Source organism: Pseudomonas sp. TJI-51 (assembly GCF_000190455.2).
Taxonomy (GTDB): domain Bacteria; phylum Pseudomonadota; class Gammaproteobacteria; order Pseudomonadales; family Pseudomonadaceae; genus Aquipseudomonas; species Aquipseudomonas juntendi.
This window is the reverse complement of the sequence record NZ_AEWE02000013.1, coordinates 1-48791: the sequence shown is the minus strand read 5'-3', so window position 1 is coordinate 48791 and position 48791 is coordinate 1. Positions and strand designations below refer to the sequence as shown.

At 63.4% G+C, this 48791-nt stretch carries 41 protein-coding genes and 3 pseudogenes; 24 read left to right on the top strand and 20 right to left on the bottom strand.

The window, feature by feature from the left end:
* A partial coding sequence (locus tag G1E_RS03355; RefSeq protein ID WP_047149625.1) for a GNAT family N-acetyltransferase occupies positions 1-750 on the bottom strand: 750 nt, incomplete at its 3' end.
* 124 nt (positions 751-874) lie between these two features.
* Here G1E_RS03355 and G1E_RS30130 point away from each other — a divergent pair.
* The 4 genes and pseudogenes from G1E_RS30130 to G1E_RS03335 all read left to right on the top strand — a co-directional run.
* A pseudogene (locus tag G1E_RS30130) lies at positions 875-1045 on the top strand (acyl-CoA dehydrogenase); the annotation flags it as partial.
* Between the two features lie 84 nt (positions 1046-1129).
* Positions 1130-1711, top strand: a complete 582-nt coding sequence (locus tag G1E_RS03345) for a YceI family protein (protein ID WP_009685647.1) — start codon at positions 1130-1132, stop codon at positions 1709-1711.
* 1 nt (position 1712) lies between these two features.
* Complete coding sequence (locus G1E_RS03340; protein WP_009685646.1) at positions 1713-2870, top strand: phosphatidylserine/phosphatidylglycerophosphate/cardiolipin synthase family protein; 1158 nt, start codon at positions 1713-1715, stop codon at positions 2868-2870.
* A gap of 51 nt (positions 2871-2921) precedes the next feature.
* Positions 2922-3500 (top strand): DJ-1/PfpI family protein, encoded by a 579-nt coding sequence (locus tag G1E_RS03335; protein ID WP_009685645.1) that lies wholly within the window; start codon positions 2922-2924, stop codon positions 3498-3500.
* Between the two features lie 43 nt (positions 3501-3543).
* Here G1E_RS03335 and G1E_RS03330 read toward each other — a convergent pair whose 3' ends face one another.
* Positions 3544-3942: a nuclear transport factor 2 family protein gene (locus tag G1E_RS03330; RefSeq protein ID WP_029887342.1), complete on the bottom strand. Its 399-nt coding sequence runs from the start codon at positions 3940-3942 to the stop codon at positions 3544-3546.
* A 115-nt stretch (positions 3943-4057) separates the two neighbouring features.
* Between G1E_RS03330 and G1E_RS03325 the strand changes: the two genes are divergently transcribed.
* Together G1E_RS03325 and G1E_RS03320 are read left to right on the top strand one after the other, a co-directional pair.
* On the top strand, positions 4058-4648 hold the full coding sequence (locus tag G1E_RS03325; RefSeq protein ID WP_009685643.1) for a GNAT family N-acetyltransferase: 591 nt from the start codon (positions 4058-4060) through the stop codon (positions 4646-4648).
* Positions 4645-5517 (top strand): carbon-nitrogen hydrolase family protein, encoded by an 873-nt coding sequence (locus G1E_RS03320; RefSeq protein WP_009685642.1) that lies wholly within the window; start codon positions 4645-4647, stop codon positions 5515-5517. Before G1E_RS03325 ends, G1E_RS03320 begins: the two co-directional genes overlap by 4 nt.
* Before the next feature lie 104 nt (positions 5518-5621).
* Here G1E_RS03320 and G1E_RS03315 read toward each other — a convergent pair whose 3' ends face one another.
* Positions 5622-7145, bottom strand: a complete 1524-nt coding sequence (locus G1E_RS03315; protein WP_009685641.1) for a fumarate hydratase — start codon at positions 7143-7145, stop codon at positions 5622-5624.
* A gap of 278 nt (positions 7146-7423) precedes the next feature.
* Here G1E_RS03315 and G1E_RS03310 point away from each other — a divergent pair, with 278 nt between their 5' ends.
* The gene (locus G1E_RS03310) at positions 7424-8344 is read left to right on the top strand and encodes an iron-sulfur-binding ferredoxin reductase (protein ID WP_009685640.1); all 921 of its coding nucleotides are present in this window, start codon (positions 7424-7426) and stop codon (positions 8342-8344) included.
* A gap of 129 nt (positions 8345-8473) precedes the next feature.
* Here G1E_RS03310 and pyk read toward each other — a convergent pair whose 3' ends face one another.
* Entirely contained in the window at positions 8474-9928 is a 1455-nt protein-coding gene (pyk, locus tag G1E_RS03305) for a pyruvate kinase (RefSeq protein ID WP_009685639.1), read from the bottom strand.
* 234 nt (positions 9929-10162) lie between these two features.
* Between pyk and G1E_RS03300 the strand changes: the two genes are divergently transcribed.
* The 3 genes from G1E_RS03300 to sbcB all read left to right on the top strand — a co-directional run bounded on the left by G1E_RS03300 (position 10163) and on the right by sbcB (position 12525).
* Positions 10163-10549 (top strand): tol-pal system YbgF family protein, encoded by a 387-nt coding sequence (locus tag G1E_RS03300; protein ID WP_009685638.1) that lies wholly within the window; start codon positions 10163-10165, stop codon positions 10547-10549.
* 123 nt (positions 10550-10672) lie between these two features.
* On the top strand, positions 10673-11032 hold the full coding sequence (locus tag G1E_RS03295) for a PilZ domain-containing protein (protein ID WP_009685637.1): 360 nt from the start codon (positions 10673-10675) through the stop codon (positions 11030-11032).
* Positions 11033-11091: 59 nt separating this feature from the next.
* A complete protein-coding gene (gene sbcB / locus G1E_RS03290; RefSeq protein WP_047149624.1) occupies positions 11092-12525 on the top strand; it encodes an exodeoxyribonuclease I in 1434 nt (477 codons plus the stop codon).
* A 72-nt stretch (positions 12526-12597) separates the two neighbouring features.
* Here sbcB and mvaT read toward each other — a convergent pair whose 3' ends face one another.
* Complete coding sequence (gene mvaT, locus G1E_RS03285) at positions 12598-12975, bottom strand: histone-like nucleoid-structuring protein MvaT (protein ID WP_009685634.1); 378 nt, start codon at positions 12973-12975, stop codon at positions 12598-12600.
* A gap of 284 nt (positions 12976-13259) precedes the next feature.
* Between mvaT and purU the strand changes: the two genes are divergently transcribed.
* The gene (purU, locus tag G1E_RS03280; RefSeq protein WP_047149623.1) at positions 13260-14111 is read left to right on the top strand and encodes a formyltetrahydrofolate deformylase; all 852 of its coding nucleotides are present in this window, start codon (positions 13260-13262) and stop codon (positions 14109-14111) included.
* A 209-nt stretch (positions 14112-14320) separates the two neighbouring features.
* On the opposite strand, the gene G1E_RS03275 is transcribed toward purU, so the two are convergent.
* The 5 genes and pseudogenes from G1E_RS03275 to G1E_RS30120 form a co-directional block, all read right to left on the bottom strand.
* Positions 14321-15313 carry a lysylphosphatidylglycerol synthase transmembrane domain-containing protein gene (locus G1E_RS03275; RefSeq protein ID WP_009685631.1) on the bottom strand — a complete coding sequence of 331 codons (993 nt, stop codon included), beginning with the start codon at positions 15311-15313 and terminating at the stop codon, positions 14321-14323.
* Positions 15310-16074, bottom strand: coding sequence for a DUF2334 domain-containing protein (locus G1E_RS03270; protein ID WP_009685630.1), 765 nt, complete (start codon positions 16072-16074; stop codon positions 15310-15312). The genes G1E_RS03275 and G1E_RS03270 overlap by 4 nt, the downstream gene beginning before the upstream one ends.
* A complete protein-coding gene (locus G1E_RS03265; protein ID WP_009685629.1) occupies positions 16067-17188 on the bottom strand; it encodes a glycosyltransferase family 1 protein in 1122 nt (373 codons plus the stop codon). Before G1E_RS03265 ends, G1E_RS03270 begins: the two co-directional genes overlap by 8 nt.
* 159 nt (positions 17189-17347) lie before the next feature.
* Positions 17348-18112: a methyl-accepting chemotaxis protein gene (locus G1E_RS30125; protein WP_370593824.1), complete on the bottom strand. Its 765-nt coding sequence runs from the start codon at positions 18110-18112 to the stop codon at positions 17348-17350.
* A 93-nt stretch (positions 18113-18205) separates the two neighbouring features.
* Positions 18206-19222, bottom strand: a pseudogene (locus G1E_RS30120) (cache domain-containing protein); the annotation flags it as partial.
* Positions 19223-19391: 169 nt separating this feature from the next.
* Between G1E_RS30120 and G1E_RS03255 the strand changes: the two are divergent.
* Positions 19392-20867, top strand: a complete 1476-nt coding sequence (locus G1E_RS03255) for a helicase HerA-like domain-containing protein (RefSeq protein WP_009685627.1) — start codon at positions 19392-19394, stop codon at positions 20865-20867.
* A 112-nt stretch (positions 20868-20979) separates the two neighbouring features.
* Here G1E_RS03255 and G1E_RS03250 read toward each other — a convergent pair whose 3' ends face one another.
* Entirely contained in the window at positions 20980-22452 is a 1473-nt protein-coding gene (locus G1E_RS03250) for an inorganic phosphate transporter (RefSeq protein WP_009685626.1), read from the bottom strand.
* A 308-nt stretch (positions 22453-22760) separates the two neighbouring features.
* Positions 22761-22961 carry a hypothetical protein gene (locus tag G1E_RS03245; RefSeq protein ID WP_009685625.1) on the bottom strand — a complete coding sequence of 67 codons (201 nt, stop codon included), beginning with the start codon at positions 22959-22961 and terminating at the stop codon, positions 22761-22763.
* 474 nt (positions 22962-23435) lie between these two features.
* Between G1E_RS03245 and pcaR the strand changes: the two genes are divergently transcribed.
* From pcaR to pcaC, 7 genes and pseudogenes are all read left to right on the top strand, one after another.
* Positions 23436-24311 carry a pca regulon transcriptional regulator PcaR gene (gene pcaR / locus G1E_RS03240; protein ID WP_009685624.1) on the top strand — a complete coding sequence of 292 codons (876 nt, stop codon included), beginning with the start codon at positions 23436-23438 and terminating at the stop codon, positions 24309-24311.
* A 340-nt stretch (positions 24312-24651) separates the two neighbouring features.
* The gene (locus G1E_RS03235) at positions 24652-25998 is read left to right on the top strand and encodes an MFS transporter (RefSeq protein WP_009685623.1); all 1347 of its coding nucleotides are present in this window, start codon (positions 24652-24654) and stop codon (positions 25996-25998) included.
* Between the two features lie 261 nt (positions 25999-26259).
* Positions 26260-27465: a 3-oxoadipyl-CoA thiolase gene (pcaF, locus tag G1E_RS03230; RefSeq protein ID WP_175442624.1), complete on the top strand. Its 1206-nt coding sequence runs from the start codon at positions 26260-26262 to the stop codon at positions 27463-27465.
* 201 nt (positions 27466-27666) lie between these two features.
* Positions 27667-28956 (top strand): MFS family transporter, encoded by a 1290-nt coding sequence (locus G1E_RS03225; RefSeq protein WP_009685621.1) that lies wholly within the window; start codon positions 27667-27669, stop codon positions 28954-28956.
* Between the two features lie 9 nt (positions 28957-28965).
* Positions 28966-30318, top strand: coding sequence for a 3-carboxy-cis,cis-muconate cycloisomerase (locus G1E_RS03220; RefSeq protein WP_047149622.1), 1353 nt, complete (start codon positions 28966-28968; stop codon positions 30316-30318).
* A gap of 11 nt (positions 30319-30329) precedes the next feature.
* Entirely contained in the window at positions 30330-31121 is a 792-nt protein-coding gene (pcaD, locus tag G1E_RS03215; RefSeq protein WP_009685618.1) for a 3-oxoadipate enol-lactonase, read from the top strand.
* A gap of 10 nt (positions 31122-31131) precedes the next feature.
* Positions 31132-31518, top strand: a pseudogene (gene pcaC / locus G1E_RS27225) (4-carboxymuconolactone decarboxylase); the annotation flags it as partial.
* A 186-nt stretch (positions 31519-31704) separates the two neighbouring features.
* Here pcaC and G1E_RS03205 read toward each other — a convergent pair.
* The 5 genes from G1E_RS03205 to ttgA form a co-directional block, all read right to left on the bottom strand.
* The gene (locus tag G1E_RS03205) at positions 31705-32217 is read right to left on the bottom strand and encodes a DUF962 domain-containing protein (protein WP_047149620.1); all 513 of its coding nucleotides are present in this window, start codon (positions 32215-32217) and stop codon (positions 31705-31707) included.
* Between the two features lie 199 nt (positions 32218-32416).
* A complete protein-coding gene (locus G1E_RS03200) occupies positions 32417-33673 on the bottom strand; it encodes an OprD family porin (RefSeq protein WP_009685614.1) in 1257 nt (418 codons plus the stop codon).
* Between the two features lie 198 nt (positions 33674-33871).
* Positions 33872-35326 (bottom strand): AdeC/AdeK/OprM family multidrug efflux complex outer membrane factor, encoded by a 1455-nt coding sequence (locus G1E_RS03195; protein WP_047149619.1) that lies wholly within the window; start codon positions 35324-35326, stop codon positions 33872-33874.
* Entirely contained in the window at positions 35323-38475 is a 3153-nt protein-coding gene (ttgB, locus tag G1E_RS03190; RefSeq protein WP_009685611.1) for a multidrug efflux RND transporter permease subunit TtgB, read from the bottom strand. Before ttgB ends, G1E_RS03195 begins: the two co-directional genes overlap by 4 nt.
* A gap of 3 nt (positions 38476-38478) precedes the next feature.
* Positions 38479-39633: a toluene efflux RND transporter periplasmic adaptor subunit TtgA gene (ttgA, locus tag G1E_RS03185; protein WP_009685610.1), complete on the bottom strand. Its 1155-nt coding sequence runs from the start codon at positions 39631-39633 to the stop codon at positions 38479-38481.
* A gap of 259 nt (positions 39634-39892) precedes the next feature.
* Between ttgA and ttgR the strand changes: the two genes are divergently transcribed.
* The gene (gene ttgR / locus G1E_RS03180; protein ID WP_009685609.1) at positions 39893-40525 is read left to right on the top strand and encodes an efflux transport transcriptional regulator TtgR; all 633 of its coding nucleotides are present in this window, start codon (positions 39893-39895) and stop codon (positions 40523-40525) included.
* Positions 40526-40630: 105 nt separating this feature from the next.
* Here the strand turns inward: ttgR and G1E_RS03175 are convergent, their stop codons facing one another.
* The gene (locus G1E_RS03175) at positions 40631-42082 is read right to left on the bottom strand and encodes an MDR family MFS transporter (RefSeq protein ID WP_009685608.1); all 1452 of its coding nucleotides are present in this window, start codon (positions 42080-42082) and stop codon (positions 40631-40633) included.
* A gap of 438 nt (positions 42083-42520) precedes the next feature.
* Here G1E_RS03175 and G1E_RS03170 point away from each other — a divergent pair, with 438 nt between their 5' ends.
* Positions 42521-43390: an oxaloacetate decarboxylase gene (locus tag G1E_RS03170; protein WP_009685607.1), complete on the top strand. Its 870-nt coding sequence runs from the start codon at positions 42521-42523 to the stop codon at positions 43388-43390.
* A 97-nt stretch (positions 43391-43487) separates the two neighbouring features.
* On the opposite strand, the gene G1E_RS03165 is transcribed toward G1E_RS03170, so the two are convergent.
* A complete protein-coding gene (locus G1E_RS03165) occupies positions 43488-44402 on the bottom strand; it encodes a LysR family transcriptional regulator (protein WP_009685606.1) in 915 nt (304 codons plus the stop codon).
* 103 nt (positions 44403-44505) lie between these two features.
* Between G1E_RS03165 and G1E_RS03160 the strand changes: the two genes are divergently transcribed.
* Positions 44506-45381 (top strand): MBL fold metallo-hydrolase, encoded by an 876-nt coding sequence (locus tag G1E_RS03160; RefSeq protein WP_009685605.1) that lies wholly within the window; start codon positions 44506-44508, stop codon positions 45379-45381.
* A 27-nt stretch (positions 45382-45408) separates the two neighbouring features.
* Positions 45409-46023 carry an NAD(P)-dependent oxidoreductase gene (locus G1E_RS03155; RefSeq protein WP_009685604.1) on the top strand — a complete coding sequence of 205 codons (615 nt, stop codon included), beginning with the start codon at positions 45409-45411 and terminating at the stop codon, positions 46021-46023.
* A gap of 98 nt (positions 46024-46121) precedes the next feature.
* Here G1E_RS03155 and G1E_RS03150 read toward each other — a convergent pair whose 3' ends face one another.
* On the bottom strand, positions 46122-46997 hold the full coding sequence (locus tag G1E_RS03150) for a LysR substrate-binding domain-containing protein (RefSeq protein WP_047149618.1): 876 nt from the start codon (positions 46995-46997) through the stop codon (positions 46122-46124).
* Between the two features lie 113 nt (positions 46998-47110).
* Here G1E_RS03150 and G1E_RS03145 point away from each other — a divergent pair, with 113 nt between their 5' ends.
* Positions 47111-48748, top strand: a complete 1638-nt coding sequence (locus G1E_RS03145; RefSeq protein ID WP_009685602.1) for a 5-guanidino-2-oxopentanoate decarboxylase — start codon at positions 47111-47113, stop codon at positions 48746-48748.
* The last annotated feature ends 43 nt before the right edge of the window (positions 48749-48791 follow it).

Here is a 48791-nt window from a genome sequence, read left to right as displayed (position 1 = left end):
TGCCGCCTTGAAGTGGCGGGCGTAGCGCGGGCACAGGTCGTCGCGCTTGAGCAGGATGAACACGTCGGCGACCTGGAAGTCTTCGTCCCAGCACGGCTCGCCGCAGATCTTTGCACCCAGGCGCATATAGGCTTTGAGCAGCGGTGGCAGTTCGGCGATGACGTTGTTGGGCAGCGCCAGGTTCGGCAGCGGCTTCTTCGGTTCGGCGCGCAGGTGCTCGGTGCACAGGTAGCGCTCGCGCAGGCGCTGCATCACGGCCTGGGCCTGTACGCCACCGTCCTGCATGGGGATGCTGGCGCAGCCCATCAGGTAACGGTAGCGGCCTTCGTTGAGGACCTCGGCCAGCTCGCCCCAGAGCACGGCAATGGTGCCGCCGTTGCGGTAGGCGGGGGCTACGCAGGTGCGCCCCAGTTCAAGGACTGGCCCTTGCAGCTGCAACAGGCCGTGCAGGCGGAATTCTTCTTCGCTGTAGAACCGCCCCAGGCTGCTGGCGGCCTGGTGGTCAAGCAGCCGGGTAGTGGCCACCAGCTTGCCGGTACTCAGGTCGCGTACACCAATATGGCGGCAGTGCACGTCGTAGTCGTCCATGTCCAGGCCGTGCTCGGCACCTTTGAGTTTGGCCTTGAATTCTGCGCTGAACACTTGGTAGCGCAAGGCTTGGGCTTCTTGCAGCGCCTTGGCGCCAACCAGGCGTTCGGCTTGCAGACGGCGTTCAGTGCTGTTGTCGCCAGTGTGAGCGATCCGAGTCATTGCGAGTCTCCATAAGCCAGCCATGAAGGGTTGCGGCCGGTCGGCTTTGTTGTGCAAAGTCAGCCTAGGTAGACGCGGTGTCACCCCGGTGAAGCTTTGGTGATGCTTGCGTGACAACCCCTGGGGCTTGTACGTGCCATTCCAGGCCCTGCGGCCGCAGGTAGACGCGGCGTTGGCGGCGGGGCCGGCGCATTGGGCCGAGCTGCGGCAGCGGAATCAGGGGGTGATGGCACTGGTTGCGGCGGCGCGGGAGAAACGGCTGCACAAGGCCTGGGCTGCTGTGGGCTCTGCATGAGTGCGCAAGACCCTGCAGGGCACGCCGCTTGCTGCCGGTAAAGCGGGCGGGTAAGGTTGGCGGCTTGGTTTTCTGAGATTTGTCATGTTCAAGTTGCCCTCCGCGCTCTTCGCCCTGTTGCTGGCTGTTTGCCTGCCCGCCCATGCCAACTGGCACCTCGATGGCGAGTCTTCGCGCTTGTCGTTCATTACCGGCAAGAACGGCGATACCGCCGAAGTGCATCGCTTCCTGGTGCTGCATGGTTCGGTCGACAACAAGGGCGTGGCGGGCTTGCGCATCGAGATGGATTCGGTCAGCAGTGGCATCCCCCTGCGTGACGAGCAGATGCGTGACCAGCTGTTCGAGGTCGGCCGCTTTGCCGAGGCCACGGTGAAGGCGCAAATCGACCTGCGCCCGATCAATGACCTGGCCGATGGTGCACAGATCGAGCTGCGCCTGCCGCTGACGGTCACCTTGCACGGGCAGTCGCACCGCTACAACGCCTTGTTGCTGGCAACCCGCCTGGATGCGCGACGGTTCCAGGTGGTCACCCTCGAGCCACTGCTGCTGCGTGCCGAGGACTTTGGCCTGCTGCCGGGGCTGGAAAACCTGCGCAAGTTTGCCAAGCTCAAGTCCATCAACCCGTCGGTGCCGGTCAATGCGGTGCTGATTTTCACCGCGCGCTGACATGCCGGGGCCGGTATTTCCCTGGCGGGAGGGTAACCAGTTCGAGCTGCTGATCGACGGCCCCGAGTTCTTTCCGCGCATGCTTGCGGCGATCGAGCGCGCCGAGTCGCAGGTAGACCTGGAACTCTACCTAGTCGAGGCTGGGGCCTGTGCCGAGGCGGTGGTCGAAGCGCTGGAGCACACGGCCCGGCGGGGTGTGCGAGTGCGCTGCCTGTTTGACGACTACGGTTCGCTGGCCTTCAACAGCACGCTACGCCAGCGCTTGCTGGCGGCGGGGGTGGAGCTGCGCTGGTACAACCCCCCGCGCTGGAAGCGCGGCCTGCGCAACTTGTACCGCGACCACCGCAAGCTGCTGTTGGTGGACGAGCGCTGGGCCGTGGTCGGCGGCACGGGCGTAACCGATGAGTTCTGGACACCCGGCCAGGCGCGCAGTGACTGGCACGAGGTAATGGTGCAGATGCAAGGCCCGGTGGTGGCCGACTGGCAATTGCTGTTCGACCGCCAGTGGCATGCCAACAACCGCCGCACCGCATGGCGCCCCGCCGAGGGCTTTGGCTTGCCGCGCCTGCCCAAGGTGCCGGCGCAGGGGCAGGGCATGGGCCGGGTTGCCTACGCCGACGCCCGTCAGCACCAGGACATCCTGCACGCGCTGGTGCGCGCTTTGAACAGCGGCAAGCAACGGGTATGGCTGGCCACACCCTACTTCTTGCCAACCTGGAGTGTACGCCGTTCCTTGCGCCGGGCCGCCAGCAAGGGCCTGGACGTGCGGCTGCTGCTGACCGGGCCGCGCACCGACCACCCCTCGGTCCGGTATGCCGGGCACCGCTACTACCCGCGCCTGCTGCGCGCTGGTGTACGCATTTTCGAGTACCAGCCGTGCTTCCTGCACCTGAAGATGGCCGTGGTGGACGACTGGGTCAGCGTTGGCTCCTGCAACTTCGACCATTGGAACCTGCGCTTCAACCTGGAAGCCAACATCGAGGCACTGGACCCACCGCTGACGGCGGCCGTGGTCGCCAGCTTCGAGCGCGATTTTGCCCTGAGCGAGGAAGTCGACCTGGCCCATTGGCACGCCCGGCCGCTGTGGCGGCGGGTCAAGCAGCGCATCTGGGGCTGGCTCGACCGGCTGGTGGTGAACCTGCTCGACCGCCGCGACTGATAGCGGCTATCGTGCAATGACTGTTCACGGGCGAGCGAAGGAGTGTGTGCGATGACGGCGAAAAAAATTCTGATGCTGGTCGGCGATTACGTCGAGGATTACGAAGCAATGGTGCCGTTCCAGGCACTGAGCATGGTCGGCCACACGGTGCACGCGGTGTGCCCGGAGAAGCTGGCGGGGCAGACCGTGCGTACCGCGATTCATGATTTCGAGGGTGAGCAGACCTACAGTGAAAAACCCGGGCACAACTTTGCCCTGAACTTCGATTTCGTGCGGGTGCGGCCCGAGCGCTACGACGCGCTGCTGATCCCGGGTGGCCGGGCGCCGGAGTACCTGCGCCTGGATGAGAAGGTGCTGGAGCTGGTGCGGGCGTTCGACCAGGCTGGCAAGCCGATTGCAGCAGTGTGCCATGGTGCGCAGTTGCTGGCAGCGGCCGGGGTGCTGGAAGGGCGCGAATGCAGCGCCTACCCGGCGTGTGCGCCGGAGGTGCGGCTGGCGGGTGGGACGTTCATCGACATCGCCGTGGACCAGGCCCATGTGGATGGTAACCTGGTAACCGCCCCGGCCTGGCCGGCGCACCCGGCGTGGCTGGCGGCCTTCCTCAAGGTGCTGGGCACCCGCATCGCCTGACAGGGGTGTTCGCAGGTGAACCCGCGAACAGGCCCGTACAGGCTCAACCTACCTGTTCAACCCAGTCATTGAGGTTGTAGTAGTTGGTCACGCGGGCAATCTTGCCGCAATGGATGTAGAAGAAGGCCCCGGCCGGCAGCACGTAGGTCTGCCCGTTCGCAGGCGGCAACCCATCGTCATTGGCCAGGTACTGGCCATGCACGGTGAACTCCGCCGCCGCACGGCTGCCGTCGGCGTTCTGCATGACCACGATGTCGGCCAGGCGCTCGCGGTAGCAGCGGTTCATCTTGTCCATGAACGCTGCAAACCTGGCCTTGCCCATCTGCCGCTCGCCCTGGTTGATGTCGTGGATCACGTCTTCGCTGAGCAGTGCCAGAAAGCCCGGCATGTCGCCGGCGTTGAAGGCAGCGTAGTACGCATTTACCAGTTCGGTAGCGGTCATGGAACAATACCTGTCGTGTAGGGAAAAGGCGGGTCGTTGCCCCGGATGATACGGTTCCCCCTCAAGCCCGGCTTAGCCGAGCGCGTCATCCACATCGACAAAACGACCGCCAAGCATGGAAATACGCCTGTTGCACGGCGCCGCTATCGCGCCCTATATCGATGACCTCGCTCGCTTGCGCCTTACCGTATTCCGCGAGTTCCCCTACCTGTACGACGGCACCCCGGAGTACGAAGCCGACTACCTGGCCAACTATGCCCGTTCCGGGCGCAGCCTGGTGGTGCTGGCGCTGGACCAAGGCCAGGTGGTGGGTGCATCTACCGGCCTGCCGCTGGTGGACGTGGCCCCGGAGTTCCAGCAGCCGTTCCTGGCCCAGGGGCGGGACCCGGCCAGCGTTTATTACTTTGGTGAGTCGCTGGTGTTGCCGGAGTACCGCGGCCAAGGTTTGGGCGTGCGTTTCTTCATCGAACGCGAGTCTTATGCCCACAAACTGGCCGAGTTCGACTACTGCGCGTTCTGTGCGGTCGAGCGGCCCGGTGTACACCCGCGCCGGCCTGCAGACTACAAGCCGTTGCATGGTTTCTGGCGTAACCGCGGTTTCCTGCACGACCCGTCGCTGCGCACCCGCTATGCCTGGCGTGACCTGGACGAGCAGGAAAGCTCCGACAAGCTGATGTCGTTCTGGCTGAAGGAACTGCCGGTATGATCCGCTTGGCGGCCTGCCAGTACGCTATCGAACTGCATGAAACCTGGGACGCCTATGCCGACCACCTGCAGGGCCTGTGCGCCGAAGCGGTGGCGGCGGGCGCCCGTTTGCTGTTGCTGCCCGAGTATGCCGGGCTGGTACTCAGCGGCCAGTTGAGAGGTGAACAGCGGGGCGACCTGCTGGGTTCGATTGCCGGGATCCAACCGCTGATCGGCGCCTGGGCCGCCTTGTGTGAACGCATGGCCAGGCGCTGGGGCATCTACCTGCAGCCGGGGAGCGTGCCGGTGCTGGACAATGACGGTGCCTACCGCAACCGCGCCTGGCTGTTCGGTCCCGAGGGGCCGCTGGGCTACCAGGACAAACTGATGATGACCCGCTTCGAGCGAGAGCAGTGGGGCATCAGCGCAGGCCAGGGGCTGCGGGTGTTCGATACTGCACTGGGGCGTGTGGGCATTCTGATCTGCTACGACAATGAGTTCCCGGTGCTGGCGCGGCAGTTGGCCGAGTTGGGTGCCGACCTGATCCTGGCACCGAGCTGCACCGACACCGAGGCGGGCTATCACCGGGTGCGCATCGGTGCCCAGGCACGGGCGCTGGAGAACCAGATAGCGGTGTTGCAGAGCCCGACGGTAGGGCTGGCGGCCTGGTCGCCGGCGCTGGATGAGAATATTGGCCGGGCAGGGTTGTTCGTACCGCCGGACCATGGCATGCCGGGGGACGGTGTGGTTGCCTTGAGCGCAGCGCTGGAGCCGGGCAGAAGCCAGTGGCTGGTGTGTGACGTGGACCTTGAGGAAGTACGGCGGGTGCGGCGGGAAGGGCAGGTGTTTACCCGCAGGGACTGGCCAGAGCAGTTTGACAGAGTGCGTTGAAAGCAGCGGCGCCTGCTTCGCGGGTGAACCCGCTCCCACCGGGGACATGAGGTCCCTGTAGGAGCGGGTTCACCCGCGAAGCAGGCGCCGCTGTTACATCAGGCTTACTTGACTTCGACTGCCAGGCTCTGGGCAATCTTGCTCTGCCACAGGGCAGGGCCAGTGATGTGCACCGACTCACCGTTGCTGTCTACGGCAACAGTAACTGGCATGTCCTTGACCTCGAACTCGTAGATCGCTTCCATGCCCAGTTCGGCGAAGGCCAGTACCTTGGACTTGCGGATAGCCTGGGCTACCAGGTAGGCAGCGCCGCCCACAGCCATCAGGTATACGGCCTTGTTGTCCTTGATCGCTTCGATCGCGGTGGGGCCACGTTCGGACTTGCCGATCATGCCCAGCAGGCCCGTCTGCTCGAGGATCTGGCGGGTGAACTTGTCCATGCGGGTGGCAGTGGTCGGGCCGGCAGGGCCAACCACTTCGTCACCGACCGGGTCGACCGGGCCAACGTAGTAGATGAAGCGGCCTTTGAGGTCCACTGGCAGCGCTTCGCCACGGTTGAGCATTTCCACCATGCGCTTGTGCGCGGCGTCGCGGCCGGTCAGCATCTTGCCGTTGAGCAGGATGGTTTCGCCCGGCTTCCAGCTGGCGACTTCTTCCGGGGTGATATCGTCGAGGTTGACGCGACGTGCGCTTGGGCCGGCTTCCCAGACGATTTCCGGGTAGGCGTCCAGCGATGGCGCTTCCAGCTCGGCCGGGCCGGAGCCATCGAGCACGAAGTGCGCGTGGCGGGTGGCGGCGCAGTTGGGGATCATGCACACCGGCAGCGAAGCGGCGTGGGTCGGGTAGTCCATGATCTTCACGTCGAGCACGGTGGTCAGGCCACCCAGGCCCTGGGCACCGATGCCCAGTTGGTTGACCTTCTCGAACAGCTCCAGGCGGATTTCTTCCAGGCGGTTTTGTGGGCCACGGGCTTTAAGCTCATGAATGTCGATGGACTCCATCAACACTTCCTTGGCCATGACCGCGGCCTTCTCGGCGGTACCGCCAATGCCGATGCCGAGCATGCCAGGCGGGCACCAGCCAGCACCCATGGTCGGTACGGTCTTGAGCACCCAGTCGACGATCGAGTCGGACGGGTTGAGCATGGCCATCTTCGACTTGTTCTCCGAGCCGCCGCCCTTGGCGGCGACATCGACCTCGACCTTGTCGCCAGGCACGATGGAATAGTGGATAACGGCCGGGGTGTTGTCCTTGGTGTTCTTGCGGGCACCGGCCGGGTCGGCCAGGATCGAGGCGCGCAGGACGTTTTCAGGCAGGTTGTAGGCGCGACGCACACCTTCGTTGATCATGTCGTCGACGCTCAGGGTGGCACCGTCCCAGCGCACATCCATACCCACACGCACGAACACGGTGACGATACCGGTGTCCTGGCAGATCGGGCGGTGGCCGGTGGCGCACATGCGCGAGTTGATCAGGATCTGGGCGATGGAGTCGCGGGCAGCAGGCGACTCTTCGCGCAGATAGGCCTCGTGCATGGCCTGGATGAAATCGACGGGGTGGTAGTACGAGATGAATTGCAGGGCGTCGGCGACGCTCTGAATCAGGTCGTCTTGCTTGATCACGGTCATGCAGCGCGCTCCTCTTAAAGACGGGAACATTCATAGAGACGCTCGACGGTGCCGACCAGCATGTCGAGACGCCTTGCAAAGGCGCGCCGGCAGCATGGCCGACGCAAAAGGGCGCGGCAGTATAGCGTGCCTCACCGCGTGGCACACCTGCGAGTGGTCTGGACCTTGGTCGGTTGGGGCTGGGCATCCTTTTTGCTGCTGACGCCTGTGGTTGGCCTTACTATCGACGGGCGCGCAGAGCGCCCCCCACAACCTGAAGCGGGAAGAGATACCTGAAGATGCCCGAACTTTGCGTAGGCGAGCACCGCTGGGCGGTGCCGACCGGCAGCAACCTGCTCGATGCCCTGAACGAGGCCGGGCTCAACGTGCCCTACAGCTGCCGCGCCGGAAGCTGCCACGCCTGCCTGGTGTACTGCCAGGCCGGGCAGCCGCTGGACGCCATGCCTGAGGCCCTGGCCCTGGACCAGCACGCCCTGGGCTGGCGCCTGGCTTGCCAGTGCAGGGTGATCGAGGACTTGCAGGTTGCGTTGTTCGACCCGCAGCGCGATGGTGTGCCGGCGCACGTCTGTGCGCTGGACTGGTACGGTGACCTGTTGCGTGTACGGCTACGGCCCGAGCGGGCGGTGCGTTACCAGGCGGGGCAGCATGTGGTGCTGTGGAATGGTTCGGTAGCGCGGCCTTATTCACTGGCCAGCCTGCCGGGGGAAGATGACTTCCTGGAGTTTCACATCGATTGCCGGCGCCCCGGCGCCTTTTGCGACAAGGCTCGTGGTTTGCAGGTAGCAGATGTGCTGCGCCTGGGCGAATTCAGGGGTGGTGCGTTGCACTACGACCTGGATTGGCAGGATCGGCCGCTCTGGCTGCTGGCAGCCGGAACCGGGCTTGCGCCGTTGTGGGGGATCTTGCGTGAGGCTGTGCGGCAGGGGCATCGCGGCGAGATTCGGGTGCTGCATGTGGCGCGCAACAGCGCCGGGCACTATCTGGCTGAACCCCTGATGCAACTGCAGGGCGTGCAGGTCGAGCTGGTGCTGGAAGCGCAGATGGATGAAGCGCTGGCGCGGTTGCGGCCGCCTTCGCGGCAGACGGTGGCGCTGGTGTGTGGGGCAGCGGGGAGTGTGGACCGGTTTGCGCGGCGGCTGTTCATTGCCGGCGTGCCGCGGGGGCAAGTATTTACTGACGTCTTCGTTGAACATGCCTGAGGCAGCCAGGTTGACTGTGCCGGCCTATTCGCGGGCTCGCCCGCTCCCACAGGGGTGAGGCTGACGCTGTACCGGTGGGAGCGGGCATGCCCGCGAAGGGCCGCAGAGCGGCCCCTCTTTGAGGCAGGCTCAGCCGACCAGCGGATCACCCACATGCAGGATCTTCATGCCATTGGTGCCACCGATGGTGTGGTAGCTGTCCCCTTTGGTCAGGATCACCCAGTCGCCTTGTTCTACCAAGCCACGCTTGAGCAGTTCGTCGACAGCTGCCTGGCTGACTTTGTCGGCGGGCAGCGAAGCGGGGTCGAAGGCAATCGGGTAGACGCCACGGAACATGTTGGCCCGTGCCTGGGTCGCGCGGTGCGGCGAGAGCGCGAAGATCGGCACGTGCGAGCGCAGGCGCGACATGATCAGCGGGGTGTAGCCGCTTTCAGTCAAGGCGATGATCGCCTTCACGCCCGGGAAGTGGTTGGCCGTGTACATCGCCGCCAGGGCGATGCTTTCGTCGCAGCGCTCGAAGGTGGTGTGCAGGCGGTGGCTGGAGCGCTGGCTGGTCGGGTGCTTCTCGGCACCGGAACAGATGCGGGCCATGGCCTGTACGGCTTCGATCGGGTACGAACCGGCAGCACTTTCCGCCGACAGCATGACCGCATCGGTGTTGTCGAGCACGGCGTTGGCCACGTCGGAGACTTCGGCACGTGTCGGCATCGGGTTCTGGATCATCGACTCCATCATCTGGGTCGCCACGATCACTGCCTTGTTGTTGCGGCGAGCGTGCTGGATGATCTTCTTCTGAATGGCGATCAGCTCGGCGTCGCCGATTTCCACGCCCAGGTCACCGCGGGCGACCATGACGGCATCGGAAGCGAGGATCAGCTTGTCCAGGGTCTCGTCGTCGGCGACGGCTTCGGCGCGCTCGATCTTGGCCACCAGCCAGGCGCTGCCACCGGACTCGTCACGCAGCTTGCGCGCGTATTCCATGTCGCTGGCGTCCCGCGGGAACGACACGGCCAGGTAGTCCAGGTCCATTTCCGCAGCCAGCTTGATGTCGGCCTTGTCCTTTTCGGTCAGGGCCGGTGCGGTCAGGCCGCCACCTTTACGGTTGATGCCCTTGTGGTCCGACAGCGGGCCACCGATGATCACCACGCAGTGCAGGGCATCGGCGGTGGCGGTTTCGACGCGCATGACCACGCGGCCATCGTCGAGCAGCAGTTCGTCACCGACACCGCAGTCCTTGACCAGGTCCGGGTAGTCGATGCCGACGATATCCTGGTTGCCTTCGGTCAGCGGGTGGGCGGTGGAGAAGGTGAACTTGTCACCGATCTTCAGTTCGATGCGCTTGTTGGCGAACTTCGCGATGCGGATCTTCGGACCCTGCAGGTCGCCCAGCAGTGCAACATGGCGGCCGTTCTTGGCAGCGATGTCGCGGATCAGGCGCGCGCGGGCCTTGTGCTCGTCCGGCGTGCCGTGGGAGAAGTTCAGGCGTGCCACGTCGAGACCGGCGAGGATCAGCTGTTCGATCACTTCCGGCGAGTTGCTGGCGGGGCCAAGGGTGGCGACGATTTTGGTACGGCGGATGCTCATGCACAGACTCCTATAGTGAAGCGCAGCGAAAGGCTACTCCTGAATCTCGCTGTAGTCATTGTTCCGTTGCACTACCTGTGACTTCCGCGGTAGGGCAGCTGCAAGCTACAAGCAGTAAGCTACAGAGAAAAGCGCGTGCGGCATTCATGCCGCTCGTGGCGGCCTGGCACTTGTCGCGCGCCGCTGAAGAAAACCCGACAGCGGCCGATAGGTTTGCTATCAAAGGAGATTGCCATGCGAGCCCTGATCGTTTTCGCCCTCGCCGCCAGTGCTGTCGGCTGTACCCGCTGGTCCATGGACCACCACCTGAACAATGCCTATCGCGCCTATGACCGGGGTGATTGCGCGCGGGTGATGCTGGAGCTGTCACAAGTAGACCGTACCAGCCGCGCGCGCCCGTTCATCCACCCCGAAGTGTCGCTGCTGCGCGGCCAGTGCCTGGAGCGCCAGGCGTTGTACGTGGACGCAGCCCAGACCTACCAGTACTTGATCCAGCAATACCCGCGCAACGAGTACGCCTATCGCGCCCAGGCCCGCCTGCAGACGCTTGAGAAACTTGGTCATTTGCGCGGTACCGAAGCGGCCGTGGCCCGGCCGGCGACTACTGCACCTTGGCGCTAATACAAAGGTGTGGTTTATTTCACGGGCTTCGCGGCGCGTGCTGCGCTAATCTGTAACCCAGCTGTTACAACAACCGCCAGTACCTTGTATTCCTGGCATCAGGTACGGAATACACTCGCCATCATGTTCAACAAACGCCGCATCGAACGCCATCAGCTCCCTTGTGCCCTCAAGGTGTTCAACCGCTTTACCGACCAGGAAATCGGCCTGCTCGGCAACGCCTCGGAAGACGGCCTGATGGTCATCAGCCAACTGCCCGTGCTGGTAGGGCCCGATTATGAACTGCAACTTCGCATGCCGCTGGCCGGCGGCGGGTTCCAGTTCGTCAACCTGACCGCCAGTTGCCTGTGGTGCAGTGAGGACCAGACCCCTGGGCATTACGATTCGGGCTTCATGCTGCTGCAGGCCCCGCGCGAGTACGACGATTTCGTGCGCTCGCTGCGCGACTATTTCAGCTTCCGCCCGGCCAACGCCTCTGCCTGAGCCTTGGCGCCCTGGAATCGCGTTAGAATCGGGTCGACCTCGCAAGACAGGACGACCCCGTGACCTCCAGCATTTTCTGGCACGACTACGAAACCACCGGCATCAACCCGCGCTGTGACCGGCCGCTGCAGGTCGCCGGCCTGCGCACCGACTTCGACCTCAACGAGATCGACGAGCCGATCAGCCTTTACTGCCGCCCCGCCGACGATATTCTGCCGCACCCGGCTGCGTGCCTGGTGACTGGCATCACCCCGCAGTTACTGGCCGAGCAAGGCCTGTGCGAAGCCGAATTCATGACCCGCGTGCATGCGCAGCTGGCACAACCAGGCACCTGTGGGGCGGGCTATAACACCCTGCGTTTCGATGACGAAGTGACCCGCTACAGCCTGTACCGGAATTTTTTCGACCCCTATGCCCGTGAATGGCAGGGCGGCAACAGCCGCTGGGACCTGATCGACATCGTGCGCACGGCTTACGCCCTGCGCCCGGAGGGCATCGAGTGGCCGCAGCAGGACGGGCGCACCAGCCTGCGTCTGGAGCTGTTGAGCAAGGCCAACGGCATTGATCACGGGCATGCGCATGAAGCGCTTTCCGACGTGCGGGCAACCATTGCCCTGGCGCGACTGATCCGGCAAAAACAGCCCAAGTTGTATGACTGGCTGTTCCAGTTGCGCAGCAAGCATAAAGTCATGGAACAGATCCGCTTGCTACAACCGCTGGTGCATGTATCCGGGCGTTTTTCAGCAGCGCGTAATTACCTGGGGGTGGTCTTGCCATTGGCCTGGCACCCGCACAATCGCAATGCACTGATTGTCTGCGACCTGCATCAGGAAACCCTGCCATTACTCCGGGAAAGTGCTGAAGTATTGCGTCAGCGCTTGTACACCCGGCACGAGGATTTGGCCGATGGCGAACTACCGGTGCCGCTTAAACTGGTACAGATCAATCGCTGCCCGGTACTTGCGCCACTGTCGGTATTACGCCCTGCCGATCAACAGCGGCTGGGCATCGACTTGACGTTGTTACAATCGCGCGGTGAACAGTTGGCCGATCAACAGGCGCAATGGCAGGACAAGCTGGAGCACATTTACGGCAAGGACGATTTCGCGCCGAGTGAGGACCCGGAGCAGCAGTTGTATAACGGTTTTATTGGTGACCGTGACCGGCGTCTATGCGAGCAAGTTCGTGCGCTGGAGCCGGCGCAATTGGGCCGGGGGCAGTGGCTGTTCGATGACCCGCGCTTGCCTGAGCTGTTGTTCCGTTACCGGGCGCGCAACTTTCCGGACACCTTGACCCCCGAGGAGCGCCAGCGGTGGTATGCGTTCTGCCAGCAGCGCCTTAGCCAGCCGCAGTGGGGGGCGCCGAACACATTGGGTGATTTCGAGCAGGCGCGTCTGCAGGCCTGGGAGCGCGCCGACGAGGCCGGGCGGCGGGTGCTGGAGGCATGGCAAGTACATGCCCGGAACTTGCAACAACAGTTTGCAATTGACTGAAGGCCAGACAAACAAAAACGCCGGCAATGTGCCGGCGTTTTGTATTGCGATAAGAGGGCAGGGGCTGAACAATCAGTCCAGCAGGGTAGCCCAGCTCTCGACCACGTCGCCGCCCCACTTGGCTTTCCACTCTTTCAGGGTCTTGTGGTTGCCGCCTTTGGTTTCGATCACTTCACCGTTGTGCGGGTTCTTGTATTGCTTGACCTTGCGGGCACGCTTGGTAGCAACAGCCTTGACGGTGCCACGCGGTGCTTTGCTCAGTTTCGACTCTGGGTCGAGCAGGGCAATCACGTCGCGCAGGGACTTGGAGTACTCGCCCATCAGGTTGCGCAGTTTGCCTTCGAACTCCAGCTCTTTCTTCAGCTTGTCGTCCTGCGACAGGTTGGCCAGGCGAGCCTGAAGTTCTTTGATGGCTTCTTCGGTGGCGCGGTACTCGTTGATCAGGGACATGGAGTGTTCCTTAATGCGTGTTCAGAAATGTGTGGGGCAATAATAGACAGCCGATACTCGCAAGTAAACATAATGTTGGGCAATTAACTGTTGATTAAGCTGTGACAATATTTCTCCGGTGAACAAAAATTTACATTAGCGTGTGCCATTTCGCCGGCTGTGTCAGATAGTGTCCACATTGCCAGCGTGGTTGCTACAGTGGCCGCGGCCGCTGCAATCAATACTGCGCTTTTCCTTGCGTGCCGCTAGAATAAGCGCCTTTGCGAAGTTCTGGAGTCTCATTCATGCGCACCTATCGTCTGGTGATCGCCTGCCCCGACCGTGTAGGGATCGTGGCGAAAGTCAGTAATTTCCTGGCCTTGTACAATGGCTGGATCAACGAAGCCAGCCATCACTCCGATGAGCAGAGCGGCTGGTTCTTCATGCGTCATGAAATCCGCGCCGAATCATTGCCCTTCGGTATCGAAGCCTTCCGTGAGGCGTTTGCGCCGATTGCCGAAGAGTTCTCCATGACCTGGCGGATTACCGACTCGGCGCAGAAAAAGCGCGTGGTGCTGATGGCCAGCCGCGAGTCGCATTGCCTGGCTGACCTGCTGCACCGCTGGCATACCGATGAACTGGACTGCGAGATCCCGTGTGTCATTTCCAACCACGACGACCTGCGCAGCATGGTCGAGTGGCACGGCATACCGTTCTTCCATGTACCGGTCGACCCCAAGGACAAGGCCCCGGCCTTTGCCGAAGTGTCGCGCCTGGTCGAAGAACACGCGGCCGATGTCGTGGTGCTGGCCCGCTACATGCAAATCCTGCCGCCGCAACTATGCCGGGATTATGCTGAGAAGGTCATCAACATTCACCACAGCTTCCTGCCGTCGTTCGTGGGTGCCAAGCCTTACCACCAGGCCGCGCTGCGTGGGGTGAAGCTGATCGGTGCAACGTGCCACTACGTCACCGAAGAACTGGATGCCGGCCCGATCATCGAGCAGGATGTGGTGCGCGTCAGCCACGCTGACAGCATCGAAGACATGGTTCGCTTTGGCCGTGATGTGGAAAAGATGGTGCTGGCACGTGGCCTGCGTTATCACCTCGAAGACCGCGTGCTTGTGCATGGCAACAAGACGGTGGTCTTCGACTGATACCGTTGGGTTGCCTGCAAGCCTTTGGGGCTGCTCGGCAGCCCTATCGCTACGCTTGAGGAACATACCGATGGCCAAACGGCGCAACCAACCCACCGCTACGGCCCCGCCCACCGTGGGTGAAGGCTGCCTGGCGCGCTACGACCCGCAAGCGCTGGCCGACACCGACGGCACCGATTTCCCCGGCGCCGCCGAACTGTGGCAGCGGCTCAAACCGCCTGGCGCCGCCAGCGCGTCAGCAACGGACGCGCCAGCAGGCACACGAACACCGGCCCGCCTGCCAGCAGGTAAAAGTAATAAGTGACTGCCCGCCAGATGAGGATCGCCGCGGCGGCGGTGGAGCTGCCCACCAGCGGCGTCAGCAGGCTTGCAGACGTCAGCTCGGCCGCACCTGCCCCGCCCGGTAGCAGGCTGAATTGCCCGGCACTGAGCGACAGCATCTGCACCAGAAAGCTGGGGATCCATGCCAGCTCCCCGCCCAACCCGCGCAATACCAGGTACAACACGCTGTAGCGCAGCCCCCAGTGGATGCAGGTGAGGGTGAACACCAGCGCCAGCGTGCGCTTGGGCAACTGCCAGGTCTGCGCCAGTGCGGCGATGAAGTGCAGCAGTTTGCGGGCCCAGCGGCGCTTGCGCGGTGCGGCCACGCCCAGGCGTTGCAGCAGCCTGCCGTTGAGGCGCATGAGCGCGCGGCGGTAGCGCAGCAAGCCGATCACCCCAACCAGCGCACTGCACAGCAGCAACGCACTGCCCAGCAACATGCTCTGCTGGCTGTGGCCCAGGCTGTGAAACAATGCGTAGCCCGCAATCGCCAGCATCGCGCAGAAAAAGAACAGCAGGTCGTTCAATTGGTCCATGGCGAACACGGCGCCACTGCGCGCCGGGCCGATGCGCTCGCGTGCCAGCAGCGCCATCAGGGTCAACGGGCCACCACTGCCGCCGGGGGTGGTGCAGATGGCGAACTCGGTGGCCATCACCACGCCCAGGCTGCGCAGGTGCCCAAGCCTTGCGCCTTGCTGGCCCAGCAACAGGCGCAGGCGCATGGCGTTGATCACCCAGCACAGCAGGATCATGCCCAACAGGGTCAGCAACAGGCCGGGATCGAACCCTTGCAACCGGGGCAGCAGGTCACTGCCGCCAAGCAGGGCTGGCACCAGCATTGCTGCGACAAGTGCCAGGCCTAGCCAGGCCAGACGGCTCATGCGCTGACCCGTCGGTCCAGCCAGGCGGACTTGGTGAGGGGTTCGCGACCTTGGGCCATCAGGGTGCGCAGGGTATTGAGCCAGTACTCGCGGGAGCTACGGTGGCGCATGTCCACCGGGTGCAGGCCCAGGCGCAGGGTTTCGGCGTTCTGCCACCGTCTGCACTGCCAGTCGCACAGGGCCCGCGAAAGCCCCCGGCGCCAGGCACTGCGGGCGCTCCACACCAGCCCTGGCGCCTTGATCGGGGTGAACTCGGGCAAGCGGTACAGGTGCTGCGGTGTGCTGGTGTAGCGCAAAGGCAGCTGGCGCAGCGCCTGGCGGGTGCCTTCGCTCATCAACCAGGCTGGCGCCACGAAACCTGCCACCGGCCATTGCTGTTGGGCGAACACGGCCAGGCCCTGTTCCAGGCGCTGCAGGGCCTGCTGTTGATCAAGGCCATAGAACTCGCCTTCGTGGGTATAGATGCGGCGCATGAAGAAGTCGCCTGGCGTGCGCGGCGGCGGGCCGTTGTCGGCATGGTAGTAGCCATGCAGCGCCAGTTCGTCGCCCTCGGCCAGGCGCCGTTCAAGCAGGTGGCAGAACGCCGGTGAGCGCAACAGCGGGTTGCGCTGGTGAAAGTCCGGAACCACCAGCCAAGTCATGGGCACACCGCCGATAGCATCCACAGCCTCCACGAAAGGTTGGTAGTCGGGCCATGTTTCAGGCGCGACATCATGCAGTACCAGCATCAGGCTGCGCGGTGCGGGGCGTGACTCAAGCATGGGCGCGCACCAGAGGCTGATGGCCGAGCACGGCCTGGTAGTGCAGCAGCAGGCCCGCGACCACGTTGTCCCATGAGTAGTGTTGCTCGACGTGGCGGCGCGCCTGCGCGCCCAGCTTGCGCACACCTGCCTCGAATGCCTCGCGCACGGCTGTGGCCATGGCCTGGGCATCGTTGGCTGTACACAGGCGGCCGCACTGGTCATTGACGATTTCGCCGAAGGCACCCGCGCGCACGGCGACCACCGGCGTTGCACTGGCCATGGCTTCGAGAATGACCAGGCCGAAGGTTTCCTGGTCGCCGGCATGCACCAGCAGGTCGGCGCTGGCCATCAGCCGGGCGACCTCCTCTGGCGGGCAGAACTGGCCGATGACACTGACGTTGTCCGGCACATTGGCGGGCATGCCGGAGCCCACCAACAGCAGGTGGTAGGGGTGGCCCAGCTGCTGCATGCAGGCCAGCAATACCGGCAGGTTCTTTTCCCGGGAGCCACGCCCGGCGTAGATCAGCAGGCGGGTGGTATCGGCGATACCCAGTTCGGCACGCACATTGGCGTCGCGTTTGGACGGGTGGAACGTGGCCAGGTCCACGCCCAGCGGTTGTACGTGTACATCGCGCACGCCCAGACGGCGCAGTTTGTCGGCCATGACCCGGCTGGGGGCCAGCACCCGGTCGAAATTCCCGTAGAGCTTGCTGACATAGGCCTCGACATTGGGCGTGAACCAGTTGCCCATGCGGTTGCTGACCAGCAGCGGCAGGTCGGAGTGGTAGAAGCCGATTACCGGCACGTCCAGCTGGCGCCGGGCCTCCAGCGCCGCCCAGGCAGTCAGGTACGGGTCGCCGACCTCGATCAGGTCCGGCTTGAGCGAACGCAGGGTCTTGCACCACGGGGCCAGGCGTACCGGGAAGCGGTAGCCTTTGCCAAAAGGCAGCGGCAGTGCCGGTACTTGGTAGATGCCGTCGGCATTGTGGGCGCTGGCACCAGGAATCAACAGGCTATGGCGTACGCCCTGGATGGCGTCGAGGCGGTGATGTTTGGCATCAAGATAAGTTCGTACGCCACCGCTGGCGGGGGCGTAGAACATGGTGATGTCGGCGATGTGCACGATCAGCATCCCTCCGGGATCGTCTTTCGGGTCTGTCATCTGGCGCTTGGTTGGCGGCGATGACACGCCTAAAGGTTGACCTTTCAGAAGGATAGTTTGTTCGATCGGGGTTGCGCGGCAAGCTGCCCCAGGGGAGGGGGTGTACCTGCTCCCCTGGGGCACGTGGGACTAGATCCGGAAACTGCCCACCAGGTGCTTCAGGCGCCCGGCCTGCTGCTCCAGGTCGGAGCACGCACGCAGGGTGGCCTGCAGGTTCTCCACACCTTCCTGGTTGAGCATGTTGATCTCGTTGATATCCATGTTGATGGCTTCGACCACGGCAGTCTGCTCCTCGGTGGCGGTGGCCACCGACTGGTTCATGCCATCGATTTCGCCAATGCGCACGGTCACGCTGTCCAGCCGTTCGCCGGCCTGATTGGCGATCTGCATGCTGTCGGTGCTGTGGCGCTGGCTCTGATCCATGGTTTCCACCGATGCGCGGGCACCCACCTGCAGTTCTTCGATCATGGCCTGCACCTGTTGCGCCGATTCCTGGGTGCGGTGGGCCAGGTTGCGTACCTCATCGGCCACCACGGCGAAACCACGCCCGGCTTCACCGGCGCGGGCCGCTTCGATGGCGGCGTTCAATGCCAGCAGGTTGGTCTGCTGGGAGATACTGGTAATCACTTCCAGAATCTGGCCGATGTTCACGGTTTTGCTGTTGAGGGTCTCGATGTGTTCGCTGGAAGTGACGATCAGGTCCGAGAGCCGGTTCATCGCCGCAATGTTGCGCTCGACCACCTGTTGGCCTTCTTCGGCCAGCAGCCTTGCGGAGCTGGCGTGCTGCGAGGCCTGGGCAGCGTTGCTGGCGATTTCCTGGGCCGCGGCACCCAGTTCGTTGATGGCCGCGGCCACGCTGTTGGTGCGGTTGGCCTGCTCATCGGAGTTGGTCATTGATGAGTTCGAGGCGCTGATCACCCGCAGCGCCACTTCGTTGACTTGCTCGGTGGCCGAGGACACTTCGCGGATGCTGCTGTGAATACGCTCGACGAAGCGGTTGAAGGCGTTGCCGAGAATGCCGAATTCATCATGGTTATGGATGCGCAGGCGCTTGGTCAGGTCGCCCTCACCTTCGGCGATGTCTTCCATGGCGCGGGTCATGGTGTGCAACGGCTGCATCAGTACGCGAATCAGCAAGCCGAGCAAGGCGATGATGATGACCACGGCGACGACCGTGGCAACCACTGCCGAGGTGCGGAAGGTGCTCAGCATCGAGAAGGCCTTGGCCTTGTCCACCGACAGGCCGATGTACCAATTGGCCGAGGGCAGGCCGGTGATCGGGGTGAAGGTCAGCAAGCGTGCCTGGCCGTCGCTTTGCACTTCGGTCAGTTCGTTGCTCAGCTTGGGTGTGTGTTGCGGGAACAGGTCTGACAGCGACTTCATCACCAGGGCCTGGTCCGGGTGTACCAGGATCTTGCCCTGGTCATTGACCAGGAAGGCATAGCCCATACCACCAAAGTCCAGCGAGTTGATGATTTGCACCAGACCGTCCAGCGCCAGGTCGCCACCGACCACACCCACGCTGCTGGAGACCTTGCTGAGGATGCCGATGACCATCTTGTTGGTGGTCATGTCGATGTACGGTTCGGTCAACATGGCCCCGCTGGCATTCATGCCATCCTTGTACCAGGGCCGGATGCGAGGGTCGTAGCCGTCGGGCATCTTCGCGTCCGGGCGAACACTGAAGCCGCCGTCGATCTTGCCCAGGTAAACGGTCAGGAAGCTGGAGAGCAGTGCGCGCTGGCCCATGAATGTTTCAGCGTTGGCCGGGTTCTGGGCAATGTTCTGCGCCAGGTTTTCCACCAGTTTGATACGCCCGTCGAACAGGTTGCGGATGTTGGTGGACGTGGAAGTACCCTTTTCAGCCAGGTAGTTTTCCAGGTCCTCGCGGATGGCATTACGCTGCAGGTAATCGTTGTAAAGGGTGAAAAGGCTGAAGGCGAGTATGACGATCAGTGAGGCGGCCAACAGTATCTTGTGGCTGAAACGCAGGCTTTTATTCATGGCGTAATCGGTTCCGCTAAGGTTTTAATCAGGGCGTTCGCACGAGTGAGGCCGCAAGGCTGTGCAATATCCGGAAAAATCCCTTTTCGGTTGTTCCTCTCTTCTAAGACGAATATCACCCGAAGGTATCGGCCGGTTTCAGTTAAAGCTTGAGCAGGGGATTAAAGAGATGTTGGAAACTTCGACCATAGTTGTGGGATCGGGCCCGGATCGCCAGCCGCTCGGGCAAGCCATGCGCCTGGCCAACCGCCACGGCCTGGTGGCAGGCGCCACCGGTACAGGCAAGACCGTCACCTTGCAACGCCTGGCGGAAGTGTTCAGTGACGCCGGGGTCGCGGTGTTTGCCGCCGACGTGAAAGGTGACTTGTGTGGCCTGGGCGCCGCCGGTGCACCGCAGGGCAAGGTGGCCGAGCGCATCGCCGGCATGCCGTGGCTTGGGCATACGCCACGGGCCTACCCGGTGACGTTGTGGGATATCGCGGGGCAGTCCGGCCACCCGCTGCGCACGACCCTCAGTGAAATGGGGCCGCTGCTGCTGGGCAACTTGCTGGAACTGACCGACAGCCAGCAGGCGGCGTTGTATGCAGCGTTCAAGGTGGCCGACCGTGAAGGCCTGTTGCTGCTCGACCTGAAAGACCTCAAGGCGCTGCTTGCCCACCTGAAAGACAACCCGCAATTGCTGGGTGAAGACAGCGCGCTGATGACCACTGCCTCGACCCAGGCCTTGTTGCGCCGGCTGGCAACCCTCGAGCAACAGGGGGCCGAGGCGCTGTTCGGCGAGCCGGCGTTGCAACTGGAAGACGTGCTGCGCCCGGACCCCGATGGCCGCGGCCGGATCCACCTGCTTGATGCCAGCCGCTTGGTGCATGAGGCCCCCAAGGTCTACGCCACCTTCCTGTTGTGGCTGCTGGCTGAATTGTTCGAGCAGTTGCCCGAGCGCGGCGATGCCGAAAAACCGCTGCTGGCGTTGTTCTTCGACGAGGCGCACCTGTTGTTCAACGGCACGCCCAAGGCGCTGCAGGAGCGCCTGGAGCAGGTGGTACGGCTGATCCGGTCCAAAGGTGTGGGTGTGTTCTTCGTCACCCAGTCGCCGGGTGACTTGCCGGATGCGGTGCTGGCCCAGTTGGGCTTGCGCATTCAGCATGGCTTGCGGGCATTCACGGCGAAGGAGCAGAAGGCATTGCGGGCGGTAGCCGATGGCTTCCGCCCCAACCCGGCGTTCGACACCTTGAGCGTGCTCACCGAACTGGGCATTGGCGAAGCGCTACTGGGGGCGCTTGAAGAGAAGGGCACCCCGGCCATGGTCCAGCGCGTGTTGGTGGCACCGCCGCAATCGCGGATCGGGCCGTTGAGTGCTGCGGAGCGCGGTGCGCTGATTGCTGCTTCGCCGCTGGCCGGGCGCTATGACAAGCCGGTGGACCGTGAGTCGGCCTATGAAATGCTGACCCAGCGCAAAGGTGAGGCGGTGGAGCCGGCGCCGCAACCGAAGACCGATGAAGAGAGCTTTGCCGACAAGGCCGGTGAGTTCTTGCAGAGTGCGGCGGGGCAGGCGATCAAGTCGGCGGTGCGCCAGGCAGCCAACCAGTTGGGGCGGCAGCTGGTGCGGGGGTTGATGGGGTCGTTGTTGGGGGGCAAGAAAAAATAGTTGGCTGCCACCTGGACCGTATCGAGCCTGGGCCTTGCGCAGTGCCTGTGGGCCCAGTTGCCGATATGAAAAAGGCGCCCCGGGGGACGCCTTTTCCTAATTGCGGTGTCACTCAGCCAATGGCCTTGGACGCCAGCCAGAACAAGCCGGCCGCCAGGCCCATCGAGGCTGGCAGGGTCAGAACCCAAGCCATCAGGATGGTTTTGACGGTGCCACCTTGCAGGCCGCTTTTGTTGGCGACCATGGTGCCGGCCACGCCGGACGACAGCACATGCGTGGTCGACACCGGCAAGGCGAACACGTTGGCCATGCCGATGGCACAGGCCGCGGTGATCTGTGCCGACATGCCCTGGGCATAGGTCATGCCCTGCTTGCCGATCTTCTCGCCAACGGTCAGCACCACACGCTTCCAGCCCACCATGGTGCCCAGGCCCAAGGCCAGGGCAACGGCCACGATTACCCAGAACGGGGCGTATTCAGTGGTGGCGGTAAGGTCCTTGCGCAGTTTTTCCAGGTCGGCCTTTTCGCGGGCTTCCAGGCCAGGCAGCTTGCCAACCTTCTTCGCGGTGTCGTCCAGGCACAGCAGGTAGCGGCGTACTTCAACGCGCTTCTCGGCAGCCAGGCTGTGATAGTCGGTCACGCCTTGCAACGAGGTCTGCAGTGCGGCGATGGTCGGCTCGGTCTGCTGCGGGTTGCAACTGAACTGTTCCGGCAGGTCGCTGGCCTTGGCCTTGCCCAGGGCCAGGAACTCGCCCAGGGTGGCGGCGTTGCGCTCGTAGAACTGGCTCATGTGCAGCGTGGCGTCGCGGGTACGCTCGATCTGATAGGTGGTGCTGTTCAGGTCGAGCACGAACTTGGCCGGAACGATACCGATCAGCACCAGCATGATCAGGCCAATGCCTTTCTGGCCGTCGTTGGAACCGTGCACGAAGCTCACACCCATGGCAGAAACCACCAGGACCAGGCGGTTCCAGAAGGGCGGGTGCTTCTTGTCGTCGAGTTTACGGCGCTGTTCGGGGGTCTTGTGCATCTTCGACAGCGGGCGCCACCACTTCAGGCCGAGCAGCACCAGGGCGGCTACGGCGAAGCCGGCCATTGGCGAGACCACCAGCGACATGGCAATGTCGATGGCTTTCTGCCAGTTAACGCCGTCTCCCAGCGGGATGTCGTTGATCAGGGCATTGGCCAAACCTACACCCAGAATAGAGCCGATCAGCGTGTGCGAGCTGGAAGCGGGAATACCGAAATACCAGGTGCCGAGGTTCCAGGTGATGGCCGCGGCCAGCAGGGAGAAGACCATGGCCAGGCCGTGCCCGGTGTTCACATTGATCAGCAACTCTACCGGCAGCAGGTGCACGATGGCGTAGGCCACCCCGACACCGCCCAGCAGTACGCCGAAGAAGTTGAACACGCCGGAGAAGAACACGGCGAGGTGGGGAGGCATGGCTTTGGTATAGATGACGGTAGCTACCGCGTTTGCGGTGTCATGAAAGCCATTGATGAACTCGAAGGCGAGTACGAAGGTCAAGGCGAGCAGCAGGCTCACCAATACCCAGGCATCCAGTCCGCTGAATAAATCGATCATGAAGGTTGTCTGGCGGTCATAGGGGGGCGGGATTATGCCAGAAAACCTTGGCAATCGATGCACCTCCAGCAGGCCGTTGGCACGGCCAAAAGCGCCAAAGCTGCCCTGCGAGCGGCCCTTGATTACAGGGCAAGTTCAGCTTAAATCGGCGAATTGCTGCGAAAAGCAGGTCAAAAACGTAAAGGTCCAGCTTCGGTGCTAATTAAAACGATCGTTTGAAATTTGTGAAAATCCATTTCACTTCGCTTGGGTAATAAGACCAACACGCCCGGGCGAGCCGGGCGAACACAGCGCTGCATTGACCCGGGTCAGGGGTTCTCGCTGCGTAGTTCCTTTTCCATCCGTTCCAGTTCCTGGCTGAAAGCCTGGTCGCGCAGGCTGGCGCGTTTGCGCCAGGGTTTGCGCTCCGGTTCCGTTTGTGCGGCATAGGTGGTGACTTCGCCGCCGTAGACATCCTTGTAACGTTCAGCCTGGCGCTCGAGTTCTGCGCGCAGTTCATCTTTCGTCACATGCAGTACCTGAATTAAGTGTAATCACGGGGGTAACGCGTTATGCGCTTGTGCGCCCTGTTCCGGCCGCAACGGCTTGGTTCCACGGAAGGTTCCGTGGGCACAATTGCGTCACGACTGTGGTGCCGATTATAGCAACCGATAATTTGCCGAACATCGTTATTTAACCTGCACCGCCATCATCCGACGCACGTTATGGCATGTGCCGGTAAACAAGTTGGGGCTTTCTTACAAGTTTGAAAGGCATGCCGGATAAAAGTTCGGGCAACAAGCTGACGAGGGGGGAATGAAAAACGGCCCCGCCGAAAGGCGAGGCCGTTGCCTGGGGACTTCTACGGTGGGTACCTGACCAGTCTCTCCAAAGAAGCCACATGTGGCAGGAGAAAGGTATAAGCAAAAGTGTCAGCGGTCAATTGCGATTATCGGCCGTTTGTTCGATAATCGCACGAATCGGCGTTTTTTTTGAGGTGTGCGATGAGTGACGAAACGGTGGACAACGCTTCTGCCAGCCCAGAGGCGGCACGGCCTGTGTTGGCGGCCATGGCGCCGCCGATCGTGGCCTCGCCGGCCAAGCGCATCCAGGCTTTCACCGGCGACCCGGACTTCATGACATCCCTGGCCCGTGGCCTGGCGGTGATCCAGGCTTTCCAGGAGCGCAAGCGCCACCTCACCATCGCCCAGATCAGCCACCGTACCGAAATACCCCGGGCCGCCGTGCGCCGTTGCCTGCACACGCTGATCAAGCTGGGCTATGCCACCACGGATGGGCGCACCTACTCGCTGCTACCCAAAGTGCTGACCCTGGGGCATGCCTACCTGTCATCCACGCCATTGGCGATTTCGGCCCAGCCGTACCTGGACCGCATTAGCGACCAACTGCACGAGGCGGCCAACATGGCCACCCTCGAAGGTGACGACATCCTTTATATAGCCCGTTCGGCCACGGTCGAGCGCCTGATTTCGGTCGATTTGTCGGTGGGCGGGCGCCTGCCCGCCTACTGCACGTCGATGGGGCGCATTCTGCTGGCGGCGCTGGATGACACCAGTCTGCGCGAATACCTGGAGCGGGCCGACCTCAAGGCGCGCACCAGCCGTACCTTGCATGATGCCGAATCGTTGTTCGCCTGTATTCAGCAGGTCCGCGCCCAAGGCTGGTGTGTGGTGGACCAGGAACTGGAGCAGGGGCTGCGCTCGATTGCCGTGCCGGTGTATGACGCTTCCGGGCAGGTGCTGGCAGCCTTGAACGTAAGTACCCACGTCGGGCGGGTCACGCGCAGCGAACTGGAGCAGCGCTTCTTGCCGATCCTGCTGGCTGCCAGCCGGGACCTATGCCACCAGCTGTTTGGTTGAGCGCGCAAGGGGGGGCGCGCAGCAACCTGCGGGGCGCGCGCCAGCGGTTTTTTGAACAGGCAAAACGGTTTCCTGTGCGATAAACGCACAGTGTCGCTCGCGGCGAATTGCTTCACCTGCGCCCGCTGATTAATGTCTCTCGCAACGGTCGGCTATGCCGACCGAACAAGAAAAACATGAGGCACATACCATGCATACTGTCCCTAGGCTGCTGCGCTCGCACCCGCATGCAGTTTCGTTGTATCCAGGCTGACCCAGGCCATTTTCCCTAGCGTTGCCCACCTGTACCGGCTAGCCGAGTGCAATGGCCTGGCTGTGCCCCCTATTCTGGATAACAACAATGAACCAAGCGCAAACCAACGTCGGCGCAAGCCTTGACGTCCAGTCGTTCATCAATCAGCAACCGTTGTCCCGCTATCAGTGGCGGGTCGTGCTGCTGTGTTTTCTGATCGTCTTCCTCGATGGCCTGGACACGGCCGCCATGGGCTTCATTGCCCCGGCCCTGTCGCAGGAATGGGGCATTGACCGTGCCAGCCTGGGCCCGGTGATGAGTGCCGCGTTGATCGGCATGGTCTTCGGCGCCCTGGGCTCGGGGCCGCTGGCCGACCGCTTTGGCCGCAAGGGCGTGCTGGTGGGTGCTGTACTGGTATTCGGTGGCTTCAGCCTGGCCTCGGCCTATGCCACCAACGTCGACCAGCTGCTGGTGCTGCGCTTCCTGACCGGCCTTGGCCTGGGGGCGGGGATGCCCAACGCCACCACGCTGCTGTCGGAGTACACCCCAGAGCGGCTCAAGTCGCTGCTGGTCACCAGCATGTTCTGCGGCTTCAACCTGGGTATGGCCGGCGGTGGCTTCATTTCCGCGAAAATGATCCCGGCCTATGGCTGGCACAGCCTGCTGGTAGTCGGTGGCGTGCTGCCGTTGCTGCTGGCCGTGGTGCTGATGGTCTGGCTGCCGGAGTCGGCGCGCTTCCTGGTGGTGCGTAACCGTGGCACTGACAGGGTGCGCAAGACCTTGTCGCCGATCGCCCCGCAGGTGGTGGCCGAGGCGGCCAGCTTCAGCGTGCCGGAACAGAAGGCCGTGGCCGCCCGCAACGTGTTCTCGGTGATTTTCTCTGGCACCTACGGCCTGGGTACCGTACTGCTGTGGCTGACTTATTTCATGGGCCTGGTGATCGTCTATCTGCTGACCAGCTGGCTGCCGACCCTGATGCGTGACAGTGGCGCGAGCATGGAGCAGGCGGCCTTTATCGGTGCCTTGTTCCAGTTCGGTGGCGTGCTGAGTGCGGTCGGTGTGGGTTGGGCCATGGACCGCTTCAACCCGCACAAGGTGATCGGCGTTTTCTACCTGCTGGCCGGGGTCTTCGCCTACGCCGTAGGGCAGAGCCTGGGCAATATCACCTTGCTGGCGACGCTGGTGCTGGTGGCTGGTATGTGCGTGAACGGCGCCCAGTCGGCCATGCCGTCGCTGGCGGCGCGCTTCTACCCGACCCAAGGCCGGGCGACCGGGGTATCGTGGATGCTGGGCATCGGCCGCTTCGGCGCGATTCTCGGTGCCTGGAGCGGCGCAACCCTGTTGGGCCTGGGCTGGAGCTTCGAGCAGGTGCTCACGGCGCTGCTGGTGCCGGCGGCGCTGGCTACCGTTGGGGTGGTGGTGAAAGGGCTGGTGAGCCACGCCGACGCCACCTGATAGCGAGGCCGCCCTTGCCGGCCAGGCGCTGTACGAAGGTGGGTAGCAAGGCAACAAATAGTTCGATAATCGCACGAATAGTCGATTATCGGATTGTAAGCTACCCACCGGCCTCCTTAATCTGAGCTTACTGAAGCACCCTGACCAGGAGCCTCCAATGCCACGTGCAGACCACCACCGAACCCACCGAAATCAAGCTGCCACCCCGCGTGACCTTGATGCCCGTACCGCCGCGGCCCATGGCCAGCCGGCAGGAGAAGCCTGATGCGAGACGTATTCATCTGTGACGCCATCCGTACCCCGATTGGCCGCTTTGGCGGCGCCCTGGCCGGTGTGCGTGCCGACGACCTGGCCGCCGTGCCACTGAAGGCGCTGATCGAGCGCAACCCCGGTGTGCAATGGGACCAGGTTGACGAGGTGTTTTTCGGGTGCGCTAACCAGGCAGGTGAAGACAACCGCAACGTGGCGCGCATGGCGCTGCTGCTGGCCGGCCTGCCCGAAAGCATTCCGGGCGTTACCCTTAACCGCCTGTGTGCTTCGGGCATGGATGCCATTGGCACTGCTTTCCGCGCCATTGCCAGCGGGGAAATGGAGCTGGCCATCGCCGGGGGTGTGGAATCGATGTCGCGCGCCCCGTTCGTCATGGGCAAGGCCGAAAGCGGCTATTCGCGCAACATGAAGCTGGAAGACACGACCATCGGCTGGCGTTTCATCAACCCGCTGATGAAGAGCCAGTACGGCGTGGACTCCATGCCGGAAACCGCCGACAACGTGGCCGACGATTATCAGGTATCGCGCGCCGACCAGGATGCTTTCGCCTTGCGCAGCCAGCAAAAGGCCGCTGCAGCGCAGGCAGCCGGCTTTTTTGCCGAGGAAATCGTGCCGGTGCGCATCGCCCACAAGAAGGGTGAAGTGATCGTCGAGCGTGATGAACACCTGCGCCCGGAGACCACCCTGGAAGCGTTGACCAAGCTCAAGCCGGTCAACGGCCCGGACAAGACCGTCACCGCCGGCAACGCTTCGGGCGTCAACGATGGTGCGGCAGCACTGATCCTGGCCTCGGCTGAAGCGGTGAAGAAGCATGGCCTTACCCCGCGTGCCCGCGTTCTGGGCATGGCCAGCGGTGGCGTTGCGCCACGGGTGATGGGCATTGGCCCGGTCCCGGCAGTGCGCAAGCTGACCGAGCGCCTGGGTGTGGCGGTGAATGATTTCGATGTGATCGAGCTCAATGAAGCGTTCGCCAGCCAAGGCCTGGCAGTGCTGCGTGAACTGGGCGTGGCCGATGATGCGCCGCAGGTGAACCCTAATGGCGGCGCGATCGCGTTGGGCCACCCGCTGGGCATGAGCGGTGCTCGCCTGGTGCTGACGGCGCTGCATCAACTGGAGAAAAGCGGTGGCCGTAAAGGCCTGGCGACCATGTGCGTGGGCGTCGGCCAAGGCTTGGCGCTGGCCATCGAACGGGTTTGACCTGTCCTGGCCCCTTCGTGGGGCAAGCCGGGTGTCACAGCATGGCCGTTGCCCACTGCACAACGGCAAACTGTGGCAGCAGGCTTGCCCCGCGAAGGGGCCGGCACCTTCGACTCAAGGCCAATTGCCAGCCTCAAGGCGGAACGAGGTGTTACCAGGTATGTCTAGAATAACCTGGGACCCTTCAGGAGTAATCTCACCATGACCTCAACCTATTACACCGGTGAAGAGCGCAGCAAGCGCATCTTCGCTATCGTTGGTGCCTCTTCGGGCAACCTGGTGGAATGGTTCGACTTTTACGTCTATGCCTTCTGTGCGATCTACTTCGCCCCGGCGTTCTTCCCCTCCGACGACCCCACGGTGCAGTTGCTGAATACCGCGGGGGTATTCGCCGCAGGCTTCTTGATGCGCCCGATTGGTGGCTGGATCTTCGGCCGCCTCGCTGACCGCCATGGCCGCAAGAACTCGCTGATGATCTCGGTGCTGATGATGTGCTTCGGCTCGCTGATGATCGCCTGCCTGCCCACCTATGCCAGCATTGGCACCTGGGCCCCGGCGCTGCTGTTGCTGGCGCGCCTGATCCAGGGCCTGTCGGTGGGTGGCGAGTACGGCACCACCGCCACGTACATGAGTGAGGTGGCCCTGCGCGGCCAGCGCGGCTTCTTTGCCTCGTTCCAGTACGTGACGCTGATCGGCGGCCAGCTTTTGGCCGTGCTGGTGGTAGTGATCCTGCAGCAGCTGCTGACCGAGGATGAGCTGCGTGCCTGGGGCTGGCGCATTCCGTTCGTGGTCGGGGCCATTGCTGCACTGATCTCGTTGATGCTGCGCCGCTCGCTGCACGAAACCAGCAGCGCCGAAACCCGTCAGGACAAGGATGCCGGCACCATCAAAGGCTTGTTCAGCAACCACGCTGCAGCCTTCATCACCGTGCTGGGCTACACCGCAGGTGGGTCGCTGATTTTCTACACCTTCACCACCTACATGCAGAAGTACCTGGTGAATACCGCTGGCATGACGGCGAAGAACGCCAGTTATGTGATGACGGCTGCGCTGTTCCTGTTCATGGTGCTGCAGCCGTTCTTCGGCATGCTGTCCGACCGTATTGGGCGACGCAATTCCATGCTGCTGTTCGGCGCGTTGGGAACGCTGTTCACCGTGCCGCTGCTGATGGCGTTGAAAACCGTGACCAGCCCGTTCATGGCCTTCGTACTGATCAGCCTGGCACTGTGCATCGTCAGTTTCTATACCTCGATCAGCGGCCTGGTGAAGGCCGAAATGTTCCCGCCGCAAGTTCGTGCGCTGGGTGTAGGCCTGGCCTATGCGGTGGCCAACGCAGCATTCGGCGGTTCGGCCGAGTACGTGGCCCTGGGGCTGAAGACCATGGGTATGGAGAATACGTTCTACTGGTACGTGACAGCGATGATGGCGATAGCCTTCCTGTTCAGCCTGCGCCTGCCGAAGCAGGCCGAGTACCTGCACCATGATCATTAAGGAAGCTGCATGAGCAACCAACTGTTCGACGCCTACTTCACCGCGCCGGCCATGCGCGAGGTGTTTTCCGACCGTGGCCGCCTGCAGGGCATGCTGGATTTCGAGGCCGCGCTCGCCCGCGCCGAGGCTTCGGTCGGCTTGGTTCCGCACAGCGCCGTGGCCGCCATCGAGGCGGCCTGCCAGGCCGAGCGCTATGACGTAGGCGCCCTGGCCAATGCCATCGCCAGCGCTGGCAACTCGGCAATCCCGCTGGTGAAGGCGTTGGGCAAGGTGATCGCCACCGGCGTGCCCGAAGCCGAGCGTTATGTGCACCTGGGCGCTACCAGCCAGGATGCGATGGACACCGGCTTGGTATTGCAGTTGCGCGCTGCCCTCGACTTGCTGGAAAGCGACCTTGGCCAGCTTGCCGAAACCTTGGCGCAGCAGGCCTTGAAGCACGCCGACACCCCCATGGTGGGGCGCACGTGGCTGCAACATGCCACGCCGGTGACCTTGGGCATGAAGCTGGCCGGGGTGCTTGGCGCCGTGACCCGCCATCGCCAGCGCTTGCAGGCGTTGCGCCCGCGCTTGCTGGTGCTGCAGTTCGGCGGCGCCTCGGGCAGCCTGGCGGCCTTGGGCAGTAAGGCGCTGCCGGTGGCCGAGGCGCTGGCCGAGCAACTGCGGCTGGCCCTGCCGGAACAGCCTTGGCACACCCAGCGCGACCGCTTGGTGGAGTTTGCCTCGGTGCTGGGCATGATCGCCGGCAGCCTGGGCAAGTTCGGCCGCGATGTCAGCTTGCTGATGCAAACCGAGGCTGGCGAGGTGTTCGAGCCTTCCGCGCCGGGCAAGGGCGGCTCTTCGACCATGCCCCATAAGCGTAACCCGGTGGGGGCCGCCGTTCTGATCGGGGCCGCCACCCGGGTGCCGGGGCTGGTTTCGACGATGTTCAGCGCCTTGCCCCAGGAACACGAGCGCAGCCTGGGGTTGTGGCATGCCGAATGGGAAACCCTGCCAGAAATCTGCTGCCTGGTCTCCGGTGCGCTGCGCCAGGCCCAGGTGATTGCCGAGGGGATGGAGGTGGATGCCGAGCGCATGCGCCGCAACCTCGACCTGACCCAGGGCCTGGTGCTGGCCGAGGCGGTGAGCATTGTGCTGGCACAGCGCCTGGGCCGCGACCGCGCCCACCACCTGCTGGAGCAATGCTGCCAGCGCGCCGTGGCCGAGCAGCGTCACCTGCGTGCCGTGCTGGGTGACGAGCCGCAGGTCAGCGCCGAACTGTCCGCCGAGGAACTCGATCGCTTGCTCGACCCTGCCCATTACCTGGGCCAGGCCCGCGTCTGGGTGGCGCGCGCCGTGTCCGAACATCAACGTTTCACTGCCTGAAGGAGACCGCTGTGGCGCATTTGCAACTGGCCGATGGCGTTTTGAATTACCAACTCGATGGCCCGGCAGACGCCCCGGTGCTGGTCCTGTCCAACTCGCTGGGTACCGACCTGGGCATGTGGGACGCCCAGATGCCGCTGTGGGCCGAGCAATTCCGGGTGCTGCGCTACGACACCCGTGGCCACGGTGCATCGCTGGTCACCGAAGGCCCTTATTCCATCGAGCAACTGGGCCGCGATGTGCTGGCGCTGCTCGATGGCCTGGACATTGCCAAGGCGCACTTTGTCGGCTTGTCGATGGGTGGCCTGATTGGCCAGTGGCTGGGCATCAATGCCGGTGAGCGCTTGCGTAGCCTGACCTTGTGCAACACTGCCGCCAAAATCGCCAATGACGAGGTGTGGAACACCCGTATCGACACCGTGCTCAAGGGCGGCCAGCAGGCCATGGTCGACCTGCGCGATGCGTCCATTGCCCGCTGGTTCACCCCAGGCTTTGCCCAGGCACAAGCCGCAGAGGCCCAGCGTATCTGCCAGATGCTGGCGCAGACCAGCCCCCAGGGGTATGCCGGCAACTGCGCGGCGGTGCGCGATGCCGACTTCCGTGAGCAACTCGGTCGCATCCAGGTGCCGACGTTGATCGTGGCAGGGACAGAAGATGTGGTAACCACCCCGGCGCACGGCCAGTTCATGCAAACCGGTATTGCCGGTGCCGAATACGTCGAGTTCCCGGCAGCGCACCTGTCCAACGTCGAGATTGGCGAGGCGTTCAGCCGCCGCGTGCTTGCTTTCCTGTTGGCTCACTGAGGACCCTGCCATGGACGAGAAACAACGCTACGACGCCGGCATGCAAGTACGCCGCGCGGTACTGGGCGATGCCCATGTGGACCGCAGCCTGGAAAAGCTCAACGACTTCAATGGCGAGTTCCAGGAAATGATTACCCGCCATGCGTGGGGTGACATCTGGCCCCGCCCCGGCCTGCCACGTCACACCCGCAGCCTGATCACCATTGCCATGCTGATCGGCATGAACCGTAACGACGAACTGAAGCTGCACCTGCGCGCGGCGGCCAACAACGGCGTGACCCGCGACGAGATCAAGGAAGTGCTGATGCAGAGCGCGATCTACTGCGGCATTCCAGCGGCCAACGCCACCTTCCACCTGGCGGAGTCGGTGTGGGACGAGCTAGGGGTAGAGTCGCGTAGCTGCCCCTCACGCGGCCCCGCCTGTAGGAGCGGCCTTGTGTCGCGATGGGCTGCGCAGCAGCCCCGGAATATCAGCTTCGCAGCTACGATTGCCGGGGCCGCTGCGCAGCCCATCGCGACACAAGGCCGCTCCTACACAGGTGCCGGGGTTACAGCGCGACACAAGGCCGCTCAGGTGCCACGGTTACATCGAGCGTATGGCCACCGGGCCTGCATTGCTTTCCACAGCCTGCTTCAGGGCCGGGCACAAGCCCAACATGAAGGCCGCTTCTGCCACCACGAACAAAGGCCCGATGATCAGGCCACTGATGTCGTCCACAAACGCTGGTTTTCGGCCTTCGTAATAGTGGCCGGCGAACTGGATGATCCAGCCCAGCACGAACGCGCCCACCCCGGCACCGAGCCAAAGCCCGGTAGGCTGCACCGCCAGCACCTGGCCAACCCACAGGCACAAGCCCAGCAACGCCCCCATCACCAGCCCGAAGCGCAGGTCCAGGCGCAAGTAGAACCAGACCGAAGCCGCTGCCGCCAGCAGGGCAGGGGACAGCCATATGCCAGCAACCTCCCACCCGGGGCGGGACAGCAGGATGGTGACTGCCAGCACGATCATGGGGATGCCGATGAAGTGGGTGACGATGTTGCGCGGGTCGCGGTGGTAACTGGCGTACTGGCTCAGGTGGTCGACGAGCGTTTTCATTGTTGTGCCTCCCTGGTTTGCTTGGGCTGGTCAAGCTGCCTGTCAGGGCCCTGCGCGGCGGTTACACGCCGCGACAGGCCCGGTACAGGCAATGGGTATAGCTCAGGATAGCCCGCAGCCACCACTATCATCAGCGGGGCGAATGGCAGGGGCGCCCCGCGGGCTTATCCTGCGGGGCCATGGCGCACATTGGCAGGGCTTACAGCAGGTTCAGCGGGTAGCTCACGATCAGGCGGTTCTCGTCGAAGGCGTTGGTGCTGAAGTCACGGCGCATGGTGGAGTTGCGCCATTTCACCGACAGGTCCTTGAAACTGCCCGATTGGATCACGTACGCCAATTCGGTTTCCCGGGCCCATTCCTTGCCATCATCAACGTTGCCGACGGTCACGTTCTCACCCTTGATATAGCGGTTCATCAGCGTCAGGCCGGGAACGCCAACGGTGGCGAAGTTGAAGTCATGGCGCACCTGCCAGGAGCGTTCCTTGGCGTTGTCGAAGCTGGAGTTGTAGCTGTCGTTGGCCAGGGTCCCGCCGCTGGTGCCATTGACCCGCATCCAGGCGTTGTCGCCGCTGACCTTTTGCAGGCCCACGTAGAACGTATGGCCCTGGTAGCGCGCCGAAAGCAGCGCCGAGGCGGTACGGTTGTCCAGCTTGCCGGCACGCTCGGCGCCGTCTTCCTTGCCGATGAAGTAGCCCAGGTTGGCGCCCAGGGTCCAGTCGCCCAGCGGCTGGCTGTGGGTCAGGTTCAGGTACTGTTGGTGGTAGATGTCCTTGAGCTGGGCATCCCACAGGCCAATCATGGTGCGTTTGTCGTTGAAGGTGTATTCGCCGCCACCGAAGTTGAACCGGTCGGAGGTGAACGCGCCTTTGCCGTTCATCGACATGTCTTCCATGCTGGCGTCGTTGCGCGGGCTGTTGCCGCGGAACTGGCCGGCGTACAGGGTCAGGCCGGCGATTTCCCTGGAGGTCAGCTGGCCGCCGCGGAAGGTTTGCGGCAGCGAACGGCCGTCGTCCGAACGCAGGATCGGCAGCACCGGCATCCATTCCCCGACCTTCAGTTCGGTTTCGGAAAGCTTGGCCTTCAACGCCACACCCAGGCGGCCAAAATCATCGGCTGGGCGGCCGTCGTCGTGCACGGGTAGCAGGTGGGTGTTGGTGGTGCCTTTGCCACCGTCGAGCTTGACCGAATACAAGCCCAGCACGTCCACGCCGAAACCGATGGTGCCTTGGGTGAAGCCGGAACGGGCATCCAGAATGAAGCTCTGCGTCCATTCTTCGGCCTTGCCCTGTGGGTTGGCCGGGTCAACGAAGTTACGGTTGATGTAGAAGTTGCGCAGGTTGAGGGTGGCCTTGGCGTCTTCCAGGAAACCGCCTTGGTCGGCAGCGAAGACGGGGAGGGCGCAGGACATGGCCAACAGGCCGGGCAGCAGCTGGCGTGCGGTTTGCGAAGTGCTCATCTGTCGTGGATCTCTTGTTTTTATGGGGCGTTGCGTGGGGGGATGGTGCTGCGTGAGGCGGGGGTGAGGCAATTCGTCGCAAACGGAAGGGGGCGATAATCGAACGGAATGTTCCAGTTGGTTAATTGCTGACACATTTTGCAGCAGCCATGAAAAAGGCCCACCGCCAGGGTGGGCCTTGTGCTGTACCGAGCCAGGTCAGCCTTTGGGCGTATCCACCGCGGCTTGCTGGTTGGCTTGGCCAGTGCGCTCGTACCAGCCGCCACCAAGCGCCTTGTACAGGTTGACCTCGCTGGTCAGCTGCGACAGGCGATCGCCGATCAGCGCCTGCTGGGCACTGAACAGGTTGCGCTGGGCGTCGAGGAAGGTCAGGTTGCTGTCGATACCGATACGGTAGCGGCGCTCGGCCAGGCGATAGTAGTCCTGGTTGGCTTGCACCAGGTCGCGTTGCGCCTGCAATTGCTCTTCGAAGGTCTTGCGCGCTGCCAGGCCATCGGAGACTTCCTGGAAGGCCGTCTGGATGGTCTTTTCGTACTTGGCGACGTTGATGTCCTTCTGGATTTTCGAGTAGTCCAGGCTGGCCTTCAGGCTGCCGGCGTTGAAGATCGGCAGGTTGATCTGCGGCTGGAACAGCCAGGTGCCCTGGCCGCCCGAGAACAGGTGGCCCATGTCGGGGCTCAGGCTGCCGGCGTTGGCCGTCAGGCTGATGCTTGGGAAGAACGCTGCGCGGGCGGCGCCGATATTGGCATTGGCGGCCTTGAGCAGGTGTTCGGCTTCCTGGATGTCCGGGCGGCGCTGGAGGATGTCGGACGGCAAGCCGGCCGGTACTTCCGCCAGTTGATCGGCGTCGAGCTCCAGCGGCTTGGGCAGGTTGGCAGGAATGCCGGTGCCCAGCAGCACGGTCAGGCTGTTGACGTCCTGGGCGACCAGGCGCTGGTACTGCGAATACTTGACCCGGGCCCCTTCCACGGCGGTGCGCGCCTGGCTCAAGTCCAGTGCCGAGGCCACGCCCACTTCATTGCTGCGGCGGGTGAGGTTGTAGCTTTCCTCGTAGGTCTTCAGCGTTTCTTCGGTCAGCTTGAACAGCGCCTGGTCGGCCTGCCAGGTGTAGTAGGCGTTGGCCACGCTGGCCACCAGGGCAATTTGCGTGGACCGCCGTGCCTGTTCGCTGGACAGGTAGGTTTCCAGGGCTTGCTCGGTCAGGCTGCGTACCCGGCCGAACAGGTCCAGTTCATAGGCGCTGACACCCAGCGTGGCCGAGTATTGGCTGGTGATGCTGGACTTACCGGTTTGCGACATGTTCGCCGGTACCCGCTGGCGGCTACCGCTGGCGTTGGCGGAAACCGCCGGGAACAGGTCGGCCCGCTGAATGCGATACTGCGCGCGGTACGCGTCGAGGTTCAGTGCGGCAACACGCAGGTCGCGGTTGTTGACCAGCGAAGTCTGGATCAGCTGCTGCAGTGCCGGGTCACGGAAGAACTGGCGCCAGCCCTGTTCGGCAGCGGCGACGTCTGCCGACTGCGTGGGGGAATATGCAGGGCCTTGCGGCCACTGCGCAGCCACCGGCGATTCCGGGGTCTGGTAGTCAGGGATCAGCGAGCAGCCGCCCAGAATGAAAGCGGTTACCGCCAGGGACAACAAAGACTTGGTCATTGCCCAGCCTCATAACGTGGAGTTTCAGGGGTGGCGTCTTTTTCCGGCTTTTTGCTGCCGAACAGCGACGACACTGCGACGAAGAATAGCGGTACCCAGAAGATTGCCAGCACGGTCGCGCTGATCATGCCGCCGATCACGCCGGTGCCGATGGCGTGCTGGCTGCCGGCGCCCGCGCCGCTGGCGATGGTCAACGGTACCACGCCAAGGATGAATGCCAGCGAGGTCATGATGATCGGGCGCAGACGCATGCGGCAGGCTTCGATCGCGGCGTCGTACAGGCTGCGACCTTCCTCGTGCAGTTCCTTGGCGAACTCGACGATCAGAATGGCGTTTTTCGCCGCCAGGCCGATGGTCGTCAACAGGCCGACCAGGAAGTACACGTCGTTGGACAGGCCGCGCAGGCTGGTGGCGATCAGTGCACCGATGATACCCAGCGGTACCACCAGCACCACGGCGATCGGAATCGACCAGCTTTCATACAGCGCTGCCAGGCACAGGAACACGAACAGTACCGAGAGGGCGAACAGTGCCGGCATCTGCGAGCCGGAGAGTTTTTCCTCGTAGGACATGCCGGTCCAGGAGAAGCCCACACCGCTAGGCAGTTCGCCGGCAATGCGCTCGACCTCGGCCATGGCTTCACCGGTGCTGTAGCCAGGCGCCGGGGCACCGAGAATCTCCATGGCCTCCACACCGTTGTAACGCGACAGCTTGGGCGAACCGTAGCTCCACTCACCCTTGGCGAAGGAGGAGAACGGCACCATCTCGCCAGCGCCATTGCGCACGTACCACTTCTGCAGGTCTTCAGGGCTCATCCGCGCGTTGGCTTCGCCCTGGATGTACACCTTCTTGACCCGGCCACGGTCGATGAAGTCGTTGACGTAGCTGGCACCCAAGGCGATGGACAGGGTGTTGTTGATGTCGGCAATGGTCACGCCCAGGGCGCTGGCACGCTCGTCATCGATGGTCAGCTGGTACTGCGGCTCGTCGTTCAGGCCGTTCGGGCGTACGCCACTGAGCACTTTGCTCTGCGACGCCTTGGCCAGGAACTCGTTGCGCGCTTCCATCAGTTTGGCATGGCCGACACCACCGCGGTCCTGCAGGAACACGTCGAAACCGGTGGCGTTACCCAGTTCCAGCACCGCCGGTGGGGCAAACGCGAACACCATGGCATCGCGGAAGGTGAAGAAGTGCTGCTGGGCGCGTTGCGCCAAGGCGAACACGCTGTTTTCCTGGGACCGTTCACCCCATGGCTTGAGCATGATGAATGCCATGCCCGAGCTTTGGCCACGGCCGGCGAAGTTGAAGCCGTTGACGGTGAATACCGACGACACGGTGTCGGCTTCATCCTTGAGCAGGTATTCGCGCATCTGGTCGACCACCACCTGGGTGCGCTCGGCACTGGAGCCGGCCGGGGTCTGCACCTGGGCGAACAGCACGCCCTGGTCTTCCTCGGGCAAGAACGCGGTAGGGATGCGGGCGAACAGCCAGATCATGCCAACCACGATCAGTGCATAGGCCAGCAGGAACGGCACCTTGTTGCGCAGGATGGCACCCACGCTGCGCTCGTAGCCGTTGACGCTGCGGTCGAAGTTGCGGTTGAACCAGCCGAAGAAGCCACCTTTGGCGGTGTGGTGCTCGCCCTTTTTCAGCGGCTTGAGCATGGTCGCGCACAGGGCAGGGGTGAAGATCAGCGCCACCAGCACCGACAGCCCCATGGCCGAAACGATGGTGATGGAGAACTGCCGGTAGATTACGCCGGTGGAGCCACTGAAGAACGCCATGGGCAGCAGAACCGCCGACAGCACCAGGGCGATACCCACCAGGGCGCCCTGGATCTGCTCCATGGAGCGCTTGGTCGCCTCCTTGGGCGGCAGGCCTTCTTCGGACATGACCCGCTCGACGTTCTCCACCACGACGATGGCGTCGTCCACCAGCAAACCGATGGCCAGCACCATGGCGAACATGGTCAGGGTGTTGATGCTGAAACCTGCAGCGGCAAGGATGCCGAAGGTACCCAGCAACACCACCGGCACCGTCATGGTGGTGATGATGGTGGCGCGGAAGTTCTGCAGGAACAGGTACATCACCAGGAACACCAGCACCACCGCTTCGATCAGCGTATGGATTACGCCACTGATCGACTCGGTGACCACCGGCGTGGTGTCATACGGGAATACCGCTTTCACCCCAGGTGGGAAGAAGGGTTCCAGGTCGCTGATGGTCTGGCGCAGCGCCTTGGCCGTGTCCAGGGCGTTGGCCCCGGTGGCCAGCTTCACGGCCAGACCGGAGGCCGGCTTGCCGTTGAACTGGGCGCTGATGGCATAGTTTTCACCGCCCAGGCCAACCTCGGCGACATCCCCCAGGCGCACCTGGGAACCGTCGTTGTTGACCTTGAGCAGGATCTTCTCGAACTGCTCGGCGGTCTGCAGGCGGGTCTTGCCGATGATGGTCGCGTTCAGCTGGGTACCCGGCATGGCCGGCAGGCCGCCAAGCTGGCCGGAGGACACCTGCACGTTCTGCGCAGCCACGGCGTTCTTGACGTCGACCGGGGTCAGCTGAAACTTGTTCAGCTTGGCCGGGTCGAGCCAGATGCGCATGGCGTACTGTGCACCGAACACCTGGAAGTCGCCCACACCGGCAGTACGCGAGATCGGGTCCTGCATGTTGGAGACGATGTAGTTGGCCAGGTCGTCCTTGGTCATGCTGCCGTCTTCGGACACCAGGCCGATCACCATCAGGAAGTTCTTCACTGCCTTGGTAACACGGATACCTTGCTGCTGCACTTCCTGCGGCAGCAGCGGGGTGGCCAGGTTGAGCTTGTTCTGCACCTGCACCTGCGCGGTGTCGGGGTTGGTGCCTTGCTCGAAGGTGGCGGTAATGGTCATGCTGCCGTCGGAGTTGCTTTCCGACGACACATAACGCAGGTTGTCGATACCGTTGAGCTGCTGCTCGATCACCTGGACCACGGTGTCTTGCACGGTCTGCGCCGAAGCGCCCGGGTAGGTCACGGCGATGGCGATGGCCGGCGGCGCGATGCTGGGGTACTGGTTGATCGGCAGCTTCAGGATCGACAAGGCCCCGACCAGCATGATCACCAAGGCGATCACCCAGGCGAAGATCGGGCGATCGATAAAGAACTTCGACATGGTTTACTCCGCTTTGGCGTCTGCTTTCGCCGCGTTGGCCTGATCAGGGCTGCCCGGCTTCTTGACGTTGGTGGCTTCGCTGACCTTGACCTCGACGCCAGGGCGCACGTACTGCAGGCCTTCGGTGATCAGGCGGTCACCCGGGTTGAGGCCTTCTTCGATCAGCCAGTCGCTGCCCAGGGTTCGGTTGGCCTTGAGCTGACGCAGTTCGACCTTGTTGTCCTTGTTCACCACCAGCGCGGTTGGCGCACCTTTCAGGTCGCGGGTAACGCCCTGTTGCGGGGCCAGAATGGCGTTGGCGTTGACCCCGGCCTTCAACCGCGCATGCACGAACATACCGGGCAGCAGGGTGTGGTCAGGGTTGGGGAACAGCGCACGCAGGGTCACCGAACCGGTGGTCTCGTCGACTGCGACTTCCGAGAACTCCAGGCGGCCTTCCTGCTTGAACAGGCTGCCGTCTTCGAGCACCAGCTGTACCGAGGCGGCGTTGTCGCCAGCCTTCTGCAACTGGCCGCTTTCCAGGTCGCGGCGCAGCTTGAGCAGCTCGGCAGTGGACTGGGTAACGTCGACGTAGATCGGGTCGAGTTGCTGGATGGTGGCCATGGCGTTGGTCTGGCCGTTGTTCACCAGCGCACCTTCAGTGACCGCTGAGCGGCCGATACGCCCGCTGATAGGGGCCAGCACCTTGGTGTAGCGCAGGTCGATCTGTGCGCTTTTCAGCGATGCTTCTGCTTGCAACCGTTTGGCATTGGCGTCGTCGTATTCCTGCTTCGACACGGCCTGCTCGTCGATCAGTTGCTTGTAACGCTCGGCCAGCGAGCGGGTAGCTTGCAGGTTGGCCTGGGCGTTACCCAGCGCTGCCTCGTACACGGCAGGGTCGATCTGGTAGAGCTGCTGGCCTTCCTTGACGTCGCTGCCTTCCTTGAACAGGCGCTTGAGAATGATGCCATTGACCTGCGGGCGCACTTCGGCAATGCGGTAGGCACTGGTGCGCCCCGGCAATTCCGAGGTCAGGGTGAAAGGTTGTGGCTGGATGGTTACGACGCCGACCTGAGGAGCCTGCGCCGCTGGCGCTGCTTCTTCTTTCTTACAGCCACTGAGCAGTGTTGCCAGGGCGACGGCGGAAACCAGAGCGGTAACGGCTGGCTTGAATTGCATGAGGATCCTCGGGTCGCAGGAGCAGGTAGACGCTCAAGAATAATGGAAGAGTCGAGATCTGGAGTAATTTGCTATCCGGTAGATAAATAGCTTGCTAAGGAATATACTTACATTCATGGTTGTTTGTAAATACCGCTTGGTTGTACCCAGGTACCGCCACAGCCCGTGATTAGCCCCGCCGCGAGGCGCCCTGCAGAGGTGCCCGCGAAATGTTCCCCCGTGCGCAGCGCGCGTTCGGGCCCGATGAGGTTGTACTGCCATGGTCCGTCGAACCAAAGAGGAAGCCCAGGAAACCCGCGCCCAGATCATCGAGGCAGCGGAGAAGGCCTTCTACAAGCGCGGGGTTGCGCGAACCACGCTGGCCGATATTGCCGAGTTGGCGGGGGTGACCCGCGGGGCGATCTACTGGCACTTCAACAACAAGGCCGAACTGGTGCAGGCGTTGCTCGACAGCCTGCATGAAACCCATGACCATTTGGCGCGCGCGAGCGAAAGCGAGGACGAGGTCGACCCGCTGGGCTGCATGCGCAAGCTGCTGTTGCAGGTGTTCAACGAGCTGGTGCTCGATGCCCGAACCCGGCGTATCAATGAGATCCTGCATCACAAGTGCGAGTTCACCGATGACATGTGTGAGATTCGCCAGCAGCGCCAGGCCGCAGTGCTGGATTGCCACAGGGGCATTACCCTGGCCCTGGCCAATGCCGTGCGCCGGGGCCAGTTGCCGGGCGAGCTGGATGTCGAGCGCGCGGCGGTGGCCCTGTTTGCCTATGTCGATGGCCTGATCGGGCGCTGGCTGTTGTTGCCGGACAGCATTGACCTGTTGGCGGATGTCGACAAATGGGTCGACACCGGGCTGGATATGCTGCGCTTGAGCCCGGCGCTGTGCAAATGACTCTTTGTTAAGGATTGTGAGGGAGTGTTTCCGCTTTGTGTTAAGGGACGATTAATGCGTTGCGTTCCCTCAGCCAGGCACCGTGCCTGCACCATGGCCAGGTGCTCAACGGCCGCGCAGTTGCCGGTCCGGTAACGCCACCGCCGCGATCAGCCCTAGCACCGCGAGCACCGCGCTGCCCAGCAACAGCTGGCGGAATGTCTGCAGCAACCGCCCTTGGGTGGCCACGTCCACCTCGCCTGCCTTCAAGCTCCCCAGCAACGGGTTACCGAGCAATTCGAAACCGCCCTGGTGCAGCAGTGCCAGCAACAGGCTGGACATGCATGCCACGCCCATGGCCCCGCCCAGCGAGCGGAACAGGTTGGTGGTGCTGGTGGCGACGCCGATGTCCTGGCTGGCCACCGCGCTTTGCGTGGCTACCAGCGAGGTCGGGAACTGCAGGCCACAGGCTATCCCGGTCAACAGCATGAACAGTGCGCTGGGCAACGCCGACTGCGGCGAGGTGAAGGCCATGCCGACGATGGCCAGCGGCATCAATATTGCGCCGGCAAGGATCTGCGGTTTGTAGCGCCCGGTGAGGCTGGTCATGCGCCCACCGGTGAACGCCCCCATGGGCAGCCCCATCACCAGCGGGAGTAGATGCAGGGCGGCGCTGTCGGCCCCTGCACCGGTGATGCCTTGGTAGCGCAAGGGCATGAGCATGGTCAGGGAAATGGACTGGAAGCTGGCGAAGAAGATCACCCCCCAACACAGCACGGCTACCCGATTGCCGAACAGACCAAGTGGCAGCAACGGTTCCGCGCAGCGGCTTTCGTGGGCAATGAACAAGCCCAGGCCAAGCACGGCGCAGGCGAACAATGCCAGCACGGCCGGGTCGCCCCAGCCATGGCCCTGGCCGACCAGGGTAATGCCCAGCAGCAGGCTGCCCAGGCCGAGAATCAACAGTACAGCGCCAAGGTAGTCGACCTGCGCCTGGCGGCGTTGTACCGGCATGCCCGCCAAGGCTCGCTGAATCGACCACAAGGCCAGCAGCCCCAGCGGCAGGTTGATCCAGAACACGCCGCGCCATGACAGGTATTCGGTCAACCAACCGCCCAGCACGGGCCCGGCGACACTGGCCACGGCATACATGCTGCTGAAGTAGCCCTGATAACGGCCACGCTCGCGGGGCGGCACGAAGTCACCGATGATCGCCTGGCTGACCGAAACCATGCCACCTGCGCCGATACCTTGCAGTACCCGGGCCAGCACCAGTTGCTGCATGTCCTGGGCCAGCGCGCAGGCGATCGAGGCCAGGGTGAACAGGCTGATGCCGGTCAGGATCATGCGCCGTCGGCCATACAGGTCGCCCAGTTTGCCGTAGATGGGCACGGCGATGGTCATGGCGACCATGTAGCCGGAAATGACCCAGGCCAGCAGGCCGACGTCGTTGAACTGGGCCGAGATGGCTGGCAGCGAGACGGCGACAATGGTCTGGTCCAGGGCGCCGAGAAAGATCGCCAGCATCAGGGCGGTGAGCACGTTGCGCAGGGTGGTGGGGGGCAGGGCGGCGGTCACGGGGGTACCTTGGTTATCGGTTTTGGCATCTTCGCGGGCATGCCGGCTCCCACCGGTAAAGCTCAGGCTCGAGCATGAGCCGTATCTGTGGGAGCGGGCGTGCCCGCGAACAGGCCCTCGAATTGTAACCCGAGTTAGGTAGCTTCCTATGTACTAACTGCATCCCCTATGCCGAATCGGCATTGGCGTATTCATCCAGTGCAGCATGGCCGCGTGATATCGTTGGTATGCCACAGGGGCCGAATGCCGCGGGTTGCACCAGCTTGGTGCAACATTATGCCGCAGGTTTCACGGGCCTCTGTCTCCCACACCTTTTATTCCTCTGCCTGCATGCCGAGCATGACCGCCCACATGGCGACGGTTGGAACAGGTCAGGTAGACCCGATTGCAGGGGTCGGTAGTTACCGTTCAAAATTTGCACATAATTGCGGAGTGATCATGCCCAAGGCTTCCCATCAAGATCTGCGTTTTGCCTTCCGCGAGCTGCTCGCTTCAGGTTCCTGTTACCACACCGCCTCGGTGTTCGATCCGATGTCGGCACGCATTGCGGCTGACCTGGGGTTCGAGGTCGGTATCCTCGGCGGCTCGGTCGCCTCGTTGCAGGTGCTGGCTGCGCCGGACTTTGCGCTGATCACCCTCAGTGAGTTCGTCGAGCAGGCCACCCGGATTGGCCGCGTGGCGCAGTTGCCGGTGCTGGCCGACGCCGACCATGGCTATGGCAACGCACTGAACGTGATGCGCACGGTGATCGAGCTGGAGCGCGCCGGCGTGGCTGCCCTGACCATCGAGGACACCCTGCTGCCAGCCCAGTTCGGGCGCAAGTCCACCGACCTGATCCCGGTTGATGAGGGCGTTGGCAAGATCCGGGCGGCATTGGAGGCCCGGGTCGATTCGTCGTTGTCGATCATCGCCCGTACCAATGCTGGCGTGCTCACCACCGAAGAAATCATCGTGCGTACCCAGAGCTACCAGAAGGCCGGTGCCGATGGCATCTGCATGGTGGGCGTAAAGGACTTCGAGCAGCTCGAAAAGATCGCCGAGCACCTGACCGTGCCGCTGATGCTGGTCACCTATGGCAACCCGAACCTGCATGACGACGAGCGCCTGGCACGCCTGGGCGTGCGCATAGCCGTCGATGGCCACGCGGCGTACTTTGCTGCAATCAAAGCCACCTACGACTGCTTGCGGCTGCAGCGCGGCAAGCAGAACAAGTCGGACAACCTCAGCGCCACCGAACTCTCGCACACCTACACCCAGCCCGAGGACTACATCCGCTGGGCCAAGGAGTACATGAGCGTCGAGGAGTGACCGGCAGGGCGCCGTCAACTCAACGGACGGCGCTCAAGGTACAGCGACAGGTGGGACCAAGGCGCATAGCCATGCCGGCTGGCCGGCGATGAGGCCATCATGCCCATGACAGATCGCGGTCCCACTCTGGGTCGTCCTTGAACCGCTCCACCAGAAAATCCAGCATGCTGCGCAAGGTGGCCGGCATGTGCTTGCGCGAGGTGTACACCGCATTCAGGTTCAGCTCGCGCGGCCTGGCGTGTGCCAGCAGCCGCACCAGTTCACCTTTGCGCAGGGCGTCGGCGGCCTGGTAGGTCGGCAACATGGCGATGCCGGCCCCAGCCAGTGCCGCCTTCTGCAAGGTCATTGCCTCATTGGCGCTGATGTTGCCGGCCACCGGCACGCTCACCTGCTGGCCGGCCACGTCGAAGTGCCACAGGCTATGGCCGAAGTAGGCATGGGTCAGGCAGTTGTGCCGGCTCAGTTCCTCGACCTGTTGCGGGGTGCCATGCTCGTGCAGATAGGCGGGTGCCGCACAGACCACCGACCGGCACACGCTCAGCCGCCTGGCAATCAGGTTGGGGTCCAGGTCGTTGCTGGTGCGGATGGCCAGGTCGATGCGCTCGTCCACCAGGTTGACGGTGCGGTCGAGCATCTGCAGTTCAACCTTCACACCGGGGTAACGCTGCACATAAGCCGCGATGGCATCCACCAGTTGGGCCTGGCCGAACGAGGTGCTGACGCTGATACGCAATGCCCCCTTGGGGGCATCGTCCGGTTGTTGTACTGCGGCCTGCAGTTCACCTGCCAGGTCCAGCAAGTGCCGGCAACGGGGCAGGGTTTCCTGGCCAGCGGCCGTCAGGCTGAGCTTGCGTGTGGTGCGTTGCATCAGGCGTGCACCCACCCAGTCTTCCAGCTCGGCCAGGTAACGCGATACGACCGGACGCGACAGTTGCAGGTGATCCGCCGCCGCTGACTGGCTGCCCAGGTCGACAACGGTGACAAAGACGCGCATGGCGTTCAGACGGTCCATGACTTGCTCGCTTTCAGAAACAAACTATGTCCAAGCATCGCATTTTTTGTTACGGATCGGGCAACTAAGCTGTGGGTCATCGATCTAGCGGAAGGCTTACCCAATGTCCCTGTTCACCCCTCTGCGTGGCCTGCTGCTGGCCTGCGTCACCCTCGCCGGGCCGGCCATGGCCGCAGAGCCTTTGCACCTGGAAGTCTACAACCCCGGCCACGACGCTATTTTCCCGGTGAGTTCGGTAATCGTCAGTGGCGAGCACGATGCGGTGCTGGTCGATGCCCAGTTCGGCAAGGCCCAGGCCGAGCAACTGGTGCAACGCCTGCGGGCGGGTGGCAAGCACCTGACCAGCATCTACATCAGCCACGGTGACCCGGATTACTACTTTGGCCTGGATACCGTGACCCAGGCGTTCCCCGACGCCAAGGTGCTGGCTTCGGCTGCCACCGTTGCGCACATCCGCCAGACCATGGAGGCCAAGCTGGCCTACTGGGGGCCGCAGATGGGGGCCGACAAACCGGCGCGGCTGGTGCTGCCTCAGGTGCTCGAAGGCGACCGCCTGACCCTGGAGGGGCAAGCCCTGGAAGTGGTCGGCCTGGACGGCCCTCAGCCTGACCGCAGTTTCGTCTGGATCCCTTCGATCAAGGCCGTGGTCGGCGGTGTCGTGGTAGCCGAGCACATTCATGTGTGGATGGCGGATACGCAAACGCCCAAGTCCCATGCCGACTGGCTGAGCACCCTGGCGCGCATCGAAGCGCTGGCGCCGCGCACGGTCGTCCCGGGCCACTACCTGGGCGATAGCAGCCGTTCGTTGGAGGCCGTGCGTTTCACGGCCAACTACATTCGCGATTTCGACAGCGAGGCCGCCAAGGCGAAAGATGCCGGCGCGCTGATCAAGGCGATGAAGCAGCGTTACCCGGGCCTGGCCGATGAAAGCTCGCTGGAGCTGGGGGCCAAGGTCGCCAAGGGCGAAATGAAGTGGTAATTCCGTTCAATTGAGGGAGCGTATGACATGAGCAAGATTGCAATCATCGGCGCCACCGGTCGTGCTGGCAGCCAGTTGCTGGAAGAGGCCCTGCGCCGTGGCCATAACGTGGTCGCGATTGCCCGCGACCCGTCGCAGCTGCAGGGGCGTGACGGGGTGACTATCAAGGCGCTGGATGCCAAGGACGGCACAGCCCTGGAGGCCGCAGTGACAGGTGTGGACGCAGTACTGAGTGCAGCGCACTTCTCCACCATCGAGCCGCAGGCGATCATCGAGCCGGTCAAGCGTGCCGGGGTCAAACGCCTGCTGGTGGTTGGCGGTGCCGCCAGCCTGTTGCTGCCGTCGGGGCAGCGGGTGATCGACAGCCCTGATTTCCCGGAGGCCTACAAGGCCGAGGCCACGGGCGGTGTGCGGTTTCTGGAGGCGTTGCAGGGCGAGCAGGACCTGGATTGGACCTTCCTCTCACCCTCGGCGGAGTTTGTTGAAGGCGAGCGCAGCGGGCACTACACGCTGGGCAAGGACCATCTGCTGATCGCTGCGGATGGCAAGAGCTGGATCACCTTTGCCGACTATGCGATTGCCATGCTGGATGAGCTGGAGAAACCGCAGCATTCGCGGCAGCGGTTCACGGTCGGGTATTGAGTCGCCTGCTTCGCGGGCTCGCCCGCTCCCACAGGTATTGCACAGGTTTCAAATCCTGTGCGTCACCTGTGGGAGCGGGCGAGCCCGCGAACAGGCCTTCACAGGCTGGCCTGGCCCTCCAGCCAGTCCAGCAACTCCAGCAACCCCGCCGGCAGGTTCCTGGCCTGGCTAACCAGGTAGTAGCCCTTACCGGTCCGCACCTTCAGCGCAAACGGCATGCAAAGCCGCCCGCCGCGCAAGTCATCGCCAATCAGCGACCAATCACCGATAGCCACGCCTGTCCCCTGCGACGCCATGGCCATGGCCATGTCCAGCGTTTCGAAGTGCTGCTTCGGCCCCTGCGCAGCCAGCGTTACCCCAGCCGCCTGCAGCCATAACCGCCAATCATGCTCATCCCGCGAGGGGTGCAGCAACATGTGCCGCGCGAGGTCTTCAACCTGCTGCAAGGGCAGCGGCCCCTCACGCAAAGACGGTGCGCACACCGGCGTCAGTTGCTCATCGAACAGCTTGCGCACCTGCAGCCCGTGGTTCGGTGCCTCGCCATAGACCACCGCTGCATCAAAGCCCTCGCGGCGCAAATCCACGCCATGCTGAACGGTCGTGGTCAGTTCCACCGGTACATCCGGGCGCAGTGCCTGCCACTCCATCAGGCGCGGCAGCAGCCAGCGCATCACGCACGTGGGGGCCTTCAACTGCAGGGTCGTGCTGTGCTCTCCCACCTCACGCACCCCTTGTTCGATCAGCGCAAACACCTGTTGCACCCGTGGCAGCCAGTCCTGGCCTTCATGGGTCAGGCTCAAACCGCGGGCCTGGCGCTGGAACAGGGCATAACCCAAGTGCTGCTCCAGGGCGGCGATCTGCCGGCTGACGGCGCCCTGGGTGATGTGCAACTGCTGCCCGGCGCGGGTGAAATTGCAGCACTGGGCAGTGATCAGGAAGGTATGCAAGGCGGGTAGGGGCGGGAGGCGTTTCATCGCAATAAGCCATGACTTCAGGACATGGCTAGTATGTGTTTTTTTGCATTGTGGCGATAGCCGTGGCTTGGGTCCAATAAGCGCATAACCCAACAAGATTGATGGTGAACCCCATGGCAACCTGCGGCGAAGTGCTGGTCAAACTCCTTGAAGGCTATGGCGTGGACCATGTCTTCGGCATCCCCGGCGTGCATACGGTGGAGCTGTACCGAGGCCTGGCGGGCTCGTCCATTCGCCATATCACCCCGCGCCACGAGCAGGGCGCCGGGTTCATGGCTGACGGCTATGCGCGCACCCGTGGCAAACCCGGGGTGTGCTTCATCATTACCGGCCCGGGCATGACCAACATCGCCACCGCCATGGGCCAGGCCTATGCCGATTCGATTCCGATGCTGGTGATCTCCAGCGTGCAGTCGCGTGACCAGTTGGGCGGTGGCCGTGGCAAGCTGCACGAGTTGCCTGATCAGGCGGCGCTGGTGGCGGGTGTCGCGGCGTTTTCGCACACCCTGATGAATGCAGCCGATCTGCCTCAGGTATTGGCGCGGGCCTTCGCGGTATTCGACAGCGCCCGGCCGCGCCCAGTGCATATCGAAATACCGCTGGATGTGCTGGTTCAGCCCGCCGACCAACTGTTGCCGGGCCGCCCGGTACGGGGTAACCGTGCAGGGGCTGCACCGCTGGCCGTGGCGCAGATGGCTGAACGCCTGGCCAGCGCGCGGCGGCCATTGATCCTGGCCGGTGGGGGTGCCTTGGCAGCAGGTGCTGCGCTGGCCCGCCTGGCCGAGCACCTGCAGGCACCGGTAGCCCTGACCATCAATGCCAAGGGCTTGCTGCCATCCAGCCACCCGCTGCAGATTGGCTCGACCCAGTCGCTACCGGCTACGCGGGCGCTGGTGGCCGAGGCCGACGTGGTGCTGGCGATCGGTACCGAACTGGCCGAAACCGATTATGACGTGACCTTCAAAGGCGGTTTCGACATCCCGGGGAGCCTGCTGCGCATCGACATCGACCCGGACCAGACCGTGCGCAACTACCTGCCGGAACTGGCACTGGTGGCCGACGCCGAACTGGCTGCCGAAGCGCTGCTGGCGGCCTTGCAGGCGCAGCCGCAGGGGGTACACGACCGCAACTGGGGGCGGGCTCGCGTGACCAGGCTGCGGGAAGCCTTGGCAACCGGCTGGGACCAGCCGACCCTGAGCCAGACACGCTTGTTGACGGCCATCGTGCAGCGCCTGCCCGGTGTGGTGCTGGTGGGCGATTCTACCCAGCCGGTCTACACCGGTAACCTGACCTTGGACATGGACCAGCCGCGCCGCTGGTTCAACGCCTCGACGGGGTACGGCACCCTGGGCTATGCCTTGCCGGCGGCCATGGGTGCCTGGTTGGGCAGTGCCGAGCACGCTGCTGAGCGGGCGCCAGTGGTGTGCCTGATTGGCGATGGCGGCCTGCAATTCACGCTGCCGGAGTTGGCCAGTGCCGTGGAGGCGCAGGTGCCGTTGATCGTGCTGCTGTGGAATAACCAGGGCTACGAAGAGATCAAGAAGTACATGCTCAACCGGGCGATCGAGCCGGTCGGGGTGGATATCCATACCCCAGACTTCATCGGCGTGGCGCGGGCGTTGGGGGCCGCAGCGCAGAGCGTGGCGGATGTGGCGCAATTGCAGGCGGCGCTGGGGCAGGCGGTGGAGCGCAAGGGGCCGACATTGATCCAGGTAGACCAGCACCAGTGGCAGGGCACGGTTGTCGGTTGAACCTTGAGTCTTGGGTTGCTGGTGCCGGCCCTATCGCTGGCAA

What these genes read in the sequence shown, in the direction of transcription:
- mvaT (WP_009685634.1), bottom strand. Translation starts at nt 12,975, where the DNA reads ATGTCCCTGATCAACGAGTACCGCGCCACCGAAGAAGCCATCAAAGAA.
- G1E_RS03315 (WP_009685641.1), bottom strand. Translation starts at nt 7,145, where the DNA reads ATGACCGTGATCAAGCAAGACGACCTGATTCAGAGCGTCGCCGACGCC.
- G1E_RS03265 (WP_009685629.1), bottom strand. Translation starts at nt 17,188, where the DNA reads ATGCTGATCGTGCACATCGCCGACATCACCATGTTCTACGCCCCCGCC.
- G1E_RS03195 (WP_047149619.1), bottom strand. Translation starts at nt 35,326, where the DNA reads ATGACCAAGTCTTTGTTGTCCCTGGCGGTAACCGCTTTCATTCTGGGC.
- G1E_RS03310 (WP_009685640.1), top strand. Translation starts at nt 7,424, where the DNA reads ATGCCCGAACTTTGCGTAGGCGAGCACCGCTGGGCGGTGCCGACCGGC.
- G1E_RS03325 (WP_009685643.1), top strand. Translation starts at nt 4,058, where the DNA reads ATGGAAATACGCCTGTTGCACGGCGCCGCTATCGCGCCCTATATCGAT.
- G1E_RS03170 (WP_009685607.1), top strand. Translation starts at nt 42,521, where the DNA reads ATGCCCAAGGCTTCCCATCAAGATCTGCGTTTTGCCTTCCGCGAGCTG.
- G1E_RS03270 (WP_009685630.1), bottom strand. Translation starts at nt 16,074, where the DNA reads ATGCTTGAGTCACGCCCCGCACCGCGCAGCCTGATGCTGGTACTGCAT.
- G1E_RS03155 (WP_009685604.1), top strand. Translation starts at nt 45,409, where the DNA reads ATGAGCAAGATTGCAATCATCGGCGCCACCGGTCGTGCTGGCAGCCAG.
- G1E_RS03225 (WP_009685621.1), top strand. Translation starts at nt 27,667, where the DNA reads ATGACCTCAACCTATTACACCGGTGAAGAGCGCAGCAAGCGCATCTTC.
- G1E_RS03200 (WP_009685614.1), bottom strand. Translation starts at nt 33,673, where the DNA reads ATGAGCACTTCGCAAACCGCACGCCAGCTGCTGCCCGGCCTGTTGGCC.
- G1E_RS03320 (WP_009685642.1), top strand. Translation starts at nt 4,645, where the DNA reads ATGATCCGCTTGGCGGCCTGCCAGTACGCTATCGAACTGCATGAAACC.
- G1E_RS03235 (WP_009685623.1), top strand. Translation starts at nt 24,652, where the DNA reads ATGAACCAAGCGCAAACCAACGTCGGCGCAAGCCTTGACGTCCAGTCG.
- pyk (WP_009685639.1), bottom strand. Translation starts at nt 9,928, where the DNA reads ATGAGCATCCGCCGTACCAAAATCGTCGCCACCCTTGGCCCCGCCAGC.
- G1E_RS03340 (WP_009685646.1), top strand. Translation starts at nt 1,713, where the DNA reads ATGCCGGGGCCGGTATTTCCCTGGCGGGAGGGTAACCAGTTCGAGCTG.
- ttgB (WP_009685611.1), bottom strand. Translation starts at nt 38,475, where the DNA reads ATGTCGAAGTTCTTTATCGATCGCCCGATCTTCGCCTGGGTGATCGCC.
- purU (WP_047149623.1), top strand. Translation starts at nt 13,260, where the DNA reads ATGCGCACCTATCGTCTGGTGATCGCCTGCCCCGACCGTGTAGGGATC.
- G1E_RS03165 (WP_009685606.1), bottom strand. Translation starts at nt 44,402, where the DNA reads ATGGACCGTCTGAACGCCATGCGCGTCTTTGTCACCGTTGTCGACCTG.
- G1E_RS03160 (WP_009685605.1), top strand. Translation starts at nt 44,506, where the DNA reads ATGTCCCTGTTCACCCCTCTGCGTGGCCTGCTGCTGGCCTGCGTCACC.
- G1E_RS03345 (WP_009685647.1), top strand. Translation starts at nt 1,130, where the DNA reads ATGTTCAAGTTGCCCTCCGCGCTCTTCGCCCTGTTGCTGGCTGTTTGC.
- G1E_RS03295 (WP_009685637.1), top strand. Translation starts at nt 10,673, where the DNA reads ATGTTCAACAAACGCCGCATCGAACGCCATCAGCTCCCTTGTGCCCTC.
- G1E_RS03255 (WP_009685627.1), top strand. Translation starts at nt 19,392, where the DNA reads ATGTTGGAAACTTCGACCATAGTTGTGGGATCGGGCCCGGATCGCCAG.
- G1E_RS03220 (WP_047149622.1), top strand. Translation starts at nt 28,966, where the DNA reads ATGAGCAACCAACTGTTCGACGCCTACTTCACCGCGCCGGCCATGCGC.
- ttgR (WP_009685609.1), top strand. Translation starts at nt 39,893, where the DNA reads ATGGTCCGTCGAACCAAAGAGGAAGCCCAGGAAACCCGCGCCCAGATC.
- G1E_RS03145 (WP_009685602.1), top strand. Translation starts at nt 47,111, where the DNA reads ATGGCAACCTGCGGCGAAGTGCTGGTCAAACTCCTTGAAGGCTATGGC.
- G1E_RS03330 (WP_029887342.1), bottom strand. Translation starts at nt 3,942, where the DNA reads ATGACCGCTACCGAACTGGTAAATGCGTACTACGCTGCCTTCAACGCC.
- G1E_RS03205 (WP_047149620.1), bottom strand. Translation starts at nt 32,217, where the DNA reads ATGAAAACGCTCGTCGACCACCTGAGCCAGTACGCCAGTTACCACCGC.
- G1E_RS03335 (WP_009685645.1), top strand. Translation starts at nt 2,922, where the DNA reads ATGACGGCGAAAAAAATTCTGATGCTGGTCGGCGATTACGTCGAGGAT.
- G1E_RS03150 (WP_047149618.1), bottom strand. Translation starts at nt 46,997, where the DNA reads ATGAAACGCCTCCCGCCCCTACCCGCCTTGCATACCTTCCTGATCACT.
- pcaR (WP_009685624.1), top strand. Translation starts at nt 23,436, where the DNA reads ATGAGTGACGAAACGGTGGACAACGCTTCTGCCAGCCCAGAGGCGGCA.
- G1E_RS30125 (WP_370593824.1), bottom strand. Translation starts at nt 18,112, where the DNA reads ATGACCAACTCCGATGAGCAGGCCAACCGCACCAACAGCGTGGCCGCG.
- ttgA (WP_009685610.1), bottom strand. Translation starts at nt 39,633, where the DNA reads ATGCAATTCAAGCCAGCCGTTACCGCTCTGGTTTCCGCCGTCGCCCTG.
- G1E_RS03250 (WP_009685626.1), bottom strand. Translation starts at nt 22,452, where the DNA reads ATGATCGATTTATTCAGCGGACTGGATGCCTGGGTATTGGTGAGCCTG.
- G1E_RS03275 (WP_009685631.1), bottom strand. Translation starts at nt 15,313, where the DNA reads ATGAGCCGTCTGGCCTGGCTAGGCCTGGCACTTGTCGCAGCAATGCTG.
- G1E_RS03300 (WP_009685638.1), top strand. Translation starts at nt 10,163, where the DNA reads ATGCGAGCCCTGATCGTTTTCGCCCTCGCCGCCAGTGCTGTCGGCTGT.